Raw genomic sequence first — 57,282 nt, forward strand, 5'->3', positions numbered from 1 at the left:
GGACCAGACGTCCTGGGGGCCGGGGTTGAGGGTGGCCAGCAGGTCGTCCATGGCGGCACTTTCGGTGGCGAAGGGGTCCTTACACATGACGGTTAGGTGGGGCTTGTTGTTAAGTTTCAGGTGCACCCAGTCCACGGTGAAGGGCTCGCCGGCGTTGCGGGCGGCACTGATGAAGCGGCCGCGCAGGGAGGCCCGGGTAGCAGGTGGGTGCACGGTGGCATGGGCAATATCATCGTGGCTGATGAGGTTCTTGACCAGGCCCTTGCGGGTCAGCAGGCCAAAGACACCGCGGGTGGGGTCAATATCGTGGTAGGCCAAATCAAGCTGCTGGATTTTGGGGTCGTCGTAGCCGCTAGCCCCGCGGGCGATGTAGGTATCGAGCAGCTTCTTTTTGATGGCCCAGTCGATTTCGATATCGATTAGGGAGGTATCGCCGCTTTCCACCGCGTCCAGGGCCCGACCCCAGAGATCCAGGATGTAGGGCACGTCCTCGTGGTGAGCCCCCTTCTCCTCAATATATCGGGTGGCTGCTGCCTGGTAGTGGCGTTGCAGGGTCAGGGCGTTGGCTTCACGGCCGTCCGCTAGGGGGAAGGTGGCTGTGCCGGTCAGGTCGTGGGAGATGACGCGCAGGGCGGTGGCTGTGTCTTTGATTTCGAAGTTCTCGAGGGGGTAGTAGTCCTCAAGCATACGAAGTACCAGGTCGGTGGCCCCGAGTTTGAGCAGGGTGGTGGCCTGCGACATGTTGGAATCCCCGTTGATGACGTGCATACGACGGTAGAGCGAGGCGTCGGCGTGGGGCTCGTCGCGGGTGTTGATGATAGGGCGGGCCCGGGTGGTGGCTGTTGATGAGCCCTCCCAGATGTAGTCGGCCCGTTGGGAGAAGGAGAAGCTGGGCTGCCCCTCTGGCCCGAGCGGACGTCCGCCCCACTGCGGGGGCCCCGCAGGGTGTACCTTACCCGCCCCCACCACAATCTGGCGGGTAATCAGGAAGGGAATCAGGGAACGGACCAGGCGGGAGAACTCCACCTTGCGCTCTAGCATGTAGTTCTCGTGGGAGCCGAAAGAGTTGCCCGCCGAGTCAACGTTGTTTTTGAAGAGGAAGATCTGCCCCTGGTAGCCCTCTGCTTCGAGGGAATCTTCTGCCTGGTTGACCAGGTCATTGAGCAGGTACTCCCCCGCCTTGTCCTGAATCAGGGCATCGCGGACCGAGGCGGTCTCGGCGGTGGCGTATTCGGGGTGGGATCCCACGTCGAGGTAAAGTCGCCCGCCGTTGGGCAGGAAGACGTTGGAGGAACGCCAGGTGTCTACCACAGGCTTGAAGAGCTTGCGGGCGGCCTCTTCTGGGGCCAGGGGGCCAAGCCCTTTGGGGATGTATCTGATGCCGAACTCGGTTTCGATGCCGAATATTCTGCGTTCCACGGGTCTTCCTTAGGCGTTGGGGCGGGTGCTGGCTGCTTGTGAGGGGCTGGGCCTACTGGCCGCCCTTTTGGACGAAGCCCTTAACGAAGTCTTCGGCGTTTTCTTCGAGCACGCCGTCGATTTCTGCCAGCAGGTCATCGATGTCTGATACTGCCTGCTCGTTCACCTCGGTGTTCTGGTGGGCGATGGCTATCTCTTCTACCTGCTGGGAGGTGGTTGAGGTGGTGTTCTGGCGCTGGATGCGGTCCATGATGTCTCTCTTTCTGTGGGGTATGACGGCTAGCTGTGCTGCTGGCCGGCCAGTAGGGCAAAAAGCTGGTCTGCGTGCTCTAGCCCCAGGTGGGGTTCAACGATTTCGGCGGTAAAGTGCTCGGGGTTATCCATGGTAAGGCGGTGCAGGTCGATGGAAAGCGGGTTGCGTACCGAGAGGGTGTCCCAGTTGGCTCCTACGACCTCATCGGGCCAGGTGGTGATGAGCTTGCCGCGCAAGTAGGCACGGGTGTCGTGCGGCGGCTCGGCCGCAGCCCGGGCAATGTCTTCGGGGCTGAAGATGGTCTTCATGCGGCCCATGGCTACCAGCTTGTGGTACAAGCCCTTGCCGGGGCGGACGTCCGAATACTGCAGGTCGATGGCGGCCAGCTTGGGGTTATCCCAGCCCAGGCCCCGGTCAACGTAGCCCTTCAGTAGGGCGTACTTGGCAACCCAGTCCAGGCGGTCAGCCAGAGACAGGGGGTTATCTGCCAGGGCCTCTAGCACCTCGCCCCAGAGCTGCAGGATTTCGGCGGTTGCCTCATCGGGGTTGGTCTCTAGCGCGATGGCAGCATCGAGGTAGACCCGCTGAATCTGCAGGGCACTCATGCTGCCCCCACCCGCGAGGGGCAGCTGGGCGGTCAGAGTCAGGTCGTGGCTGACCGTGTGCATGGCAGCAACCGGGTCAGCCAGTTTGATGGTAGGGGCGGTCTTGGCCTCGATGAGATTCAGAACCAGGGACATGGTGCCGAACTTGAGTAGGTTGGAGGTGTGCGACAGGTTAGCGTCACCGGTGATCACGTGCAGGCGGCGGTAGCGGTTGCTGTCGGCGTGGGGCTCGTCACGGGTGTTAATCAGCGGTCGGCGGACGGTGGTTTCCAGGCCGACTGTGCGCTCAAAGAAGTCAGCACGCTGGGAAATCTGAAAACCTGCCTGCTCCCCCGCTGTACCCAAGCCCAGCCGTCCTGCCCCCACCATGACCTGGCGGGTGGCAAAGAAGGGTAGCAGGCTAGCTGCCAGGTACTCAAAATCGACGGTGCGGGGCACCAGATAGTTCTCGTGGGAACCGTAGGACTGGCCTTTGCCGTCCGTATTGTTCTTGTAGAGGTTGACCGCGGGCATAGCCGAGCTCTGGCTAGCGGTCACCTTTTCAATGGTGGCTACGGTTTGTGCAGCGATGTGGTCGCCTGCCGCATCCCAGAGGACGGCGTCGCGCGGGTTAGTCACCTCGGGCGAGGAGTACTCGGGGTGGGCATGATCCACGTAGAAACGGGCCCCGTTGGGCAGAATCGAGTTCATGGTGACCGCGTCCCAGTCGATACGCTCAGCAAAATGCCCGGCCTCGCTCAGGGCTTCTGCTGCGATGTCTTCGCTGGTGAGCACGTGGGCGGTATCGGTCAGCTGGGTGGGGTGGGCCTGCTCGCGCGGCATGTCGAAACCGCGAGCATCGGCTAGCGGGGCTTCTGAGCCATACTCCCAGCGGGTTTCAAGGGCCGCTGAGAGTTCCTGCTTGAAAAGGGTGTCGTAGGTGTTGACCACAAAGGCAGAAAGCACCGTGGGGTTGGCGTGGGGCTTTGCCGGGGCATGCACCCCGTACTCGGTCTCGGCCCCCATGATACGGCGAACAGTCATCGTTAGACCCCCGCTCCGGTATCGACGGCACGAGCCGGGGCTGCGTTGAGTACGCGCAGACGAATGTTGAGGGTAGAGAGGACGTCCTCAATTTCGCTGGCCTGGGGCACCTCGACCTGGTCTTCAAATTCTGCGCGCACGGCCTCAAGCAGGTGCTCGGTGCTGATACCCTCAGCGCCGGTAGACAGGTAGGACTTAATCGCCAGCTTCTTAGCCTGATCGACGATATTGCGGATTACGGCGCCCGAAAGGAAGTCGCCCCTGAAGAGCCAACGGCTCACGCCGTTCTCTAAATCAACGCTGATGTAGCGGTTCGCCGGCTCAGCGGAGAAGAGGTGTTCAATGACCGTCTCAATCATGCTGGCAACCGCCTGCTGCTGGGACCCAGCCCGAGCCACTTCATCCTGACTGATGGGCAAATCCTCGGTGAGGTACAGCCCGAAGATTTCGGCAGCGCCGGACCGGTTGGGGCGGTTAATGCGGATTTTCACGTCCAAACGCCCCGGGCGCAGCACGGCCGGGTCAATCATGTCTTCGCGGTTGGTCGCACCAATCACAATGACGTTATCCAGGCTCTCAACCCCGTCAATCTCAGCCAGAAGCTGGGGCACAATGGTGGTTTCTACGTCCGAAGACCGGCCCGAACCGCGGGTGCGGAAGAGCGACTCCATCTCGTCAAAGAAAACTACTACGGGGTGGCCCGCTCGTGCCTTGTCGCGGGCAGCAGAGAAGATATCGCGAATCTGGCGCTCGGTCTCGCCCACATACTTATCCAGCAGCTCCGGGCCCTTGATGTTCAAGAAGTAGCCGGTCTTTTTACCATTCTCAGAGCGCTCCGCAGCCCGCGCAGCCAGAGAGTTAGCCACAGCCTTGGCAATCAGGGTCTTACCGTTACCGGGAGGGCCGTAGAGCAAGATACCCTTGGGCGGGGTCAGGCGGTACTGGCGGTAAATATCGGGGTGCAAGAAAGGTAGCTCAACGGCGTCCCGAATCAGGTCAATCTGGTCGCCCAGACCACCGATATTGTCATAGGTAACATCGGGTACCTCTTCCAGCACCAGCTCCTGGGCATCGGTATGGGGAACCAGGGAGGTCACCATCTGAATACGCGAATCGTAGGTGACGGTATCCCCCACCCGCAGCTCATCCGGGTCCAGGGCACCCGAAATGCGGGCCACAGCCTTTGACTGGTTGGGCAGGTCAACCACCAGGTGATCGTGATCGAGCACCTCCCGCACCGTCACCACATCACCGTAGCCCTCAAACCCCAGCGACACCACGGCCTGGGTCTGCTCGTTGAGCAGGACGGTCATACCCGGCTTCACCTGGACAATCGGCAACAGGGGTGAGCAGGTGATACGTACCAGGCGTCCGCCCAAGAGAACGTCAAGATGCTCCTCAATCTCAGCCGGAGTCTTGCCCTCCGCAAGATTATGGTAGGTCATCGTCGCCCCGTGCACCCCCAGCACCAGGGCAGAGTTCAGCGGAGGAGCCACCTCCTGAGCCAGCGCCATGCGCAGATGCTCAATCTCGTTCTTAGTCTTGGTCAGAGCCGTCACCAGCTTCTGGTTGCGCTCGCCAGCTGCCCGCAACTGCCGATTAAGATTGCGGCGGTTATCGTTAGCGATATTGAGCTGCCGCAGAATACGCTCGTAATCTACCGACGAAACGGTTAAACGTTCACTCATGCTGGGGCACTCCTTTCTGGTGACGACTCACCGGTGAGTCAGAACCCCGCCACCCCAATCATCGGGTGGCGGGGCCGTCATGGGGTTTTAGTTTTCGGAATCCTGGTCAGCCTGCGCTGCCTCAGCCTTCTGGGCGGCAGAGGCGGCCTTTTCAGCCAGGTTCAGGGCATCGCGACCGGCCCGGCGGAGCTTACGGTCAGAGACATTGCGCTCGCCCAGGGCGGCGGGAGTCCAGGCATTCATATCCTCTTCTGAGAAATCGGTCTTTGAGGCACGGCGCTTGGGGGCAAGACGCTCTGCCCCGTCAACTAGGCGGCGGGCGGTAATAAGGAAGCCGGTGTGGGCTACCATGCGGTGGTCGGGGCGCACTGCCAGGCCCTCTACGTGCCAGCCTCGCACCATGGTTTCGTGGGATTCAGGCTCGGTAAAGCGGCCATCTGCGCGCAGGGCCTCAGCCACGCGGGAGAGCTGGGTGACGGTTGCAACGTAGCAGATAATGACGCCGCCGGGCGCCAGGGCGGTGGCTACGGCGTCCAGGCACTCCCAGGGGGCCAGCATGTCGAGGACGGCACGGTCTACGCTACCGGGCTCTTCGACCTCACCCAGGGCTTCTGCCAAATCACCAAGGGTCAGCGACCAGGCGGGGTGCTCCCCACCGAAGAAGGTTTCGATGTTGCCACGGGCGATGTCGGCAAACTCTTCTCGGCGTTCGAAAGAGCGCAGGTGGCCGCCGTCGCCCACGGCCCGCAGAAGGGCGATAGAGAGGGCACCGGAGCCGACGCCAGCTTCAATCACGCGGGCACCGGGGAAGATATCGGCCATGGCCACGATCTGGCCGGCGTCCTTGGGGTAGACCACGGCAGCGCCGCGGGGCATAGAAAGCACGAAGTCCTTGTAGAGCGGGCGCAGGGCCTGGAACTTGAACCCCTCAGAGTTTTCAATCACGGTGCCCTCAACGTTGTCGATGAGCTCGCTGTGCTTAAAGAAACCACGGTGGGAGTGGTATTCCCCGCCTTCAGCCAGGGTAATGGTGGTCATGCGTCCGCGCTCGTCGGTTAGCTGGACGCGCTCTCCCGGGCGGAAGGGGCCACGGCGGTTGACGCTACCGGTGGGGGTGCTCATAAGGTCAGATTTCTCTTTCGTTTTTTGGTCTGGTTTCTTCTATTGTCTCAGAAAAGCGCGGTGGGGTCATTTAGATGAAGACGTGCCAGCGCCCACGGTGGCGAGCACCGCCTGAGTCATGGCCTGGGAGGTTACCAGCCCCACGGGGGTGGCGGCGTCCATCACCACCCAGGTGAGGTTCTGTCCCCGCTGCTCTTCGGGCAGGCGGTAATGGGCAAAGCCGCTGTACTCATCGAGGGTGTCGATGTAACCGGTCTGGATGCCCAGGGTACGGGCTGCAAGGGGCTGGGCGATTGCAGATAGGGGCTGCTGGTCAAGAGAGCCCAGCGAGGCAGCGAGCGTTGTGGGTTCAACAAGGGCAAAGGGGCGCACGGACGCTCCCTGCTGCTCTACCAGGAGCAGGTGGGATACGCCGTCCCAGCGCTGATGGGCGCCACCGATGCTGCTGCGCGGGTCAGCAAGCTGGGCAGGAACCATCAGAGCGGACGCCCGCAGGGGGTGGCGAGGGTCAGAATCCTGCGCGAGTTGTTTGAGGGAGTGGTTAGTACCGCTCCACAGATAAAAAGCCAGGGCAGCGGCCACCAGTAACACCCAGGGGGACCGCCACAGGCCGGTGAAAAACAGGGCGCTAGCTAAGAGGGCAAGGAGCAGAAGACCCGTATAGGCCGTCACCCGGGTTGCCACCGACCGGCGGCCTACCAGGATAAAGACAAGGGCTTCGAGGGTATAACCGCCGTCAAGGGGAAAGGCCGGTATCAGGTTAAAAATGCCGATAGCAAGGTTGACCTGGGCAGCTAAGGCAAAGCCAAAGAAGTCGGCGGACCCCGTCACCAGCCAAATAAGCTGGCACAGGGCCGCTACCGCAAAGTTCATCAGCGGGCCAGCGACCGACACCAGTAGTGAAGTCGCAGCCGAAGTGGTCTGCATCTTGGTCTGCCCGCCCCACATGTTCAGGGAGATGGACGAAATCCGCACTCCCCGTACCCGGCCGACCGCAGCGTGCGCCAGTTCGTGGGCGAAGACTCCCAGCGCCAGGGTACCGGCAACCACACCGGCAGCGAGATAGCCCTGCACATCCGTTAAAGACCTCAGCGACGCCAGGTTCATACCGTAACCCACTACGACCAAAGCCATGAGGGGGAACCAGGAGAGACGCAGATATATTGGCGCCCCCGCGAAAGAACCAATCCGAAGACCTGGATAGGACGTCATACCTTGTACCTCCTGAGCGCTACATCACCGGAGCTGCCGCCCCGGAACTCTTTAGTCTATTGCCTGTAGAGGTTACGGCCTATCAGGGGTAGGATATGGGGGTGATTAATCAGCCCCTCCCCCTCAATGCTCTGAACCATTTCGCAAGCACCTCCACCCTACCGGCTCACACCCCCACCGTGCTCCTGGTCGGTTTCACAGGGTGGAATGACGCCGGTGACGCCGTCATCGACGCCTTCCGCGCGCTGTGGGAGCACTACCCCGTCACACCGGCGCCCGGCTTTGACGTGAGCGGCTGCTACAACTACACCGAAACCCGACCTCTTCTGAGCATCGACGAGGACGGCACCCAGCGCATTACCTGGCCCGATACCGTCTTTACCGAGGCACACACCACCGCCGGCGTCCGCCTGCTCACCCTCTCGGGCCCCGAGCCTTCCATGAACTGGCAGGCCTACATCGAGCGTTTTAAAGACCTGGTGCAGCGGGAGCAGGTTGACCTGGTTGTTTTCTGTGGGGCCCTGCTCGATGAGGTCCCCCATACTCGCCCCCTGCCGCTGAGCGTTACCAGCTATACCAGCAGCGTCCTCGCCTTAGAGGGCGTAGAAGCCAATACCTACCAGGGCCCAACCGGTCTGCTCGGCGTGCTGGCTTTCGAAGCCGGGCAGGCTCGCATACCGGCGCTCTCCCTCTGGGTGTCGGTTCCCCACTACCTGCCTGAGCCGCCCCACCCCAAGGCAACTTTCACCCTGCTCTCTGCCCTCGAAGTGATTCTGGGCTTCCCTATGCCCCTAGAGCGCAGTGCGGACGACATCGCCAGCTGGAACCACCAGGCCGACGCCCTAATCGAGGACGAGCCCGAGCTGGCCAGCTACGTACGAACCCTAGAATCAATAGCTGAGGCCAACGACGATATCGCTGACCTCAGCCAAATAGATATTGCGGCCCAGTTCGAGAAATTTCTCAAGGACCAGGACGACAACTAGGCAGCAGGCACCAAATCAACGCCCAGACGGGCCATGAGCAGGTCGGCTACCAGCTGACCGCCTGCACCACCGTTCTCAAGGGTAGAGAGGGCCCACTGGTCAAGAGCGACCAGGGCGGCGGGGGTATTGAGATCGTCGGCAAGATGCTGGCGGACGGTCTCAAACAGGGAAAGGGCGGCCTCATCGGCCTGCCCCTCGGCAGCTGCCGCAGCCGAACGGTAGAGGTCCAGACGCCCCTGGGCCTTGGTCAGCAGATCTTCCTGCCAGAACCAGTCGGTGCGGTAGTGGTTATCCATAATTGCCAGGCGGATAACGGCAGCTTCTACACCGGCAGCCCGCAGCTTCGACACCAGCACCAGGTTACCCAGGGACTTGCTCATCTTTTCCCCGTCAAGGCCCACCATGCCGGTGTGCATGTAGTGGCGGGCCATAGGCTCACCGTTCAGGGCAAAGGAATGGCTCGAACCCAGATCGTGGTGCGGGAAAATCAGGTCAGAGCCACCGCCCTGAACAGAGAAGGGTGCGCCCAGGAACCCACTCGAAATCACGCTGCACTCGATATGCCAGCCAGGGCGGCCGCGTCCTAGCTCTCCTGCCTCCCAGGCAGGCTCCCCCGCCCGCTCAACGCGCCACAGCAGGGGGTCAAGGGCGTTACGCTTACCGGGGCGCTCAGGGTCGCCTCCGCGCTCACCAAAAATGGTCAGCATCTCTTCCAGGCTGTAGTGGGCCACCTGGCCCAGCGACCAACCACCTTCGCGACCTTCACCCAGTTTCTGGGCGGCCTCAATATCGAAGTAGATATCACCGTCGGGCTGGGTAACACCCTGCTCGTCGGTGAAACCGGGCACGCGGTAGGCCACCCCCTCGTGCAGCAGTTTCTGCACGGCAGCCGCCACAGAGGGCACCGAATCGACAACGCTCACATAGTGGTCGGGGGCAATGACGTTCAGGGCCACCATATCGGTGCGGAACAGCTCGGTCTGTTCCTCAGCCAGCTGCCGCCAGTCAACGCCGGTCGCTTCGGCGCGTTCAAGCAGGGGGTCATCAACGTCGGTGACGTTCTGTACGAAAGTTACCTCTACCCCGGCATCGCGCCAGGCCCGGTTCAGCACGTCAAAAGCAACATAGGTAGAAGCGTGCCCCAGGTGGGTCGCGTCGTAGGGGGTAATACCGCAGACGTACAGCCCGGCGCGGCTCTCACGCTCGAGGGTCTGCCTGCCTCCGGCCGCAGTATCAAAGACGGTGGGAAGGGGCGCCTGCCCCGGGAGTGACGGAATGGTGGGCTGGTCCCAAGCTCGCATGAAAACCTCACGATAGTTGATGTGCGCCTACCCCGAATAGTCTCGGGCAGCGCTTTTTCTCTTCCTAAAACAATACCCGCCCGGAAAAGTATTTCCGGGCGGGTAAAAAGTGAGACAGGTCTACGCGGCGAGGACGCCGGTGCCCAGCAGGATGTACAGGGCAAGACCCAGGGCGATACGGTACCAGACGAAGATGCTGTAGCTCTTGTTGGAAACGTACTTGAGGAACCAGCCAATGATTAGGTAGCCGACCACGAAAGCAACCAGGGTTGCGACCATGGTGGAACCGAAGCCGTAGTAGCCGGTGAAGCCCTCAGAGAGGCTGCCTGCCAGCTTGTAGAGACCCGATGCGAAAACCGCGGGGATTGCCAGCAGGAAGGAGTAACGGGCGGCAGCCTCACGGGTGTAGCCCATGAGCAGACCGGCCATGATGGTACCGCCGGAGCGTGAAACACCGGGAACCAGAGCCAGTGCCTGGGCGAAGCCGTACAGAATACCGTGCTTGACGGTGAGGTCTTTCAGCTCGCGCTGTTCGCGACCGATACGGTCTGCGATACCCAGGAAGATTGCGAACACAATCAGCATGGTTGCGGTAATCCAGAGGCTGCGGAAGGTTGAATCGATGTAGTTCTCTAGCAGGATGCCCAGAATACCAATCGGCAGGGAGCCGATGATGATGAACCAGCCCATGCGGGCGTCCGGATCCTTCTTATCAACCTTGCCCACCAAAGAACCGAACCAGTTCTTGATGACGCGAACGATGTCCTTCCAGAAGAAGACCAAAACAGCCGCTTCAGTACCCAGCTGGGTAATAGCGGTAAAAGCCGCACCGGGGTCCTCGTCATTCGGCAAGAACTGACCCACGATACGAATATGACCCGATGACGAGATCGGCAAAAACTCAGTTAGACCCTGGACGAGACCCAGGATGATTGCTTGTATCCATTCCACAGCAGAAAACTCTACGCGAGTCAAAGAAAAAGCACAGCACCGCTCGCGGTGCTGTGCTTGGAATAACAGGTTGAACCTAGGTAACCGGTCTACTTCTGCTCTTCATCGAGGTAGTACTCCACCTCGTCATCATCTTCGTCGTCTTCTTCATCGAAGTCGTAGTCAAAGTCATCGTCGTCGTCTTCATCTTCGATGAAAACTTCGAGCGGGGTGACCTCTTCGTAGGCGTCGAACAGGGCTTCTTCGTAGCGTTCAAAGGCGTTTGCGATGGCTACGTAGGTGTTGTCGACGGCGGCGTCGTGTTCACCGCGGCTATTGATAATAGCGTTGAGGTGCTCTTCGAGGGCGGCGGTCAGGTGAGCCAGTTCGGCACGAGGGTTATTACTCATAACAGTAGACGTTACTCCCTTTCTCAGTGGGTGGGAAATACCGTGCGGTGAAAATTTGGTGAATCACACATAAGAGTGCCGCCCCGCTCGGGTGGGAGCGGGGCGGCACTGTCTATAGGGCTAGGCTTCGGATGCGCTAGTGGCTTATCCGGTTTTAGAAGCCCAGGGTTACCAGTGAGGAGTTGATGGCGTTGGCTGAGGCGCGCAGACGCTCGATTTCCTCGTCGGTCATGGGGACATCGAGTACGCGCTTGACGCCGTCACGTGAGACAACGGAGGGCAGTGAGAGAGCGGCTTCACCCTCGATGCCGTAGCGGCCGCGTACCTGGGTTGCGACGTTGAGTACGGCGTCCTGGCCGTGCAGGACAGCTTCGGCGATGCGGGTAGCTGAGATACCGATGGCGTAGTTGGTGGAACCCTTACCTTCGATGACCTTGTAGGCTGCACGCATGGCTTCTTCTGCCAGTTCTTCCTTGACCTCTTCGGTGAAGACCTTTTCGCCGTCTTCGTTGGTCCACTCGTCAAGGGGAACCATACCGATGTTGGCTGCTGACCAGACGGGGAATTCTGAGTCGCCGTGCTCACCAACGATGTTGGCGTGAACTGACTTGATGGAGACGCCAGCCTTTTCAGCGATCAGCCAGCGCAGGCGGGATGAGTCGAGCACGGTACCGGATGCGAAGCAGCGCTCGGTGGGCAGGCCGGTAATTTTCTGAGCAACAACGGCGAGGACGTCGCAGGGGTTGGTGACAATCATGAGGATAGCATTGGGTGCGACCTCCATGACCTTGGGAAGCATGGACTTGAAAATGTTGACGTTTGCTTCTGCCAGTTCGAGGCGGGGCTGGCCGGGCTTCTGGCGGGCGCCTGCGGTAACGATGATGAGGTCTGAGTCGCGCAGGATTTCTACGTCACCGCTGCCTGAAACTTCAACTTCGTGGGCAAACATGGTGCCGTGGGCGATGTCGAGGCCTTCTGCCTCGGCGCGCTCACCGGCGATGTCGTAGATAACGATTTCATCAGCTGCGCCGCGCAGGGTTGCTGCGTAGGCGGTTGCTGAACCAACACCACCTGCGCCGATAACGCCGAGCTTGGTGTTCTTCTTTTCGAGAGCCATGGGAGGTTCCTTTCAGCAGATGCTGTGGGGTTGTTTTGTGTTCGCTACATCTCAAGTATGCCAGAAAAAATGCGCTTTTATGTGGGTTTATCTGCTTTTCATTTGGGGTTTTACCGACCTTTACTCAGAAAAGCCCACAAAACCAAATATGTGCAGGATGACCCTTTGTGAAAGGTCACACCCGGTCTTACATAGATAATTTCAAGCCACCCTGCCCACTGTGGCACACAAGACGCTTCCAGAAGGAAGTATTTTTGCAGAACTGCACTTAAGCTTGTTAAGTTCGCGAACCCAAGACTACGCAACCGCCCGCCACAAGCGTCCGCGCACCGTAGACCAAGCAAAACCGCGCGAACCCACAATTCACTCCAGACCTAAAGGTTCGTCATGTCTACAGCACCAGCTACACCAGAGCAGACAACCGCCCAAGACCAACCCCTCATAACCCATCGGCAAATCATGCTGGTCATCGTCGGTCTTATGGCGGGCATGTTCCTCTCATCCCTCGATCAAACCATCGTCTCTACAGCCATCAGGACGATCGGTGATGACCTCCACGGCCTAGAACAGCAGGCCTGGGTCACCACCGCCTACATGATCACCTCCACGATCACCACCCCCATCTACGGCAAGCTCTCCGACCTCTTCGGCCGCCGCCCCCTCTACCTCTTTGGTATCGTCGTCTTCATTCTGGGTTCGCTTCTTTCCAGCTTCTCCACTTCGATGATCATGCTGGCCGCCTTCCGCGCCTTCCAGGGCATCGGTGCGGGCGCCCTGATGTCTCTGCCTATGGCGATTATGGGCGATATGCTGGCTCCCCGTGAGCGCGCCAAGTACCAGGGCTACTTCTTGGCTGTCTTTGGCATCTCCTCCGTGCTCGGCCCCCTCACCGGTGGCCTCTTTGCCGGTAGCGACGAAATTCTATGGATTACCGGCTGGCGCTGGGTCTTCCTCATCAACGTCCCCATCGGCATCATTGCCCTGGCCATGGTCTGGAAGTTCCTGCACCTACCCCGCATCACCGATGCTGCCCTCAAGCCCCGCGTTGACTGGTGGGGCGCAACCAGCGTTGTTGTAGCCCTGGTCCCCCTCCTGCTCGTCGCTGAACAGGGTCGCGAATGGGGCTGGACCTCCGCAGCGTCCATCACCTGCTTCGTCATCTCCGCCCTGGGTCTAGCAGCCTTCCTCATCATCGAATCCAAGATGGGCCAGGATGCCATTCTCCCGCTGGCCCTCTTCCGCTCCGGCGCCTTCTCCATGTCGTCCATTCTGGGCTTCCTGGTTGGCTTCGGCATGTTCGGCGCCATGATGACCATCCCCCTCTACCTGCAGATTGTCACCGGGCTAACCCCACCGAATCGGGCTTCGCAACCCTACCCATGATGGCCGGTATTATGACCGCCTCCATCGTGTCGGGTCGCATGGTCGCTAGCACCGGTAAGTACCGCATCTTCCCCATTCTGGGCACCGCCCTTATGGTAGTTGCCTACTACTACCTGACCTTCATGACAGCGGACCGCCCCCTCTGGTTCCTCATGCTGGGCATGTTCATCATGGGTCTTGGCCTGGGTCAGCTCATGCAATCCCTGACCCTGGCAGCCCAGAATGCTGTTGCCCCCCTCCTACATGGGCGTGGCGTCCTCCGCCGCCACCTTCTTCCGTCAGATCGGTGGCACCATGGGTACCGCCGTCCTGCTGTCGATTCTCTTCTCAGCTATGCCCGGCAACATCATGAAAGCCATGGGCAACGAGGACGACCTGCGTTCGGGTCTTGACGCCGCGCTGACTCCCGCTGTGGCCTCTGCTCCTGAGAACCAGGGCATCATGGAGCAGATGTGGAATCAGATTGTGGAGCCCGCCCAGAGCTCTATCGCCGCTCAGCTCTCAGCTGCCTCTGATCAGGCTCGCACCGCCGCCGACGATGCGGTCTACCAGCAGGTTTCTGCTGCGGTTCAGGCTCAGGTTGACGCTGGCGCCCTACCTGCCGACCAGGCCCAGACCTTCATTGATGCCCAGGTAGCTGAATCCACCCCGGCCGCTGAAGAGGCTGCACTGGCATCTACCGCCGAGCAGGCTCACGCATCGGTTCAGGACGGCACCCTGGTCGTTGACTGGTCTGATAAAGCCCAGCGCTCCTACTGGGTTGATCAGCTTACCCCCACCCTGGCAGAGCAGATTTCTTCCACCTCCACCGATGGTGAAGAATCAGGCGTTTCAACCTCTGATACCTCTTACCTCACTGGTGCGGACGCCCGCCTCACCCGCCCCTTCATGGTTGGCTTCAACGCTTCAACCCTGTCGGTCTACTGGGTCGGTTTCTTTGCCACTGTTCTGGCCCTTGTTCTGGCTCTCTTCTTCAAGACTCCCCCGCTGCGTGCAGCTTCGGGTCTGCAGGAAAACGCTCAGGGCAACAAGCAGGCTGAAGACGCAGCTGAGCCTCATGCCGAGGTAGCTGAGCGCGATGTGCTCGAGGTTCAGACCGTCTACACCGGCAGTATCCCCGTGGTGGAGGCTGTTCCCGAGACCGAAAAGGCTCAGGTTTCGGTTGAGGTTGCAGAGCAGAAGCCTGCTGTTTCTTCTGAATCTCAAGCTGAGGTTTCATCTTCTACCGCGGAGGCAGCTCCCGCTGCTCCCGCACGCCAGGCTTCCCTAGCGTCTGGCAAGAAGCCGCGGGCTGGCGTCCTTGCCGCTGTTGCCGCAGGAACCCTGGCTCTAGGTGCCGCCCTGTTTAGCTGGCTGCGCCGCCGCTCCCGCTAAGCGCTCCCGATAGCAAAAGGCCGGGGCCTGCCACCGACGAGTTCGGTGGCAGGCCCCGGCCTTTCTTTCATGTTCTGACTAAACGGGATTTGCTGAACGAGGCGCCCCAATTCCGGGATCAATCTTGACCGGGCCGTCCTTACCCGGGCGCACCTCAAAATCAAAAATTTCGGTGGGGATATAGACGGTGGCACAGGAGTTAGGAATATCAACAACGCCAGAGAAACGCCCCTCGATAGGTGCCGCACCGAGCAAGAGATAGGCCTGGCGAGTAACCAAACTGGGTTAGATAGTAGAAGATGCGGGATCCCTTAGTAAGGTTTTTGATGTCCTGGTTACCGCCGTTTTCACGAGGGGGCGCAGTACGTGCGGCTTCTGCGGCGACCCGCCTGATACTGTTCTTCGCTCAAAGAGCCAAGAAGAGCTCCATCCGGTTCAGGTGGTAGGGCAAGCGGTGGTACACGTAGTGGGTCAGTAGCAATCAAATCCCCTTCGCGCTTATTCCACACCGGTGTAACCCCAGCCCTGACCGGCTAGTGGGCCTTCTTCCTGAGAGATTGGGCCGAGTCGTCGTTTTTGATAAACCCGTCGAACCATTCCCGGCAATCTGCGCGGAAAGAGGTTCCCGGTTTGACGGTTGCTACCGGCGGAATTTCTGGGTGCCAGCGGTTATGTCCCAGTTTTTCTTGCTAGTCAAAGGGTTTGCTGGAATCGAGGGGAAAGAGATTAAGCCGCCCTTGCGGGGTATTGAGGCGAGATAGTCCCGCACCCGACATGAGTTTAGGCCATTACCCTACTTATAGGTGATGCTTAACACAAAAATAGGCCCAGCTGACCCAAGCCGTCAAGAGGTCTGCTGTAAATCTCTGGTGACTACCGTGTTACGTTCCGCAAAAGCTCGTGAAGAAGCGGGACTCGGCAGGAGCGCCTTCCAGGTAGTCCAGACCGGCACGGCGCTCAAAGGGGTTACTGACGGCTTCCAGCAGCTCCTCAAGCGGCTGCTGGTTTCCGCGCTCCACCTGCCGCAGGGCAGCGTCGAGGGCTAAATTTCTGGGGATATAGACCGGGTTATGTGCCAGCATGAGTTCCATGGCCCGTTCAGGGGTAGTACCTGTAGTACTCTTCAGTTCTTCCCGCCGAGCCAACCAGCCTTGCCGGTCTTCATCCGGCAGCAGGCAGGTTCCTTCAGCCAAAGACCTAAAGAACCCTGTAAAATCCAGCGCGTGGCGCTCCAGTAGCCCCAGGGTTGCCTGCCCGAACCTGCCCACCTGGGCGCGGACGTCCTCACCTACCCCATCCAGCTCAAGCCCCAGCTTGACAGCAAAGGCCGCTATTTGCTGCTCTATCACTTCATCTTCGAACTCCGAGATCACTTCGGTGGCTAGGTGGATTGCCCGGTTCGGACCTTCAGGGTCGATGATATCGAGCAGGGTTTCGGCAAAACGGGAAAGGTTCCAGGCGGTGATACCGGGCTGGTGGTTGTAGGCGTAGCGACCCTGGCGGTCGATAGAACTAAAAACCTTGCCGCGCTCAAAAGCATCAATGAAAGCACAGGGGCCAAAATCGATAGCCTGGCCGGAAATAGTCACGTTATCGGTGTTGAGCACCCCGTGTACAAATCCCAGCGCCTGCCAGCTAGCTACCAGGTGAGCTTGCCGCTGCGCCACAGCCCTAAGCAGGGCAAGGGCCCGCTCACTGCGATTTTCTCCCGGGGTGAAGTCGGGGAAATGACGGACCAGGGCATAATCAACCAGCTGCCCCCGCACCTCAGGGTCGCAGTGGCACTGGGCAAACTGGAAGGTACCTACCCGCAGGTGGCTTGCTGCAACACGCAAGACCAGCCCCGCCGGCTCCGGTTCAGGTGCGCGGCGCCGCACCTTCTCGCCGGTCTCAAACACAGCCAGGGCTCTGGTGGTCGGCAGACCGAGCGCATGCAGAGACTCCCCGATGACAGCCTCGCGCCAGGCCGCCGACAGTGGAGCCTTGCCGTCCGAACCGGGGCGTGAGAAGGGCGTACGACCACTGCCTTTCAGGTGCAGATCACAGTGGGCAGCACTACCACCTTCTTCTTGCGCGGGGATAGCCAGTTCGCCAATGAGGTGGGCCCGACCGTCGCCCAGCACCGGCGAGAGCTGCCCGAACTGGTAACCCGAGTAGGCCAGGGCGACCGTGGGGGCCTCTCCCCTGCCCGTCATCCAGGCTAGACCGGCGTCAGTGCGCAACCAGGTCGGGTCCAGCCCAAGGTCGCGGGAAAGATTCTCGTTGAGCCAGGCCAGGCGGGTACCCTGCGGGATGTCCGGCTGAACATGGCAGGCGAGATTAGGGAAGGTCTTACTGTAGGTATGGTCAAGGAGCGGGGCGGACGCACGGAGTTCAGTAGGCTGCATAGGGCTAGTTTATCGCCCGGTCGAAGGCTAGAGAGGCTGGTCTGGAGGCAGGGAGCTGCCACCGATTTCAAAATTTTTTAAGGGTGCCAGCCGAAAATAATTAGTTTAACTGATGAGTAAAGTTGATAATCTACCAGGGCATAAAAATTCCGCCAGAGCCTGATTCCAGCGACAGGGCCTAAGTCAACAAAAAACCGGCCCCTGTTGACAGGAGCCGGTTTTTTCTGTGTCCCACATGGGATTTTCTTGTGCGCGAGGGGGGACTTGAACCCCCACCCTCTAATACGAGGACTAGCACCTCAAGCTAGCGCGTCTGCCTATTCCGCCACCCGCGCAAGGTGTCTTGCACTTCTTCAACTGAAGCCGTGCTGGGAACGAGTTATTACTATACACAAGGTTTAGCGAACGTGCAAAATCCACCTTCCACTACCCCGCCAACGCTCCCCAACTCGACCTTGTACATACAGGGGCTTACTATAGTGATGTGAATAACGAAAATTTGACTCAAGAAGAGGCCGCTCTGCGCGCCCGTACTATCAGCGTTGATACCTACGATGTGCATGTTGATCTCACCCATGCCAGCTCTGACTTCGAAACCTACCCGGTAGCCACCACCGTCCGGTTTACGGCGACCGAGGGTGCTAGCACCTTTATTGACTACATTCATCAGTCGGTGGAGTCTGTGAAGCTCAACGGGGTTTCGCTGCCTGTAGATGAAGTAGTGGAAGGTTCCCGTATTACCCTGCCGGGTTTGCAGGCGGAGAATACTCTCACTATCAAGGGGCGGTCGTACTTTAGCCGTTCTGGTGAGGGTCTGCACCGCTATATTGACCCGGCCGATGGCAAGGTTTATCTCTATACGCAGTATGAGCCGGCAGATTGTCGTCGGGTTTTCCCAAATTTTGAGCAGCCTGATTTGAAGGCTGTGTTCAACTTCCGTATTACGGCCCCTAAGAGCTGGGTGGTGAGCTCGAATGCTGAACTGGACCGCGAAATTGATGACCCGTCAGATTCATCGATTTCTAAGCGTGTTTTCAAGCCGACTGCCCGTATTTCTACCTATATCACCGCTATTGTGGCGGGCGAGTACTTTACCGCTTTCGATACCTATACGCCGGCGTCCGCTGTTAATTCCGGGCCTATCCCCCTGCTTGCCTACTGCCGCCAGTCCCTCAAAGAGCATTTTGACTACCAGAACATCTTTACCGTGACCAAGCAGGGCCTGGACTTCTTCCAAGACCTCTTTGACCACCCCTACCCCTATCCCAAGTACGAGCAGGCTTTTGTTCCCGAGTACAACCTGGGGGCAATGGAGAACCCCGGCCTGGTGACGTTTACCGAGGGGTATATTTTTATCTCCGGTGCTGATGAGTCTCAGCTTGAGGGCCGGGCTAATGTGATTTGCCACGAGATGAGCCATATGTGGTTTGGTGACCTGGTTACCATGAAGTGGTGGAATGATCTGTGGCTCAAGGAGTCTTTTGCAGACTTTATGGGGCATCTGGGCGCTGCTGAGGCCAATGGCTATAAGGACGCCTGGGTCACCTTTGCGAATTCCCGTAAGGCTTGGGCTTACCGTCAGGATCAGCTGCCGACTACTCACCCGATTGTTGCGGATATCCCCCACCTTGAAGCTGCCCGTCAGAACTTTGACGGTATTACCTACGCCAAGGGTGCGAGCGCCCTGAAGCAGTTGGTTGCTTATGTTGGGTTTGATCAGTTTATTGAGGCTGCGCGGGTTTACTTTAAGCGGTTTGAGTGGGGTAATACGACTCTTGATGATTTCTTGGGTGTGCTCGATGAGGTCTCTGATCGTGATGTTCGTACCTGGGCTGAGGCATGGTTGCAGACGAGTGGTTTGTCTGAGCTGTCGTGTGAGCGTGTGACTGGTGCTGATGGTTCTGTGCAGTTGGTGGTGCGTCAGCAGTTGCCTGTGGGTGTTCCCGCTGAGTTGGGGCGTCCGCATCTGTTGAAGATTGCCCTGTTCGCGTCTGAGGGCGGGCGTCTGGTGCCTACGGGTGTGGTGTCGGCTGATATTCCTGTGGGTCAGAATGAGGTGTTGGTTGGGTTGACTGAGCAGGAGCAGGCTCTTGTGGCTGCTGCTGATGTGGTTTTACTCAATGCTGAAGATTTGACCTATGCGAAGGTTGCCCTGGCTGAGGCTGATGGGCTTGAGTTTGCTTTGAGTCAGGTGTCGTCGGTGGAGGATGCTCTGTCGCGGGGTCTGCTGTGGGGTAGCTTGTGGAATATGGTGCGTGATGGCAAGCTTGCTAGCCGCCGGTTTGTGCTGGCTGTGGGGCAGGCTGCCGGTGCTGAGCCGTCCGCTACCTTACTGTCGAATATTGTGGATCAGGCGCAGGCTGCGATTTCTTTGTATACCCCGGCGGGTGCTCGTGGTGAGCTGTGGGATGCCCTGTATGCTGCACTGTCTGAGGCTCTTGCTGGCGCGAAGGGGGGTAGCGATGAGCAGCTGATTCTGGTGCGTGCGCTACTGTCTGTGTCGGCGCATTCGCAGCTGGGTCTTGAGTTCGCTCAGGATGTGGCGCGGGGTGCGAGCGGGCAGGTTGAGGGCTTTATTTCTGATGCTCCTGGTATGAGCTATAACCAGACTCTGGGTTGGAAGGCGCTGGGGGCGCTTGCGGTTCAGGACGCGGTGACCCGGCAGGAGCTGAATGAGGCGCGATCTTTCCGTCCTTCTGCCACGGCTGAGCGTGGCTATGCTTTTGCGACCGCTGCTCTGCCGGTGGCGGCTGCGAAGCAGGCCGCCTGGAACCTGGTGACTGAAGATATGAGCCTTTCGAATGAGTTGCTGTCGGCGACCGCTGCTGGTTTCCAGCATGGCCCGGAGGAGCTGCGCATCGGTTACCGGGATGCTTTCTTTGAGCTTCTTGCCCCTACCTGGGCTGCCCGTACCGGCGGTATGGCTACCCGCGTTATTCGCGGCCTCTACCCTGCGGTAGAGCTGGCAGAGGGCACTGCGGGAACCCACCCGGTCGTCCGCGCCACCGAGCGCTGGCTAGCCGAGCATGCGGACGCCCCCACCGCCCTGGTGCGACTGGTGCGGGAGCTGCTCGATGATGCCGTCCGTATCCTCACCGCTCAGGCCTATAACGCATCTGGCGCCGAAGAGGGGGCAGGTAACTAGGTCTTTACCTGGGAATCTACGCAGAAAGCCGGTTTTGGGGCGCAGCATTGCAAACCAAAACCGGCTTTTTCGTGAGAAGCTATAGAGAGTAACTTTTTGGGATAAGGAGCCTACTGTGACCGACTACGTACTGGGCGATCGCGGCACCGTGCAGGTCATCACCGATGACTACTACGATGCAGAAATTCTTCAGGTTTTTGAAGAACTCTTGATTGACCGCGAACGGGTCTGGAACGGTGAGGTTCGCCTTGTACCAGAACCCGATAACCCCTACCAGCCCCAGGCTATTGCGGTCTACGCTGACGACCTCAAGCTGGGGCGCCTTTCCCCCGAGGACTCCGCTGCCTATTGGGGCCCGATTACCCGCGTTGTGGCCTCGGGCTACGATGCGGTGACTCGCATGCAGCTCTCTGCTGTTCTGCGCGGGGTCACCGGTGAAACCCACATCGAAAGCAGCGGCCAGCTCTCCCTGAGCGCTCCCGGTTCCCTCTTCCCCCTCAATAACGTCCCCACCCAGGCAACCCTGTTGCCCCAGGGGGCTTCCATGAAGGTGCTCGATGAGAAGGACCATTCCGAGTACCTGCACTCCATTCTGCCTCCCTCCGGTGAGGGCCGGGTGATTCTCTCCCTGGAGAACAACCAGATTAAGCACGCGGACGGGCGCGTGGTTGACTCGGTCGATGTCCTGCACGACCGCAAGGTAGTGGGCCGCCTCTCCACCCAAATCTCCGAACAACTAGCCCCCGTCATCCGCTACGCCTATGAGCACGATAAGCTCACCAGCGTCTGGGGCACCATCCGCGGCAACTCCTTTGAGCTGTCCCTGACGGTGCAGGCCGTCCGCCCCTCTGAAATTCCTGCCGAATGGTACCAGGAGCTCCCCAATTACCTGCCCGAGCTTCTACCGGCTGCACCCTCCTACGAGGTACCCCCCGCCTACGTGCCGACCGAGGGTGAATCGACCCGCAGCAACGCCCCCAAGAAGAAGCGCTCACTTATGCCCAGCCGTCCGGCCGCAAGCGAGCCCACTACCGTTGAAGCCAACGGCGCAGAGGTCGCAGAGCCCACCGCCGCACATTCCCTGGGCCTACAGCGCATCTCTGTTCTCCTTGGGCTTGTCGGCGGGCTTATCCTGGTCACAGGCCTGGTTCTTGTCTTCTTCAAGCCCCTGCTCGGCGTCCTCGGTATCGTACTGGGAGCCTCCATTGCCTTCCTCACCCTCTTCTTTGGGCGTGACAACAGCTACGCCGAAGAAGAAGTATCGGCAGACCCGCTCGAACACTAGCATCACCCTCAAAGGAAAATATAAGGGGAGCCCCACCACAAACTGGTGGGGCTCCCCTTATATCCTCTGGCGAGGGGCTACCTGGGCTTAGTCAGAACCGTAGGTAGCAATGTAGTTAGGCATGGTATCGGTCTGCAGGGCATATGACAGGGCGCTGGTTGCAGCAGCATCGAGGACCACGATGGACTGGCCGTCCCAGGACCAGCCGGTACCGGCATTCGGCAGGGTCATGGACACCAGCTGGGTGTTACCGTTAGCCAGAACAGGCTGGGCAATACCCACGATGGCTGAAGGGGATAGACCCGAATCAACACTCATGTAAGGTGAAACAGACTCAATGACCTGCAGCAGCTTGCTAGCAGACGACAGGGCGCCATCAGCTTTCAGTTCGTTGTAGACACCGCGCAGGAAGGCACGCTGGTTACGGACGCGCTGGTAGTCACCGTCTGAGAAAGCATAGCGTTCACGAACGAAGACCAATGCCTCACCGCCAGACATTGTCTGGGGGCCAGCAGTAAAGGAGTAGCCAGGTACAGAAGCAGTGAAGGACAGGGGAACATCAACGGTGATTCCACCCAGAGTATCAACCAGAGCCTTAAAGCCCTGGAAGTCAATTTCAGCAACGTGATCCATCTGAATACCAAGGAGTTGCTCAATGGTAGCAACCTGCAGGTCAACACCACCGTAGTTCAGACCGGCATTAACCTTAGCGGAACCGTAACCGGGGATATTGACCCAGGTATCACGCATCACTGAAATCAGGTAGGCAGCTGAGCCGTCCTCAGGGATATGGAGCACCATGATGGTATCGGCACGGGCACCGGTCACCACCTGGGCTTCGGCACCGGAGCGCTGGTCAGAGCCCAGCAGCAGAATATCGGTGGAGGCGGTGTTGACCGGACGGTCGGTGACAGCGCCACCGGCTACAGCATCCAAAATGCCGTCGCCGTTAGCATCGCCCTCAGAGACGTTGCTTTCTAAGGTAGCGCCCGACTCATTGGTAATCGTTGCGTTAGCTGCCTGATCAACCAGGGCCTGCAGCTCGTCATTATGGGGGGTTGTGACGGTGCCGTCCTCATTGGGCATGGCGTTATCAAAGGTCTCGGACTTATTCCAGGCCTTATTGATCATAAACAGGTAGCCGCCCACAGCGATAACCGGAATCAGCAACAGAATGAGCAGGGTAATCCAGAGGGCTTTTTTGCTTTTCTTCTTTTTAGGTTCTTCGTGAGCCTCGACGGACACGGTACCTCCCTAACTAATCTCAAAAGGGGCGCACCCACCCGGCAAAAGGGTGCGGTACGCAGAGTGAACCGAACCCAATTCTACGCAGTGAACCTACAAAAACACCCCGTAACACGTGATAAATCACGGTCACGGGGTGTGATATTAAGCCTGAATAGACTGGCTGTAAACTTAGGCCTTCTTGCCGAAGTTTGCAAAGCGAGCGTTGAAGCGCTCAACACGACCAGCGGCGTCCATGATGCGCTGCTTGCCGGTGTAGAAGGGGTGTGAAGCTGATGAGATTTCAACTTCTACGAGGGGGTACTCGTTGCCGTCTTCCCACTTTTCGGTCTTCTGAGAAGTCATGGTTGACTTGGTCAGGAAGGTCTCGCCTGATGCGAGGTCGCGGAAGAGAACGTAGTTGTATTCAGGGTGGATGCCAGCCTGCATGATATTTACCTTCTTCGTGCCCTGGATTTTGCCAGTGCATATCTTGTTGCTACCGGGGCGGGTGCCTACCGGTGGTTGCGGTTTACAACCGAGGAACTACTCTACCATCTTTGGGCGGGTTTCCCAGAAGGCAACGGCTGAGGCGGCCGCTACATTGAGGGAATCGACCCCGTGGCTCATGGGAATCATGACGGTGTGCTGGGTGGCTGCCAGGGTGGATGTGGCCAGCCCGTGCCCCTCGGTGCCCAAAATCAGGGCTAGCTTCTCGTCTTTGCGGTCTGCCAGTTCGGTCAGACTCAAAGAATCTTCTTCCAGGGCGAGCGCAGCGGTGGTGAAGCCCGCTGTGTGTAGGGTGTCGAGGGCGCCGGGCCAGGAGTCCAGTCGGGCCCAGGGTACCTGGAAGACGGTTCCCATAGAGACGCGGATTGAGCGCCGGTAGAGCGGGTCGGCGCAGCGCGGGGTTACCAGCACCAGGTCGACGTCGAGGGCAGCTGCCGAGCGGAAGATGGCACCCACGTTGGTGTGGTCCACGATATCTTCTAGGATCGCAACGCGCCGCACCCCCTCAAGCAGGGTCTGCAAGGGGGCGGGTTCAGGCCTGGCCATGGAGGCTAGGGCCCCGCGGTGTAGGGCGAAGCCGGTAACTTGCTCCAGCTCGTCCTCACTGCCCACATAGGCGGGCACCTCAGGGTGCTCCTGCAGTACGTCAATGAGGTCGTCGGCCCATTTTTCGCTCATGAGAAAGGAGAGAGGCCGGTGCCCGGCGGCGAGCGCCCGCCGGATTACCTTGGAGGACTCTGCAATGTAGATTCCCCATTCGGGTTCTTTGATAGAGCGTAGCTTGACGTCGGTGAGGTGGGTGTAGAAACGGGTGGCCTCGCTCGGGGCTGTGCTGAGCGGACGCGTGTTGGGCAGGGCGGTGACGCGGGCTGAGCGTTCTGCCAGCTGCTCGGGAGTGAGTTGTTTGGGTTTCATGCTCGTAAGCTAGCGGGCGAAGGCTGAGTAGCGGCCGGACTCGTGAACGGTCAGGTCGAGGTCGAGGCCGTAGGTGGCTGAGACGTTGGCCTGGGTGAGGGTTTCTTCGATGGGGCCTGCTGCTACGATTTCACCTTCGCGCAGGAGCAGGGCGTGGGTGAAGCCTGCGGGAATTTCTTCGAGGTGGTGGGTGACCAGGATGGTGGCGGGGGCGTAGGGGTCTAGGGCCAGGTGGGTGAGGCGCTTGACCAGGTCTTCGCGGCCTGCGATGTCCATACCGGCGCCGGGTTCATCGAGAATCAGCATTTCGGGGTCGGTCATAAGAGCGCGGGCGATGAGCACGCGCTTCTTTTCGCCCTCAGACAGGGTGCCGAAGGGGTGGTCAGCTAGGTGGGCTACCCCCCAATCGTCGAGGAGGGCCTTGCCCTGGTTGTCGTCGAAGGAGTCATATTCTTCGTTCCAGCGGCCTGCTACGCCGTAGGCTGCGGTGATGACGACATCGAGCACGGTTTCGTTGCCGGGAATTTGGGCGGCCATGGGGGCTGATGAGAGGCCGATGCGGGGGCGTAGTTCAAAAACGTCGACGGCGCCGAGGATTTCGTCGAGGATGTCGACTTCGCCGCGGGTGGGGTGCAGGCGGGCTGCTGCGATAGAGAGCAGGGTGGTTTTGCCCGCGCCGTTGGGGCCAAGGACGACCCAGCGTTCGCCTTCTTCGACAGACCAGGTGATGTTGTGGATGAGGTTCTTACCGCTTCGTGAGACAGTAACCTTATTAAGTTCAAGAACTGATGCCATGGTTCACAACTTTAGTAGATAATGGTGCCTATGAGTACTTCTGTAAATATTGTTGCTATTTCTCGTGCGGACGCTTCCCTGATTGCTACCGAGGAGCAGCTGGTGGCTGCGCTGCAGGCGGTTGAGGGCCTGGAGCTTGAGTCAGGTCTTTTGATGGAGGTTCCTGCCTCTCGCGTAGAGCGCGAGGCTGAGGGCCCGGCCTACTCGGTCTATATTGCCGCGGCTTCGTGGGAGCGCGGTGGTGTTGAGGACGCCCGCGGCGCCTTGGGGCTGCTCGATGGGGCGCGCTCGCTGGGCTTTGACCTGAATGTGGTGCCCGCTGAGTTGGCCAACGATGAGAAGAAGCTGCTTATTATGGATGTTGACTCTACCCTGATCCGCCAGGAGGTCATTGACGAGTTGGCAGCTGCGGCAGGACGCGGCGCTGAGGTTGCTGAGGTGACCGAGCGGGCGATGCGCGGGGAGCTCGATTTTGAGGCGTCCTTGCGTGAGCGGGTTGCCACTCTAGCCGGTCTCGAGGAGTCGGTGATTGATGAGGTGGCTTCCAAGGTGCTGTACTCCCCCGGCGCCACCAAGCTGGTTGAGGTTTTCCTGGCTGCCGGCCACGAGGTCTGCGTGGTCTCGGGCGGGTTTGTGCAGGTTCTCTCCCCGCTGGCAGGCTACCTGAACCTTTCCAAGGCGCGCGCCAACGTCCTTGAAATAATCGAGGGCAAGTTGACCGGCAAGGTCACCGGTGAGGTCATTACCGGTGAGGTCAAGAAGGAGTCGCTGAAGGAGTGGGCTAAGGAATTCGATATTAAGTCCTCCCAGACCATTGCTGTGGGCGACGGTGCCAACGATGTGCTCATGATCCTTGAGGCGGAGCTGGGTGTTGCTTTCAATGCCAAGACTGCCCTGTTGGAGGTCGCCGACACCCAAATCAACACCCTGCGCCTAGACGCGGTGCGCCACTTCGCTGGGCTCTAAAGACTTGCGGGGCACTGCCCTCACGCTATAGATAAAGGACGCTGGTAGGTAGCTACCAGCGTCCTTTTACGTACTGAAATCAGCGGGTTTGTACCATGCCCTGCCCACTTTTAACCTTAAAAGCGGGCAGGGTGCGGTACAAAGTTCGGCAGGAGGCTACTTGATGAAGCTGCCTGCGCCGCCGACCAGCTCGATGTGGCCGGTTTCTACGTCGGCAGTTACCATCTTGGAGACTTCCTGGGCGAACTCGTTGACGGTGTAGAGTTTGCCGGCTTCTTCGCGGCGGGCCTCAATGGCGCCGGGGTGCAGGCGGTTGAGCAAGGCTGCGGTGACGGTACCTTCAATCATGTCGGCGGAGACAACCACCAGGGAGATGCCCTTTTCGGTGAGGGCGGGGATTTCTGCTAGCAGGGCGTCCTCGCCGGCGCGCTTGGACTCAGCAACCGGCTTGTACTCGGGCATGGTCTCTACTTCGCGGATGAAGTGAGCCTGGTGGCTGGTCACAAAGACGATACGGCCACCCTCAGGCATCTTTTCGGCTGCCAGGCGGGCCAGGCGCAGCTGGGAGTCGCGGTTAAGCACCATGGCGTAGTCGTCGGGCATGCCGGCTTCCATGCCGCCAGAGGCGTTGAGAATGAGGTAGTCCAGGGAGCCGAAGTTCTCGATGGCAGCCTCTACCAGGGCGGCGGCGTCCTCAGCCTTGGTCACGTCGCCCTGTACGGCAACGGCCTTGCCACCGGCTTCTTCAATGGCGGCAACAACCTTGGTTGCACGGGGTGCCTTGGAGCGGTAGTTGACGATGATGTTGGCTCCCTGGGCGGCAAGAATCTGGGCGGTGTCTGCGCCCACGCCGCGGGAGGAACCGGTAATGATAATGGTCTTGTTCTGAAGTGACATTCTTAGTCCTTATAAGCGTTGTACAAATGATTTGTTTAAGTAGCAATGGGCGGTAGCTCCCCGCTCTGGCGTACACAGCAGCCTGGGAAGGTGTGTGCCCCGTCCGTTGGCTCGGGGCTGGCGTGAATCACGACGAGCCCCCGGGCGAGGAGTGAGAGGGTCGCGGACGGGCACACACCGGCTAGGCTGTATTAGTGCCCCATACCCAGGCCACCGTCGACGGGAATCACGGCACCTGAGATGTACCCTGCGGCGTCGGAGGCGAGGAAGAGGGCTACGTCGGCGATTTCTTTGGGTTCGGCGAAGCGACGGGCGGGGATGGAGTCGGTGTACTGCTTTTTGAGGTCGTCGGAGAGTTCCTCGGTCATGTCGGTTTTGATGAAGCCGGGGGCGATGACGTTGGCGGTGATGTTTCTGGCGCCGAGTTCGCGGGTGATAGAGCGGGCCATGCCGACGAGACCTGCTTTGGAGGCGGAGTAGTTGACCTGGCCGGGGTTGCCGTAGAGGCCGGCGACGGAGGAGATGAAGATGATGCGGCCGCCCTTGTTTTTGAGCAGGCCCTTGGTGGCGCGCTGGGCGACGCGGAAGGCGCCGGTGAGGTTGGTGTCGATGACGGTGGTGAAGTCGTCTTCTTTCATGCGCATGAGCAGGGTGTCTTTGGTGATGCCTGCGTTGGCGATGATGACGCTGACGGGGCCGAATTCTGCTTCGACGGCGGTGAAGGCTGCATCGATGGAGGATGAGTCGGTGACGTCTGCTTTGACGGCGAAGAAGTCGGTGGGGGGTTCGCCGCTGCGGTAGGTGATGGCGACGTTGTAGCCGGCTTTTTTGAATTCGGTGGCGATGGCGTGGCCGATGCCGCGGTTGCCGCCGGTGATGAGTACGGTGGGGTTGGTCATTGTTTCACCTTGTTGTGGGGTTTTGTTTCTGCCCCTATCTTACGCTCTTGAGAAAAAAGTGGTGGTTTGTTCAAGTAGGCGCGTGTTATTTGGCCTGGTGGGTTTGGTTAAGGGGTCGGGCGGGGTGTGTGTGCGAGGGGTAGACTGGTGGGGTGAGTTTGAGCCTGTGTGAGGAGGGTGCCGGTGGCGCAGAAGTATTGGACTGCTGAGGATTTGAAGGCTGCTGGGTACTCTTCGGGTGATTCTGAGGTTTTTGAGATTACGGACGCTGCTGAGCGGCAGTCGGTGGGGGTTAGTTCGCGGGCTAAGGTGTATGCCTTCAAGATGTTTTTGCGCATTGTTTTTATTATTGCTGCGGTGATGGTGGACGGTGTGTGGCAGTGGGTGTGCCTGGCGGCAGCTGCGATTATTCCATGGACGGCTGTGGTGGTGGCTAACGGTGAGGCTAAGCAGGGTGGTGGCGGTTTTTCTGCCATGCTGCCGCCGGAGCAGCAGGCTGCTATTGAGGCGGCTCAGGCTGATCGGGCAGCTCGTGCCGCTGCGGCCGAGGGTGCGGACGCCGGTGGGCCAGCTGGTAGCCGTACCCAGGCGAGCGCTCACTCGGCAGATTCTGCGGCTGAGGGTTCTGGTGAGCCGGTGATTATTGATGGTGAAGTGGTTTTTGATGAGGACGGTAGGGAGTAGCGGGTGGATATTTTAGGCTCTTTGAATCAGGGTCAGGCAGATGGCAGTGGCCAGGGGCCTGAGTTTGTGAAGTGTAGCCGTAAGGGCTGCCAGGGGCAAGCTTGTTTTGAGGTGCTGTGGAATAACCCGAAGGTGCATGCCCCGGAGCGGCTCAAGAGCTGGGCGGCTTGTGAGGAGCATGTGCAGTATTTGCAGGATTTTTTGGTGGCGCGTAGTTTTTGGAAGCAGACTGTCCCTCTGGGATAGGGTGGTTGGTTGTGAAGAAATACGGTTTTTTGCTCTCTGGTAAGTGGGTTGGCCTGTTTGTGCTGACGGTGGTCGCCTCGCTGGTGTGCCTGTATTTGGCGAGCTGGCAGATGAGCCGCAAGGAGGCGCTTGATTTTTCGAATGAGCGTATTTCGCAGAACTATGATACCGCTCCCCTGGATTTTGCGGACGATTCTAGCCTGTTTGCGTCCGCTTATTCTGAGCTGCGCTGGCAGCCGGTGACCATGACCGGCCAGTACCTGAGTGAGCACCAGTTGCTGGTGCGTAACCGGCCCTATAACGGGTTGAACGGGTATGAGGTGCTGGTGCCTTTCCAGACCGACCAGGGCCATATTGTGGTGGTCAACCGTGGCTGGATGGAGGCTGCGTTTGGGGATGCCGGCTCGACGGCTTCCCCGGTACCTGCTCCCCCGACTGGGCAGGTGACCATTACGGTGCGCCTGGTAGAGGGTGAGATTGATACGGGTGCTTCATCGGTGGATGGGCAGATTACCAGTATTGACCTTCCCGAGGTTGCTGAGGTGACCGGTCTTGATGTTGATACGGTCAATTACGGTGTGATGGCTTCTGAGAGCCCGGCCCCGGCAAGCACCCCGGTTGCTAAGGATAAGCCAGAGGAAGATTACGGGCCGAACCTGTCGTATTCGGTGCAGTGGTACTGTTTTGCGGCTATGTTCTATATTGCCTATTTCTGGTCTGCCCGCCAGAAGGTGCGTAACGATGAGCTCGATGCACAGGTTGCCGCTGAGCTTGAGGCCTATTTTGGTCAGTTCTACGATGCTGATGGCACCTATATCGGCGATGAGGACGAAGAGGTGGTACGCCGCCGCATGGAGTTTGTGGATGATATGCCCGCGCATATGAAGTCCATTGTGCGCCCCAAGGCTCCTAAACGCAGTAAGAAGATTACCGATGAAGAGGTGGAGGATGCCCTGCTCGATGAGCAGCTCTACCGCTAGGCTTTGTAGGTGATTGAGATAGAAAACGCTCCCCTCCACCGATTCAGGGTGGAGGGGAGCATTTCTTTAGCTGGCTGCTGTGCTACTGGATTTTTTCTACCTCGTGGGTAAAGACCACCCCGTCGTCGGTGAAGTGGTCAATCATGGCCAGGGAGTAGACGTCGTAGCCGCGGTTGCGGAATTCTTTGCCGCCGCCCTGGAAGACCTTTTCGATGGCAATACCGATGCCGGCTACCTGGGCCCCGCCCTGCTCGCAGAGGTGGGTTAAGCCGTGCAGGGCCTGGCCGTTGGCCAGGAAGTCATCAATAATCAGGATGCGATCCTCGGGGGTAACAAAACGCTTGTCGACGCGGATGTCGTACTCGATTTTCTTGGTGTACGAGAATACCTTGGAGTGGTAGGTGTCGGTGGAGAGGGTTTTGGAGGAAATCTTCTTGGCAAAGACCATGGGCACACCCAGGTGCAGGGCTGCGGTCATGGCCATAGAGATACCGGAGACTTCGAGGGTGAGGACTCGCGTGATTCCAGCGTCCTTAAAGTGCTCGGCGAAGTCGCGGCCCATGTCCATCATGAGCTGGGGGTCGACCTGGTGGTTGACGAACTGGTCAACTTTAAGAATGTTGCCGGGTAGGATGCGGCCATCGCGGCGGATGCGGTCTTCGAGGAGTTTCATGCGGTTTTCTTCTTTCGGTCGACCAGGATGATGTTGAGCAACAGGGCTGCCAGGGTTCCGGTGGAGATGCCGGATGAGAGAATCATCTGCAGGGCGGTGGGCAGGTTGGCGAGCATGTCGGGGCGGACAGTTACGCCAATACCCAGGGCGAAGGCCACCGAGACGATGAGCAGTTCGCGGTCGCCCAGTTCGATGGTGGTGAGGGTTTTGATGCCCTGGGCTGCGACCAGACCGAACATGATGACGCCTGCACCACCGAGGACGGGCTGGGGCATCACGGAAATCAGGGCTGAGAGCTTGGGGAAGACGCCGAGGATAGCCAGGATGATGCCTGCGGTAATCATGACGCGGCGGGAGGCTACCTTGGTGAGGGTAATGAGGCCGACGTTCTGGGAGAAGGCGGTGTTGGGGCCTGCGCCGAAAGCGCCTGCTAAAGCTGAGCCGACGCCGTCCGCAAGCACACCGTTAGAGACGCGCTTGCTGTCGAGTGTGGCGCCGGATGCCTGGCCGATAGCCATCATGATGCCGACCGTTCCGATGGTGGAGACGATGTAGGCGGGGACAAAGGCAAGGGTGGAGGCCAGGTCAAAGTGCAGGCCGTAGGCGAAGATATTGGGCAGGGCGAACCAGGCGGCATCTGAGACGACAGAAAGGTCAACTAGGCCCAGGGGAATGCAGACCAGGTAGCCGGCGACCATGCCGATAAAGACGGCGGCAGCGCGCAGAATACCGCGGCCAAAGTGGGCGATCGCGAGAGTGAGAGCCATGACGCCAAAGGCAATGGTGAGGTTCTGCAGGGAGCCATAGTCCTCGGAGCCCGCGCCGCCTGCTGCCCAGTCCATGGAGACCGGCAGCAGGGTGATGCCGATGAGGGCCACCACGGTACCGGTAATCAGCGGCGGGAAGAAACGCATCAGGGGCTTAATGAAGCGGGAGAGCACAATCTCAACCAGTGAGGCGCTGATGGTAGCGGCAACGATTCCGGCCATGCCGAACTGGGAGCCAACCGCGATAGTGGGGTTGACGAAGGTGAAGTCGGTGCCCATCATGCCGGGCACGCGAGCGCCCACGGGGCCGATGCCGCGGGACTGGATGAAGGTGGTGAGGCCCGCGACGAAGATGGAGGCACTGACCATCAGTGAGGTTTGGGCGACGTTAAAGCCGAGGGCGGTGCAGACGACCAGGGGTACCGCGATGATTCCGGCAAAGGCTGCCAGGATGTGTTGGAACGCTAGCAGGATAGAGACACCGAGGGGTGGAGTGTCGTCGATCTGGTAGAGCATGTCGGTTGAAGTTTCAGCAGGGGCCTGGGGTTCTGACCCTTGGGTATGTTGGTTCAACGAAGGACTTTCGGTATGTAGTTGTAGTGGGTGTAAGGACGCTCGCCCCGGCAGGGCTGCCGTGGCGGGGTGATCCTAATTTTTAGTCTACGCTTCTTGCTCGCTCTGGGCGAACACTCCCCCGGCTATGCCCACCCCGTGACCACCGGCATCCTTTTAGAACAAATATTCGAAATTGTGTTAAAGTGGTACTTTCACTTCCAGAGGATTATTCATAAGGATTGCACCATCATGATGGGTTATTCCCACTCCATTAGCGCAGCAGCAGCCTGGCTAGCTCTCAACGAGGCGGGAGTACTGGGTATTGATGACCCCACCACCCTGGCTGTCACTACCCTAGCGGCCGCCGGTGCGGGCATGCTCCCCGATATTGATCACCACAACGGCACCATCGCCCACTCGATTCCTCCGGTCAGTCGCTGGGTTGCGCTGCTGGTGGGGCGGCTCTCAGGTGGCCACCGTAAGGGAACCCATTCTTTGGTTGGCCTAGCAGCCTTTTGGGCCCTGGCCTTTTTTGCCGACCGCCTGACCTACGCGGGTATCCCCGTCCTAGCCCTGGCTCTAGCCGGTTTTGCTGGTGGCCTGGCCCTACGCACCTTCAAGGCGGCGAGGGGCTGGCTGGGGGCGCTCGCGGTCATTGCCGGAACCATCTATACCGACTCACTGGCCCTAATGCCCTGGGCGGTTCTCACCGGGGCGACCACCCATATTCTGGGCGATGCCCTGACTACCAGAGGAGCCAACCCCTTCTGGCCAGCCACCGTCAAGCCCGTAGTGCCCAGCAAGCTCTGGCGCAAGAGCGGCTACATGGCCCTACCCATCCTGGGCGATGCTGGCTCAGCCCGCGAGAACTTCCTCACCGCCGCCCTGACCGTCTACATCGGGGCCTACATCCTGGCCTTTTTCGGCTTCCTAACCAGCTACCCCACCCAGCTAATCAGCGGCTTCTTCACCGGAGCCTAAGACTTCAGGCAAAGACAGCAGGAGGCCCGGCACCGCGTGGTGCCGGGCCTCCTGTCTTTCACCCGTGTATCACTTCTATGTAGTCACTCATTGAGGTGGGGTGGGAAGGAAAACAAAATATATCTGTGCCGCTGAGGCGAACGATGCTTAGTCTTCGGTCCAGAAAACGTCGACCTCTACGCCCTCTTCAGCGATTTCGGGGTAACGTACGTCGTGTGATTCCAGCATTGAATCATCCTTTCAAGGTTCGGCCCAACGTCGGTGTTGGATTTGTGTGCCGCCTCATCGGTGAGGCGGTGTTCTTGAGGTGTAGCTGGGGAAGATTGGCTTCCGAAGCTGGTATTTACTTTACGCCGCCCGACCTGCCCTGCACTAGCGAAATAGGTCCGTTATCATTTCGTGACCTTTGGTTGGGAAAGGAAAACCCACGAAACACACAGGTCTTGTTCGTAGAGTGTGGTGACCCCAACAGTGGGCTTGTGTAAGAAACAGACACACAAGCCTATTTGTACGGACCAGAGGGGGGCGGGCGTCCGCTCATTCCTGCCTAAGCCAGGGAGATGAGGTCCTGGTATTCCTTGCTCCACAAATCTTCTACCGCATCAGGCAGCAGTAGCACGCGCTCGGGGTCAAGGGCCTCAACCGCACCCTCATCGTGGGAGACCATCACAATGGCTCCCTGGTAGTTCTTCAGGGCGTTCAAAATCTCTTCGCGCGAGGCCGGGTCGAGGTTGTTGGTGGGCTCATCGAGCAACAGAACATTGGCAGACGAGGCCACCAGGGTTGCCAGCGACAGGCGGGTTTTCTCGCCGCCGGAGAGCACGCCGGCGGGCTTATCAACGTCGTCCCCCGAAAAGAGGAAGGAGCCGAGAATAGTGCGGACGCGGGTGTCATCGAGGTCGGGGGCCGCCGACTTCATGTTCTCAAAGACGGTGCGGTCGTGGTCCAGGATCTCGTGTTCCTGGGCAAAGTACCCCACCTTGGCCCCGTGTCCGTAGATGACCTCGCCGGTATCGGGCTGGGTGCTCTTAGCTAGCATGCGTAGCAGGGTGGTCTTACCGGCGCCGTTAAAGCCCAACACCACCACGCGCGAGCCGCGGTCGATGGCCAAATCGACGTCGGTGAAAATTTCGAGGGATCCATAGCTCTTGGATAGGCCGGCTGCTGACAGGGGCGTCTTGCCGCAGGGGGCAGGGTCGGGGAAGCGAATCGCGGCCACCTTATCGACCTGGCGCTCTTCCTCCAGCCCGCGCATGAGCTTTTCGGCTCGCTTAATCATCTGCTGGGCCGCAACTGCCTTGGTTGCCTTGGCGCGCATCTTGTTGGCCTGCTCCATCAGGGCCAAGGCCTTCTTCTGGGCATTGGCGCGCTCGCGCTTGCGGCGGGCCTCATCCTGCTCGCGCTGCAGCAGGTAGTTCTTCCAGCCCATGTTGTAGATGTCAATGACGCAGCGGTTGGCATCCAGGTAGAAAACCTTGTTGACTACCAGTTCCATCAGTTCCACGTCGTGGGAGATAACCAGGATGCCGCCCTGGTAGTTCTTCAAAAACTCGCGCAGCCAGACCACCGAGTCGGCGTCCAGGTGGTTGGTGGGCTCATCGAGCAGCATGGTGTCAGCATTGGCAAAGAGAATGCGGGCCAGCTCGACGCGGCGGCGCTGACCACCGGAGAGGGTGGACAGGGGCTGATTGAGGACGCGCTCGGGCAGGTCAAGATTGGCGGTGATGGTAGCTGCCTCAGATTCGGCCGCATAGCCGCCACCGGCAATGAACTCAGCTTCGAGCCGGTCGTAGCGGCGCATGCCCTTGGCGTGCTCTGCGGGGTCTTCACTGGCCATCATTTCCTGGGCCTGGCGCATTTTGCGGGCAACCCCGTCCAGGCCTCGGGCCGAGAAGATACGGTCCTTGGCGAGCTGGGTCATGTCATCGACCTTGGGGTCCTGGGGCAGGTAGCCGATGGTACCACCACGGGTGACGGTACCGTCTGCAGGCAGGGTCAGCCCGGCCAGCACCTTGGTCATGGTGGTTTTACCAGCGCCGTTTCGGCCCACGAGTCCCACCTTATCGCCCTTATCGATGCGGAAGGTGACGTCCTCCATGAGCAGGCGAGCGCCAGCTCGCAGTTCGAGGTTATTGACTGACAGCACGGGTCTGCTCCTTGGGTGGGGTGAGTTGGCCAGCTATCTATCTTACCGCCCCGGTGTGGTGCTGGTCGATGTTGGAAGGGCCACCGGGGCGTTGATTCGGGCCAGCGTCACAAAAGCGAAAGAAAAGCGGAGTTTTTGAACGGTGTTCAAACCTGTTTATAGTAGTGGACATGACATCATCACAGACTTCCCCGCGCACAGCGCGCGCCGCCGCTAATCCCGGTCACGATTTGGCCCTTATCGCTGTTTTTGCCGCTTTTATTACCGTATGCGCCTTGCTGCCCGCTATTCCGGTGGGCCCGGCTGCCGTTCCGATTACCCTCCAGACCCTGGCGATTTACATCGCAGCCCTGACCCTGGGCGGTACCCGCGCTGCTCTTGCCGTCACTCTGTATGTCGTTGCTGGCCTGGTTGGCCTTCCGGTTTTCTCGGGCGGACGCGGCGGCTTCGGCACCATTGTCTCCCCCTCCTTTGGCTACCTGCTGGGCTTTATTCCCGGTGCCCTGGTTACCGGCGGGCTTGCCTACGCAGCCCTGCGCCGCCGCATGAGCGGGGCCGGCCTATTTGGCGCCTTTGTGGTGGCTGTATTGGCAGGCTTTGCTATCATCCAGGTCTTTGGCGTTGCCGGCATGATGATCAATGCAGACCTTGAACTGGGTGCTGCCGTTGCCGCTGCCCTGATTTACATCCCCGGCGATCTCATCAAATGCCTGGTAGCCGTGCTGGTTGCCCTGGCCGTGCACCGAGCATTCCCCACCCTGGCCCGCCGCTAGGTACGATAGAGCCCGTGTTTTTCTCTCGCTCTTCACGCGCAAGTGCTGCAAGCCCGTCGGCCCAATTTTCGGACGACGGGCTGCTTGCCACCCGCTCAGCCACCGTTACCGTTGATACCGGCACCAGCGACCGCACTCTCTTGCACAACATCACCGTGGAGCTTTCAGCCCCGCGTACCGCAGTGCTCGGTCTCAACGGCTCGGGTAAATCAACCTTCTTAAGGCTCTTCAACGGGCTCTCCCAGCTCACCTCGGGCGAGGTCACCGTACACGGGGTAAGCGTGAGTGAGCATCTACCTGCGGTGTGCTCGCGGGTAGGCATGCTCTTTTCAGACCCCGGCGCCCAGCTGGTGATGCCGACGGGTGTTGAGGATGTCGAGCTCTCCCTTCAGCACATCAAGGGTAAGGACACCCGCCGCGCCGCCGCTCTGGAGGCCCTTGCTGAGCGCGGGGTTGAGCACCGCGCTTTTGACTCTGTCTATAACCTCTCAGGCGGTGAAAAACAGTTGACCGCCCTAGCTGCTGTACTTGCAGTAAACCCTAAGGTTCTACTTTTAGATGAACCCACAACTCTTTTAGATCTCAAGAATAGGTTGAGGCTATTTGACCTGCTCGACTCACTTCCCCAGCAGCAGGTCATCTCCACCCACGATCTTGACCTGGCAGTTACCTGCGATGAAGCAATCGTCATCCATGAGGGCCGCCTGCTGGCGCAGGGGCCGGCAGAAGACGTCCTGGCAGATTACCAGCGCTGGTGCTCCACGGACTTCCCAGCCCCATCTGAACCTGCTGAGCCCCAACGTCCCGGGGGCCGGGCGTGAACATTGCCAACCAGCTCTTTGGCACCTATCAGCCCCTTAACACTCCGGTACACCGGGCACCCCTGTGGGTCAAAGGCGTCTTCATTCTTCTGCTGGGCATCTACCTGGCAGCTACCAGCCACTGGGGTTTTGGCTTTGCGGCCCTCGTGCTGGTGCTGACTCTTGGGGCTCTGGCAAAAATTCCCTGGCGCACCTGGGTGCAGTCCCTGGCTTCTCTTTCCTGGTTGCTGGCGATTCTGTTGGTCTACTACCTGGTCAGCGGCAAGATTGAGTCGGGGGCGGACGTCCTGCTGACCCTACTCACCATGATTGCAGCTTCAAAGGTGCTGCTGTGGTCGACCCCTATGCCGGTGTTGATTGACGGGTTTATCTGGCTGTGCACCCCCCTGAAGCGGGTGGGTGGCTCCCCTGAGCGGGTGGGGCTGGCTCTGGCCCTGATGGTGCGTTCTATTCCGGTGATTATGGATAGCTGGCAGCTAATTCAGGCGGCGGTGGCCGCCCGCGGAATCAAGGTCGCCCAGTTCCGGCTTTTCATTCCCTTGGTGATTGCCACAGTGGCCTACGCCCACGAAACCGGCGATGCCCTGGCCGCCCGGGGCCTTGACCGATAAAGATGATTTACTGTGTATAAAAAGAAGAGGAGCCAGACCTGGCTCCTCTTCGTAATTATCTTGTGCTAAAGGGGGAGAAAGCTAAACTGCTTCCAACTAAATCCTCTAGCTTCGTGAGACCAACTTTATACTAGAACCATGCCTGAAGCAACCAATTTAAGCATTGACGAGCTTACCAAGGTACTCAGCGCACCACGCCTAAAGACCTACCAGCTCGCCTATTACCAGCTCGGATTTTCAGATGTCACTGGGCTTTATACATGGAACGCAAAAGTCTCAGCAGCGCTCATACTGCCAGCCCATTTTGCTGAAATATCAATCCGCAACGTTGCAGATGAGGTTCTTACCACCGTGTACGGCGAAAAATGGCCCTGGTCACCGGGTTTTGTACAATCGCTACCACACAGACAGAGCCAAAATCTAATACGTACTAGGTCAAGTTATACAACAACAGGCAAAGTAATTGCCGAGCTCAAGCTTGTCTTCTGGCAGCAACTTTTTACGCAGCGCCACGATAACCGTCTTTGGCTCCCCTATCTTGCACCGGCAATGCCACACAGCCCTACACGTGACCCCCGGCTTCTCCGGTCAGAGATTCGTGAAAGTATCGAAAGAATACGAACACTTCGAAACCGAATCGCACACCACGAACCCGTTTTCCCCCGAGACCTTACTGAAGATTTAGCCGTCATGCTGAACCTTATTTCGTATCGTTCTGAGGCCACAGGAGAATGGGTAAAAAGTTTAGAAGAGGCCAGCTTTCTCATCTCAACGTTACCGGTTTCACCAACATCTAGCCGCTCTACCTAGGGCATAATAGAAAGGACGAAGGTGCAGAGATGCACCTTTTTTCTTTGACGAAAACGCCCTAGGATTCCATGAAAATCACCCAATTCATTCACCGGCGAGAATGGTTACTCGCCCTGGTGGCGGTGCTGTCCATCGTGGCCCAGGTCTACCTTGACCTCAAGGTTCCCGAGTATATGGAGAACATCACCCTCACCATCTCAACGCCCGGGTCCGAGCTGAAGGACGTCATCTCAGACGGCACCCTCATGCTGGCAGCAGCCCTGACCTCTATGGTCTGCGCCATTATCACCGGCTACTGCACCGCAATTTTCGGTACCACCCTAGCCCGGCGCATGCGGGCCGGGGTCTACAACAAAACCTTCGACCTCTCCAGCGCCGAGGTGAACCACATCGGCACCGACAGCCTTATCACCCGCTCCACCAACGATGTCACCCAGGTGCAGATGTTTGTGGTCATGGGTCTGCAGATGAGCATTAAGGCTCCCATCATGGCGGTCTGGGCTAGCTCCAAAATCGCTACCCAGTCGCTGACCTGGACCATCCCCACCGGGATCGCCGTCCTCGCCACCCTGCTGGTGCTGGGCGTCGCCATGGGCCTGGCAATCCCCCGCATGATGCGCATGCAGAAAATCACCGACCGCCTCAACCGGGTGACCCGCGAGCACCTGACCGGTCTGCGCGTCATTCGGGCCTACACCACCGGTGACTTCCACGAAGAGCGCTTTGAAGAGGTCAACACCGACCTGCGCAACACCACCCTCTTCGTCAACTCCACCATGGCCTTCATCATGCCCCTACTGACCGCCATCATGACGGGCCTTTCCCTCTCCATCTATGTGCTGGGTGCTGTGCTGATTGACGGCACCGCCGACCTGACCGAGCGCGTCACCCTCTTGGGGCAGATGGTGGTCTTCTCTACCTACGCCCTGCAGGTGGTGACCAGCTTCATGATGATGACCGTCATCTTCGTCATTGGCCCGCGAGCCCTGGTTGCCTGGCGTCGTATTCGCGAGGTGCTCTCAACCGAGCCTGCGATTGTGGACGGCGGGGCGAGCGTTGGGGCTGCCCCGGCAGGTTCCCTGGAGTTTAGGGACGTGTCCTTCCGCTACCCCGAGGCAGACGGGGATGCCCTGCATTCGATTTCCTTTACGGCTGCCCCGGGTGAAACCGTGGCGATTATCGGCTCGACCGGCTCGGGCAAGTCCACCCTGGTGAACCTGATTCCGCGTTTTGCTGATGTGCGCGAAGGGTCGGTGCTGGTGGACGGCGTTGATGTACGCGACTGGAACCAGAAAGACCTGCGCGACCGCCTGGCCTACGTGCCCCAAAAGAGTGTGCTGTTCTCGGGCTCGGTGGCCTCTAACCTGGCCCTGGGTGAGGGCCTGCGCCCGGTGACCCCCGGGGACGTGGTGGCGGCGGCTCACGCTGCTGCGGCGGCTGACTTTGTGGGGAAGAAAGAGGATGGCTACGCCTCGGTGGTTGCCCAGAACGGCAAGAACTTCTCGGGTGGCCAGCGGCAGCGCCTGTCCATGGCCCGGGCTTTTGCCCGCGGCGGGGAGATCATGATTTTCGATGATTCCTTCTCAGCCCTGGATTATAAGACCGAGCGGGATATCCGCAGCCAGCTCAAGAAGACCGCCAAGGGGGCGACCATTGTGGTGGTGGCCCAGCGTATCGGTACGGTACGGGAAGCCGACAAGATTCTGGTGCTCGATAAGGGCCGGCTAGTTGGCTCCGGCACCCACGAGGAACTGCTGGCTACCAACGAGGTCTACCAGGATATTGCCCTGTCCCAGCTCTCTGAGGAGGAACTTCGCTCATGAGCCAGTCACCAGTGTTTACCCCCGAAGAGCTAGAATCAGCCCGCCGGGGCCTTGAGTCTGCTGAGCAGCTGCGCGATAGCCAGCTCAAAAGCGAGAAGGGCTCCCGCCCAGGGGGCCCGGGTGGCCCCGGCGGCCCGCCGCGGGCCCCCATGCCGGGGCAGGCGTCCGCCCCCTTTAAGCAGACCATGGGCAAGCTCCTGGCCTACCTGCGCCCAGTACTGCCGGGCATGGTGGTCGCTATTGTCGCTGCCGTCATCGGGGTAATTCTCAACATTGTTGCCCCGCAGTTCCTCTCGGCCATCACCGACGAGATTCAAAAGGGCTTCACCGGCCAGCTGGATATGGGCGAAATCTACCGCCTCATGTGGATTTCCATCGGCATGCTGGTGGCCTCCCTACTCCTGAGTCTGGTGGAGGGGCAGATTATGGCCCGCTCAACCGTCTGGGTATCGCGCTCCATGCGCCACGACCTAGACCGCAAAATCGACCGGCTCCCCCTAGCCTATATGGACAAGGGTTCTACCGGCGACACCCTTTCGCGCGTGACCAACGACGTCGACACCCTACAGCAGACCCTCAACAACTCTCTGGCTACCACCATCACCGGTGTGGTCACCCTGGTGGGCTCAGCCGTTATGATGTTTGTGACCGACTGGCGCATGGCCCTCGCCACTATTGCCGCCTCCCTACTCGGCATTGTGGCCTCCGGCTTCGTGCTGGCCCGCAGCCAGAAGTACTTCGTGGCCCAGCAGCAGCTCCTCGGTAAGCTCAACGGCCACATCGAAGAAACCCTGAGCGGCCACTCCATGATTCGCGCCTACAACGGCGAAATCGCCGCCCGCGCCGAATTTGCCGACCGCAACACCGACCTCTACCAGGTGGCCTGGAAGTCCATGTTCTTCTCGGGCCTCATGTTCCCCCTCATGGGTTTTATCGGCAACCTGGGCTACGTAGTGGTCTGCGTGGTCGGCGCCGCCCTGGTGCTGAACAACACCATCACCTTCGGCATCATCGTCGCCTTCATCGTCTACGTCCGCCTCTTCACCAACCCCCTAGGCCAGCTGGCCCAGTCGGCTACCTCCCTGCAGTCGGTGGCGGCTGCGGGCGCTCGCGTCTTTGAGTTCTTGGAGGCCGAGGAGCTGGCGGACGAGTCTGCCAAGAGCACTCCCATGCCCCAGCCCGTGCGCGGCGCTGTGGACTTTGCGGACGTGCGGTTCAGCTACGAGCCGGGCAAGGAGATTATCCACGGCTTTACCGCCTCGGTAGCTCCCGGCCAGAAGGTGGCGATTGTGGGCCCGACCGGGGCCGGTAAGACCACCCTAGTCAACCTGCTCATGCGCTTCTACGAGCTCGATTCGGGGCAGATTCGCATTGACGGGGTACCCACCACCGATCTGACCCGTGAGCAGGTTGATTCCCTCTTTGCTATGGTGCTGCAAGATACCTGGCTCTTTGAGGGAACCCTGCGTGAGAACGTAGTCTACGGGGCCGGGGAAGTCAGTCAGGAGCGCCTGGATGAGGTCATGGCCTCGGTCGGTCTGGACGAGCTGGTATCGCAGCTGCACGACGGGTACGACACGGTACTGACCGACCAGACCCAGCTTTCTGCAGGGCAGAAGCAGCTGGTCACGATTGCCCGCGCCATGGTGGCCCAGAAACCCTTGCTGATTCTGGATGAGGCAACCTCGTCGGTCGATACCCGCACCGAGCTGCTGATTGCCCGGGCCCTGGGCCAGCTGGCCGTGGGCAAGACCTCCTTCGTGATTGCCCACCGTCTCTCTACCATCCGGGACGCCGACGTCATTTTCGCTATGCGCGACGGCGACATCGTCGAATCCGGCTCCCACGCTGAGCTGCTGGAGCGCGGCAGCTTCTACGCTGAGCTCTACAACTCGCAGTTCGCGGGGGCGGACGAGTAGGGAGGGCGGAGCAGGCTCCCGCTCACTGCCACCCCCAAGGGGACCTGATTTCCAAAATTCGCCAATTACCAGGCCGAAGCTGCTGCGGACGCCGTGCGCCGCAACCTGCCGACGGACGGCACCGAGGCGGGCGAACTCGTCCGCGCCCACCGCCAAGCACTACCTCATCTCACGCAGCTACATCAGCGACGAGCAGTTCACCCGCTACTATGAGTCCCAGCAGCCCGGCTTGGCTCAGTGGCTGGCCGATGCTATCGAGGCAGAGGCCCAGCTGTCCGGTGTGGATCTGGCTAACCCTACCTGGGACTAGCAACCGCCTCTCACCTAACCGAGCGTGCGTCATATCGCTGAGCGTGCACCTATCAGCCGCACGCTCAGCGATATGACGCACGCTCGTTGTATGGCTGGGCACCTCTGGTTCGTTGAGGACTACTGGCGGGAAAAAATCTTGCTCAGCCGCACCCTACCTGAGCCGTGGGCGTCCTTCGACTGGGAGCAAGATACGGACGCTGACTGGCACCTACCCCTTCCCCTACCTCAGGTTCTAGAGAACCTACAGGCCAGCATGGAAGCTACCCGAGAACTGCTAGCTGAGCGCAACTGGGATAGCCTCAGCTAGAGCACCCGCAAAGCTGGCCTGCCCGCAGGGCTTTTCTCAACTGAGGTCGCCACTGACTTCACAGGAGCCATCACCTCACCAAAGGTAAAACCGTTAACCTCTTGCATGGTCACACCCACCGTTGCCGCAAGCGCCGCGATGCTCTTACCTTTCTCACGCATGTCCGCCACAATATACGGAATCACCCGAGAACTATCAGGCTTATAGCCGTCGGGCTCCCCCATTTTATACCCGAGTTTGTTAAGGGAAACGTAGTTCTGACGCTGGCCCCACTCAGTCAAAATATCAAGCTCACCGCCACGGTAGTTCATAGCCATAGCAGATACTCGGAATTTCTTTTTCAAGGAAAAAATGGAGTCCAGGCCCGCTGAGCGTGGCATTTCAGCCCGAATAGCCCGAGCAGGCATGAGAAACTCCGAAGCAAACCTATCAGCTTCTTTTTCGACATCCCGCTCCGCAAGATAGGAGCCACGTGAGTGCATCACCAGATGCCCAAGTTCATGAGCAAGATCAAAGCGCATACGCTCAGCTGTTTTACTCGTTTTAAGAAAAATATAGGGCTGGCCATCTGGATACCAGTGGCTAAAAGCATCAAGCTTCTCGGCTACCTTAGGTAAGGACAGCACACGAATACCCCGTGATTCAAAAAGCTGCACAAGATTAGGTAGAGGGTGTTCGCCCAACCCCCAGAGAATACGCAGTTGCTGAGCTGCCATCTGAGGCTCAGTGTTATCAAAAGTTGGAACACCTACCTGAGGTAACTGATAAGGCTTCACAAAGTGCTCAAAGAACTCCATGCCAATTGCACCTAACGAAGTGCTCTCGTACTTGGACTTCTTAGAAACCTTCTTAGCAGACCTAAAATAGACGTCGTCTAGGCTAATAAGTTCGAAAGGGGAACCCGTAAAGAAACTTTGAGGCCGACCTGTCGCAGCCGCTAGTGAGTCAGCGTGCTTTGCTGGTGCCCCATCGTTTTCGTAGGTATTGATGGTTCGGGGCTCAACCTGCAAAAAATTAGCTAATTGTACTTTTGTAAGGCCTGCAGATTCTCGTGCAGCCCTTACACGGTTGGGGTCAATTGTGCTAACTTGCTTCTGCATCGCCTATCAAGAAATCAATATCGGGTGTGGAATCTGGCTGAGCATCTAGGAGAAGCTCTTCAGAACCAAATTCTAGGGTGGGCAGAATTATTCGTTCTTTCCAGACCCTAATGTAGCCGTCCTTGAAACCGTCAGGGGCAGGCTGTGAGAGCTCCACGCGAATATGGTTCTTTGCTTTACTATAGAAGTACAGCAGTACCCAGGTTACCGGCATTGGCTCTGATAGCAAATCAGCCAGTCCACCGAGTGTCTGCTGGTCTGAGTGCCGGTTATTCCACACATCTCTTTCAGTCATTACCCCCTTGGGCGTTGCGTTAGACGGCGATTTCTTTGTGCCTGTTTGAGCGGTGCCCGTAGCCACCATAAGTGATACCTGGTGGTTAGGGCTAACAATTCGATCGGAAGAACATCAATCTGGGGCATAACCCACTCCTTACTTGGCCTACTAATATAGTGAAACTATCCTCTCATTAAAAGGTAAAAAACCGGAAGTTATTGACCTTCGTTTCACCTCAAATTCACCCGGATATAAGGCTTTTCTCTCACACTTGTAATCAACTTATTCACTGTTCTACGAGAGGTACTATCATGCTCACCGTCTTCGATCTCAACACCCGCACTATGCTCTACACGCCGGACTTTTGGGAGCTCACGGCAGGTTACTCGGCCGACGAGTTTGCGATTCTCACCGGGTCCATGAACCTCACCCGGGCAGCCATGACCCAAAACCACGAGCACAGCACCCTCTGCCGGGGCCGCTTCGACAGCCCCGCCGGTAAACCGCGCACCCCCGCTGGGTTGCCACCGACGACGGCACCCTGCTCATCAACCACGAGGGGAAGGAGCTTACCCCGCTCACCGACGCAGAAGTCACCGCCCGCGATACCTCCACCTTCGTCGATATCGTGCTCTCCTACCGGGACAACAAGATGCGCGATGAATCCCACCAAGCCCTGAGCGCTTTCCTCTTTGCCATGACGGCCCCGGTGCTCTGGCGTATCCGCCACCTAGTCATGGAAACCGGTGAAAACCCCGACAAAATCCCTGTTCTCCTGGCTATTTTGGGGTCTGGGTCATCAGGTAAAACCACCATGGTTGACGACTACCTCAATCCCTTCATCGGTGACTCCTCTCCTCTGCTGGCCGAAGAGCTGCTCAAAACCACCTACGGGTCAAAAACCGGGTCCATTAACTATATGAACAGCTACATGGAATCGGGTGAAGTCTCACCCCTCATCATCGACGAGGTGGGCACCCAGTTCCTCAACGGGGCAACGGTACAGGGCAAAATCAAGCACTGGGCCAACCTGCGCTCCAACGGGTTTGAGGGCCCACAAGGAACCATTATTCTGACCTCAAACGCCGACGGGGCTGTGCTGCAAGAAGCCATCAAAAAACGTGTCTGGTATATCTCCATTACCAGCGACTACAAGCCCACTGACCAGCAGGTCTATAACTTCACCTCTTTGGCGGGGTCGGTCAACAGCAACCTCTACCGCCACGTGCTCTACACCCTCAGCCAGCGGCTCGACCACCTGACTGCCCACGAGATTCAGCGTTTTTCACGCAACTGGGTCTGGCTCACCGCCGAGATTCTGCAAGAACCCCTGGCCCGTTTTGGGCTAGAAACGGCCTTTCCCGCCAAGAGGTGGCGTCCGTCCTGCGTTCTGCCTGGGAGGCAACCGGCACCTTCAACAAGACCCAGAAAGAAGAGATGATTGAATTTCGCTCTATTCTGCCCGCCGACTGTGTTTTAGAGGCAACCCCTAAGGCCATCACGCTGAACATCGAGCGCACCGATGCCTATCTGGGCGAGCCCCTGCTAGCCGGCTACCGCGAGCGCAGCCCGCTCGCGCGGGTGGGGGCGGCTGTGGCGGCGGGAGGCTCCGCTGCGCCCTAACCGAGCGTGCATCATATCGCTGAGCGTGCACCAACCATGCGCACGCTCAGCGATTTGGTGCACGTTCGCTCACCTAGGCCAGCAGCGCGTTGAATACCTCAGAGGTTGAGGGGTGGGTGTAGATGCCCTCACCGACCGTGGCAGCCGGGATCTTCTGGGTCATGGCCAGGGCTACCGTGTTGATCAGCTCCTGGGAGTCAATGCACCAGAGGGTGGCACCCAGAATCTGGTTGGTTTCTTGGTCGAGCACGAACTGGGCGATGCCCTCAGGCCGACCCATAATCTTGGGGCGGGGCACAATCGCCAGGTCAGCAATTTTTGACTCGCGCACCTCAATCTCGTGGTGAGCACCAGCGGCCTCAGCGGTGAGCCCCACGGTTGAGAGCGGCGGATTGATAAAGGTGGTGGTGGGCAACAGACGGCCGGTGCGGGTTCGGGTTCCGTCGCCCCAGCGGTGCGACAGCACAATTCGGTGGTCGTCATAGGACGCGTAGGTGAACTGGGGTGCGCCGGTTACGTCCCCGACCGCGTAGATACCCTCAGCACTGGTGCGGCAGTGTTCATCAACCTCAACCCCCTTCTCGGTGTACTTGACCCCCGCAGCCTCAAGATCCAGCCCCGCAACTGCCGGGCGGCGTCCGGTCGCTACCAGTATCACCTCGTCGTTGAGCTGGTCTGTGGCCTGGTCTACCGAGACGCGCTGATCAACAAGAGTCACGCCCTGGGCTTCTAGGTGCTCGCGCACCGCTTGGGCAATGTGCCGGTCGAGGGCGGGTAGGAAGTCCCCCTCACCTTTATAGATGGTCACCCGGCTACCGAAGCCCGAGAACATGGTAGCGAATTCTAGACCAATCGGCCCGCCGCCAATAATGGCCAGTGACGCCGGGGTGTGCTCTAGCTGCTGGATGCTGGTGGAGTCGTGCACACGTCCGCCCACCTCAACACCCGAGCTGGCCCCGGTGTTAATAATGATGGTCGAGGCGCTCACCTGCACCTGCTCCCCCACCTGAACAGTAGAAGAATCAAGGAACCGGGCAGCACCGTCTAGAAGCAGCACGCCCTTGCCTTCCACCATCTTCTGGTTAGCAGCGTTCAGACGGTCGATGAAAGTATTGCGGGCATCGCGGGCCTGGGTGAATTCCCGGTGGGAGTGGGCCTGTTCCAATAAGAACTTGGTCGGCACACAACCAATGTTGATGCAGGTACCGCCGTACATGTCCGGGTTTTGCTCGACCAGCGCTACCCTGTCGCCGGCAGCAGCTCGCTTCATCGCAATGGTCTTTCCGGCCTTACCAAAACCAATCACCAGTACATCTACGGTGAGCTGTTCCATCATGACTCCTCTGTGTTTCTTAGGGGTTTACCCTGCCTACCTTACTCCCGGCAGGCGTCCACCCCGGGCACCTGCCCAGCTTTTTCGCTTAGAAAAAACTCCCCGCACCAGACGCTGAACATCTAGGAACGGGGAGTTTTCAGGGGCTAGCTGGGTTTCAAAACCGGGGCTATCGCACCTCGCCAATCATGTCGAAGGTGGTTGCTGCACCCTTGGTGTTGGAGTTGACCATCACCGCGATGGAGTTCTTGCCCTGCTTGAGGTCAGAGGCGGGAATCTCAATGACCAGCGGGGTGGTGCGGGCGGCGCCGAAGTCCGCAGCGCGGGTGGCGGTGTAGGTGGGCAGGGCACCCCAGATCAGGTTCTGGCGGGTGTATTCCTTGCCGTTGACCCAGATCATCATGCCGTCGTCCACGTAGGTGGTGAGTACCAACTTCTGACCCGCTGCCAGGTAGAGATCGAGCTCCTTGCGCAGCATCATCGACACCGGCTGAGCGCTGGATGAGAACTGGTACATGGTCGCCACACGCGGCTCGCCCCAGCCTACAGAGGAGTAGGTGGTGTACCACTTGGCGGTGTCGTACTTGTAGTCGGTGGCGCGCCAGGTGGAGTCCAGGCCCTGCCAGGCGTTCAGACCGAAGGCAATCTTCCACTCGTCACCCGATGCCAGCACCGGCTCAGAGTTTTCTGCCGGAACCGCAAACGGCTCAATGGGAGCAGCGTTGTTGATGACGGTATCGTTGGCAGGAGCCTCAGCAAGGCGCTCGGGCTCAGCGGGAGCGGCTCTTCAACGACCGGGGGGCTCAACCGGGGTGACCGGCTGAGGGCCAGGTCAGGACGTCGGTGGTGTTGAGCTGGGCTAGCTTCCAGGTCTTGGTGCCGTTGATCTCTGAGAAGTAGCCTGCGGTGGCGACGGTTGCCCCGTCATCTGCTGCTGAGAGGCCGTTGACGGTGCCGTTGAGGTAGGGGCGCCAGTTGGCGTCCGGCCCGTTCTGGCTGAAGCTGAAGCGACCGGCGTTGCGGGAGTAGCCGGTGGCCCCGGCCTTGGTAGCCAGGTTGGGTTTTTGAGTGAGAAGGGGGCTTTGAGCTGGGTGCGAGTAGCCCGCCGGCTGATGGGCGGTGCAAGGTGTGTATACCTAGCTTAGGGTTTCGGCACCCACCCCGCCTACTGCGATGTGTGATCCCGGATCAACATGACCGGTTACAACAAGGACGCTGCCCCGCACTCCCCGGCCCATGGGCAAGGAGGGCGCGGGGCAGCGTCCTCACATGTTAACCGCGTTGGTTAGATGTTGAAGCCGAGAGCGCGCATCTGGTCGCGGCCGTCCTCGGTGATGCGCTCGGGGCCCCACGGGGGCATCCAAACCCAATTCACGTGCCACTCATCAATCATGGTTTCCAGGTTCTGCTGAATCTGTTCCTCAATGACGTCCTGCAGGGGGCAGGCGGCGGTGGTCAGGGTCATGTCGAGCACGAGGGCGCCTTCGTCATTCCAGCGCATACCGTAGAGCAGACCCAGGTCAACGATGTTGACGCCCAGTTCGGGGTCAATCACGTTCATGAGGGCTTCTTCGATGACCTCTTGGCTGGGGGCACCAGCGGGGGCTTCTAACATAGCAGTCACCTTTCAGTTCAGCCGCTACTACTTAGCAGCCAGGTAGCGCTCGTAGCCCTCTTCTTCAAGACGGTCAGCGAGCTCGGAGCCGCCCTGGTCTACCATCTTGCCGTCCACGAAAACGTGAACGAACTGGGGCTTGATGTAGCGCAGGATGCGGGTGTAGTGGGTAATCAGCATAACGCCCATGTCGTTGGCCTGGTGGGCGCGGTTAACGCCCTCAGAAACAACCTTGAGAGCGTCGACGTCCAGGCCGGAGTCGGTCTCATCGAGAATGCCGAACTTGGGCTTGAGCAGTTCCAGCTGCAGGATCTCGTGGCGCTTCTTCTCGCCGCCGGAGAAGCCTTCGTTGACGTTACGGGAGATGAAGGCGGGGTCGATGGAGAGGTTCTCCATAGCTGCCTTGACGTCCTTGGTCCAGGTGCGCAGGGCGGGGGCTTCGCCGTCAACAGCGGTCTTGGCTGAGCGCAGGAAGTTGCTCATGGTGACGCCGGGGATTTCGACGGGGTACTGCATAGCCAGGAAGAGGCCGGCGCGGGCGCGCTCGTCGACGGACATCTCGGTGACGTCTTCACCGTCGAGCAGAATCTCACCGGAGTCAATCTGGTACTTGGGGTGGCCGGCGATAGTAGAGGCCAGGGTGGACTTACCGGAGCCGTTGGGGCCCATGATGGCGTGGATTTCACCGGAGTTGATGGTGAGGTTGACGCCCTTGAGGATGGGCTTGGTGTTTTCGTCGTCCAGAATAACGGAGACGTGGAGGTCCTTGATTTCAAGGGTTGCCATAGTTTGTTTCTCCTGTAAAAGGTAAAGCTTTAGTTGTTGGAAATCGCGAGTTCAGCTTCGAGGGCATCGGTGAGCTGTTCTTCGAGCTCGGGGATGCGAATCTGCTGAATAATCTCGTTGAGGAAGCCGCGGACGACCAGGCGGCGGGCTTCAGCCTCGGGAATACCGCGGGCCTGCAGGTACCAAAGGTGCTGCTCGTCGAGCTGACCGGTGGTGGATGCGTGGCCGGCGCCTTCGATGAGACCGGTTTCGATTTCCAGGTTGGGCACGGAGTCAGCGCGGGGGCCGTCTTCGAGAATCAGGTTGCGGTTGAGCTCGTAGGTGTCGGTGCCTTCTGCGTCCTTACCGATGAGCACATCGCCTACCCATACCGAGTGTGCGCCCTTGCCCTGCAGGGCACCCTTGTAGGTGACGCGGGACTTGCAGTTGGGCTCGGTGTGGGCCACGAAGAGGCGGTTCTCAATGTGCTGGCCGGCATCGACGAAGTAGAGACCGTACATCTCGGTTTCAGCGCCAGGGGCGGTGAACTTGGTGGAGGGGGTGACGCGCACCAGGTCGCCACCGAGGGAGATATTAACGTGCTTGAACTTGGCGTCGCGACCCAGAGCAGCGTACTGGGCTGAGGCGTGAATCGCGTCGTCCTCCCACTGCTGAACGGTGATGACGGTCAGTGAGGACGAGTCACCCACCTTGAACTCAACGTTCTGGGAGAGCACAGCTGAGCCGGTGTGGCGCAGTACGACAACGGCCTTGGAGAAAGGCTTGGTCTCAATGAAGAGGTGCTGGGCTGCGGCGTCCTTGTGGGTGCCGTTGATAGCAACCTCAATCTGGCCTTCCAGTTCAGCTTCGGCGGGAACGGTAATGGCGGTTGCCTCGGAGAAGGTGCTCCAGGCGTTGGCCGCTACGCGGTCCTCGGGAATACCGGCGGAGCCGATGCGGGCGTCGTCACGGGCGATAGTCTCGACCTGGACGCCGGCGGGGGCCTTGACCTCTACAGCGGGGGCAGCACCGGTGAGTTCATCGGTGTGCAGACCGCCCAAGCGCTTAAGCGGGGTGAAACGCCAGTCTTCTTCGCGGCCGGTGAGGGCTGCAAAGTCTTCAACCTTGTAGGAGGTCTTACGTTCGGCGCGGGAGCCGTCAATCTCGACCTTGTCGGTGTTGTGCTTTGAGACGCGGATGGTGTCGTCGGTGGCCAGCTCGGTTGCGAGCTTCTCACCTTCCTGGTCCATACCGGGAATCGCGGGGTTGTTGTGACCCTGGTTTTCTGCGTTAGCCATAATTTAGCCTACGGATCCTTCCATCTGGAGTTCGATCAGGCGGTTGAGTTCAAGCGCGTATTCCATGGGCAGCTCGCGGGCGATGGGCTCCACGAAGCCACGCACGATCATGGCCATAGCTTCGTCTTCGGGCAGGCCGCGCTGCTGCAGGTAGAAGAGCTGTTCTTCTGAGACGCGGGAGACGGTTGCCTCGTGGCCCATGGTGACGTCGTCCTCGCGGATATCTACGTAGGGGTAGGTATCTGAGCGGGAGATGGTGTCGACCAGCAGGGCGTCACAGACCACCGAGCTCTTAGCGTGGGAGGCACCTTCGCGCACCTGTACCAGGCCGCGGTAGGCGGCACGTCCACCGTTACGAGCCACAGACTTGGACACGATGGTGGATGAGGTGTTGGGGGCGATGTGGACCATCTTGGAACCGGTGTCCTGGTGCTGGCCCTCGCCTGCGAAAGCAATGGAGAGAGTCTCGCCCTTGGCGTGCTCACCGACCATGTAGACAGCGGGGTACTTCTGGGTGACCTTGGAGCCGATGTTGCCGTCGATCCATTCCATGGTGGCACCCTCGTGGGCGATGGCGCGCTTGGTCACCAGGTTGTAGACGTTGTTCGACCAGTTCTGAATGGTGGTGTATCGAACGCGGGCGTTCTTCTTGACCACGATTTCAACTACTGCTGAGTGCAGGGAGTCGGTCTTGTAGATGGGGGCGGTGCAGCCTTCGATGTAGTGAACGTAGGAGCCCTCATCAGCGATGATGAGGGTACGCTCGAACTGGCCCATGTTCTCGGTGTTAATGCGGAAGTAGGCCTGCAGGGGGATCTCTACGTGAACTCCCGGGGGCACGTAGACGAAGGAGCCACCTGACCATACGGCGGTGTTCAGGGCGGCGAACTTGTTGTCACCGGCGGGGATGACGGAGCCGAAGTATTCTTCGAAGAACTCGGGGTGTTCCTTGAGGGCGGTGTCGGTGTCCAGGAAGATAACGCCCTGGGCTTCGAGGTCCTCGCGGATCTGGTGGTAGACAACCTCTGACTCGTACTGGGCGGCTACGCCGGCGACCAGGCGGTTACGTTCTGCTTCGGGGATGCCGAGCTTTTCGTAGGTGTTGCGGATGTCTTCGGGCAGTTCTTCCCAGGTTTCGGCCTGGCGCTCGGTGGAGCGGACGAAGTACTTGATGTTGTCGAAGTCGATGTCCGAGAGGTCTGCGCCCCAGGTGGGCATGGGCTTGCGGTCGAAGAACTTGAGGGCCTTCAGGCGAAGGTCCAGCATCCATTCGGGTTCGTTCTTCTTGGCTGAAATGTCGCGCACGACATCTTCGTCAAGACCACGCTTTGCAGCCTGGCCTGCTTCATCGGAGTCAGCCCAGCCGTACTCGTAGGTACCGATACCTTCGAGTTCGGGGTTTGCCTCCAGAATTTCTGAAATGACGGTGTTGTTGGCGGTGCGCTCAACCTGTTCAGTCATTACGGCCTTTCTTGGTGGGTTGGTTTTCACCGAGGCAAGTCGGTGAAATCTTCTTCTCAGTGGCAGAATCTGCTGGGCATACCCTGCCGGTGGAAAGTTTTAGGGGGCGGTGTCGCCTGCGGTTTCTTCGGGGTTTGGTGGGGCGGACGCCGGTGGGCGGCCGAGCGGGATATGGGTGGTGCAGACGTGGGCACCACCTGCCATGGTGGAGAGTCTGCGCACATCAACCCCGAGAAGTTCGGAGATGATTTCGGTTTCCTGGTCGCAGAAGACGGAGAAGTCTTCGGCAAGGTCTCGTACGGGGCAGTGGCCCTGGCAGAGCTGGATAGAGGCCAGCAAGTTATCGGGCAGCTTGGACCGCATGCCAACAGCCGGGGCCATCTCATTGGCGGTGGCGACGAAGCCGTCGCGGGTCATTGCCTCTGCGAGCGCTTCGGCGCGGGCTGAGACGTCGTCGCCTGCCGCTTCGACGATGGGGCGGTAGCGCCCTGCCATGTCGTGGGCGCGGGCTGAGGCGAACTGGCGCAGGGCGTCTTCACCGACGGCGTCCTTCAGCATGGTGAGGGCGTCACGGGCGATGTCGAGGTAGTCGTTGCCCAGTTCGCTGTGCCCCTGCGGGGCAATGACGTAGCGGCGGGCGGGACGGCCTGCTCCGGCACCGTGCTGGCGGTGGGAGGCAACCTCGATGAGGTTGTTCTTTTCAAGCGCGTCGAGGTGGCGGCGGACGGCTGCCGGGGTGAGGCTGAGCAGTTCACCCAGTTTGGCCGCAGAAACAGGGCCGTGAGTGAGAACTCCCTGGAGCACGCGGTCTCGCGTGCGTTCCTCTGTTTCTGCAGGGCGGGCAGTTTTAGTGGACACAGTTCTGCCTTTCTCTGCGGAATACACAAATAAAGTATGTCGTAATTGAGACCCTTTAAGCTAGTAAGGACTACCTATATTAAGGCAGTACAGTCGGTCACATTATTATGATTTACTCATAATAAACCCTTTTGTTTCAGCCTGACACCCGCCAGCGTGAAAACTCGCTGTGAATCCCCCACCCGGCAGCAAGCGTCCGCCCAGAGCCGAAACGAAAGGGCTAGAATAGACGGGTGACGACACACCGCCTGCCCCCCAGCCTTAGCCCACGTGAGAGCACATCTGACGCACCCGCGTCCGCCGCTCTCATCATTGACAACCTGGTCAAGGACTTCACTCCCTCCAAGGACTTCGCGCGCACGCACCCCGAAGCCCTCACCAGCGAGGGACTCAAACGAGCGGTAGACCACCTCTCCCTGACCATTGAACCGGGGCAGGTAACGGTTCTGCTGGGAGCTAACGGGGCCGGAAAAACCACCACCCTAGCCTGCGCCCAAGGCCTACTCAAACCCACCAGCGGCAGCATCTCCCTGCTCGGTCACACCCCCTGGGGGGCTTCCCCTGAACTACGTGCCCGCGTGGGTATCATGCTGCAGGACGGCGGCCTACCCCCGTCCGTCCGTCCGCTTCCCCTGCTGCGACACATCGCCAGCATGTACACCAACCCCCTCGACGTTGATGCCTTAGCATCCCGACTCGGTATCGATGCCTTTAACGGCACCACCATCCGCAGGCTCTCGGGCGGGCAAAAGCAGCGGGTAGCCCTGGCAGCTGCCATTATCGGCCGACCCGACATTCTCTTTCTCGACGAGCCCACCGCCGGCCTCGACCCCCAATCGCGCAGCGTCGTTTTCGACATTATCCGCGAACAGCGTGACGCCGGCGTAGCCGTTGTACTCACCACCCACCTGCTCGATGATGCCCAGCGCATCGCCGACTACGTCTACATGATTGAGCATGGCAGGGTCGTACTGGCCGGAACCATGGCCCAGGTGCTAGCCAGTGGGCAGGACGACGCCCGCCGCCTCACCTTCACCGCCCCGCCCGGTATCACCCTTGCTGCCATCTGGCCCGCAGGTGGCTCCCCCCTGCACCTGGTCGAAGAGCCCCAAGGTCACTACCAGCTCACCGGCCCGCTCACGGCCCAGCACCTAGCCGACCTCACCGCCTACTGGGCCGCCCAGGGCTACATGCCCGGCGAATTCTCCCTGGCCAGCCAAACACTAGAAGACATCTTCCTCGAACTATCAGGCAGTGATATCCGATGAGCACCACCTCCACAGCAGCACCAGCCCTCACCCGCGTGCTAGCCCAGGGCAAGTTCGAAACCATCGCCATGCTCAAAAACGGTGAGCAGCTCATGCTGAACATTGCCTTCCCCATCATGGGCCTACTGGCTCTCGCTTACACCGGCTTCCTCGACCCATGGGCGAGCCGCTACGGGGTAAGCCGCGTCGACATTGCTGTGCCCGGAGTGCTAGCCCTGTGCGTGCTCTCCACCGCGCTCTCAGGTCAGGGTATTGCCACCGGCTTCGACCGCCGTTACGGGGTGCTGCGCTTTATCTCCACCACCCCGCTCGGCAAGGGCGGCCTGATTGCGGGCAAGGTGCTCGCGGTGCTCTCGGTCCTCCTGATTCAATACCTGCTGGTGGGGGCACTCGGCCAGCTACTGGGCTGGACGGCCACTGTGCCCGGCGTCCTCATGTCCCTGCCGACCCTCTTACTGGGGGCAGCCTGCTTTACCTCCCTGGGACTACTCATCGCCGGAACCGTGCGCGCCGAAGCGACCCTGGCCATCGTCAACATGGCCTGGGTACTGCTGGCCGCAGCCGGAGGAATCCTCATCCCCACCGACCGCTACCCCGCATGGCTGGGCTTCATTATCGACCTGTTGCCCTCAGCCGCCTTAGGCAACGCCCTGCGCGGGGACTACATCTACCACAGCTTCCTGCTGCTCCCCCACCTCATCCTGGTGATAGCAACCGTTGTTTTTGCTACCCTGGCCACCCGATTCTTCAAATGGTCAGCCTAACCTGACCCACACCGTCCGCAACCCTCGTGAAGGAAAGCTCCATGCCGACCACGCACACACCCACGCCCGGCAACTACCAGCCAGCCACCCTGGGTGAAAAACTTATCCCCCGCAACTACACCCGCTGGGTCAAACAGACCGCCTGGGCCGTAGCCATCGCCAACATCGTGCTCATTATCTCCGGCGGCGTCGTCCGCCTGACCGGATCCGGCCTGGGCTGCGACGCCTGGCCCCGCTGCACCTCAGACGGCTCCTGGACCACCACCCCCGAAATGGGCATCCACGGCATGGTCGAATTCGGCAACCGCCTACTGACCTTCGTGCTGGTCGCCGTTACCGTCATCGCCTTCCTGGCAGTGCTGCGGGTGGTGTTCCCTGAGCGAGTCACTTTGGGTCGCTTCATCTGGGGCCTCCTCGTGGGCAGTCGCCCCGAGAGCTACCGTGCTCAAGGGGTAGGCACCTGGCTGGAGTCGCGCGGCCTTGTCGCCCCCCGCTCCCGCTACTCTGACCTCTTCAACCTCACTCTGCTGCTGCTCTGGGGTATTCCGGTGCAGGCTGTCGTCGGTGGTATCTCGGTCTGGCTGCGCCTCAACCCCTGGATGATTACCGCCCACTACATGCTTTCAGCCCTGATGATCATGATTGCCGGTATCTACCTCAACCGCGTCTACCGCTACTTCGGAGGCACCGCTGCCCGCGAGGGGCTCGTCCCCGCCACCAACCCGGCGGCTCAGGGTGCGGACGCCGGCGCCCCCGCGTCCGCCCACCTCATGCGGGTGCTCGGTTGGGTCGGCGTAGTGCTGGTTGTTGCGCTGATGTTCATGGGGACTGTTACTACCGGTACCGGCCCGCATGCCGGTGACGCCGAGACCCACCGCCACGCTTTTAACCCGGTATGGGTGACCCGCCTGCACGGTTCTCTCGTGTGGATCTACTGCGCTTCGGTGCTGGGCTTCTTTGCCCTGTGGCGGTCAAAGGGGTGGGCCCCTATCTTTGGGGAGTCTTTGGCCTTTGTGCTGGTGGTGCTGGGCTACCAGGCCATCGTAGGCTACACCCAGTACTTCAACGGGCTGCCGATTTGGCTGGTGGAGATGCACCTGATTGGGTCGGGTGTGTTCGCGCTGGCGGCGTCTTCGCTGTTTGAGCGGCAGCTGGTGCTCTCATCCCCCGCTGCGCGCGAGAAGGCGGCGGAACGCGTCCGGACGGCGTAGCCTTCCTCCTCCGGTATGTACCATCTAAATCAGAAAAACCCACCAACTAGGTGGGTTTTTCTGATTTAGATGGTCTTTTCCACAGGCTCGCGCCGACGCTTCATAGAGGCGTCATCACTGCACCAACTTTCTACCGTGTCAGGGCTCAATCCCCTGAATTTTCTCGCCCCGCCCGCCTTCAAGTTATCCACAGACTGCACTACCTCTAGCAAAAGTGAGACTGCATCAGTGAGTCTAGAGCCATGTCAATGCATGAATACACCAACGCAGTCCGCACGGCCCGGCAGCTTCTGAACCAGGGCTACACCTACGACCAAATTAATCGAGACGTGAAAACCCAGAAACTCACACGCGTCAGAAAGGGTATCTACTGCCCAACAGCCTGGTGGAACTCCCTGAAGCCCTATGAGATCTACAGAGTCCAGATCGCCGCAGTACACCTGTCAGACCCATCTACCACTTTTTCGCACGCCGCTGCTGCTTGCCTGCACGGGTTAGCTCTAGCGAAAACCCCGCCTGCAGTCGATATCGTTGGCCCACCAGATTCACGCGGACGAGCTGCTGGAACCCGCAAACATTACACCTACAAACCGATAGAGGAGCACAGGACGCTCGTGGGCGGCTTGAGAGTGACGGGTTTGGTCCAGACGGTTGTAGATTGCGCGCGGTATCTTCCCGTAAACGAGGCAACCGTCATCGCAGATAGTGCCTTGAACCAAAAACTGGTGAGTGTAGAGGAACTCTCACACGAGCTTTCTCAGATAGTTGGGTGGGGTTCCCGCAAATGTCGAGGGGTTGCACTGGGTATGAGCCCCTATGCCGAAAGCCCGGGTGAAACCTTACTTCGTCTTATCTTGATTGATGCGGGTCTGCCAGAACCAGCCGAACAGGTCGAGGTAACCGTTAGCGGGCTACGTTTCAGGCTTGATTTGGCCTATCCTAATCAGATGGTTGCCCTTGAGTTTGATGGTGAGGTCAAGTACGAGAGCTTCGGTCCACGACAAGATTCTGAGTGGTCTGAGCGCCGTCGGGAGTCTCTTCTCCAAAATTCGGGGTGGACAGTCCGCCGGTATCGATGGGTTGATCTTATGACGCGTCGGGCAGAAATCGTTGCCGAGATTCGCTACCTCCTTAACCGCTAGCGTCCGCCAGAAAAGACCATTTAAATCAGAAAAACCCACCAACTAGGTGGGTTTTTCTGATTTAAATGGTACCTACCTGTTTAGAGGGGGAGCACCGGGCCGCCCACGAAGGGGTCGACCGCCAGGGCAATAAATAGCACAGTCAGGTAGGTAATGGAGCCGTGGAAGACCACCATAGCGGTTCGGCTGGTTGCCTGCTCCGCCAGGGCCAGGCGGTGCAGCTTGTGGCAGTGGTAGAGGAACCAGGCCCCAATCAGCACAGCGGACGCCGTGTACACCCAGCCAGCGCCCCCCAGGGGAACCAGCAGCAGGG

General features: G+C 59.5%; 54 protein-coding genes, 1 tRNA gene and 1 pseudogene (1 of these 56 only partly in view). 24 read left to right on the forward strand and 32 right to left on the reverse strand.

The features are described from left to right. The 6 genes from pafA to E4U03_RS03895 form a co-directional block, all read right to left on the reverse strand. Positions 1-1,419, reverse strand: a 1,419-nt coding sequence (gene pafA / locus E4U03_RS03870) for a Pup--protein ligase (protein WP_135011680.1), incomplete at its 3' end; no start/stop codon positions are given. Positions 1,420-1,471: 52 nt separating this feature from the next. Then, positions 1,472-1,669: a ubiquitin-like protein Pup gene (locus tag E4U03_RS03875; protein ID WP_135011681.1), complete on the reverse strand. Its 198-nt coding sequence runs from the start codon at positions 1,667-1,669 to the stop codon at positions 1,472-1,474. A 29-nt stretch (positions 1,670-1,698) separates the two neighbouring features. Beyond that, complete coding sequence (gene dop / locus E4U03_RS03880) at positions 1,699-3,300, reverse strand: depupylase/deamidase Dop (RefSeq protein ID WP_135011682.1); 1,602 nt, start codon at positions 3,298-3,300, stop codon at positions 1,699-1,701. A gap of 2 nt (positions 3,301-3,302) precedes the next feature. Further along, positions 3,303-4,988: a proteasome ATPase gene (gene arc / locus E4U03_RS03885; RefSeq protein WP_135011683.1), complete on the reverse strand. Its 1,686-nt coding sequence runs from the start codon at positions 4,986-4,988 to the stop codon at positions 3,303-3,305. An 87-nt stretch (positions 4,989-5,075) separates the two neighbouring features. Then, positions 5,076-6,110: a tRNA (adenine-N1)-methyltransferase gene (locus E4U03_RS03890; RefSeq protein ID WP_135011684.1), complete on the reverse strand. Its 1,035-nt coding sequence runs from the start codon at positions 6,108-6,110 to the stop codon at positions 5,076-5,078. A 66-nt stretch (positions 6,111-6,176) separates the two neighbouring features. Continuing rightward, entirely contained in the window at positions 6,177-7,322 is a 1,146-nt protein-coding gene (locus tag E4U03_RS03895) for a site-2 protease family protein (RefSeq protein ID WP_135011685.1), read from the reverse strand. 101 nt (positions 7,323-7,423) lie between these two features. Here E4U03_RS03895 and E4U03_RS03900 point away from each other — a divergent pair, with 101 nt between their 5' ends. Next, positions 7,424-8,308 carry a PAC2 family protein gene (locus tag E4U03_RS03900; protein WP_167752272.1) on the forward strand — a complete coding sequence of 295 codons (885 nt, stop codon included), beginning with the start codon at positions 7,424-7,426 and terminating at the stop codon, positions 8,306-8,308. Here E4U03_RS03900 and mshC read toward each other — a convergent pair. From mshC to E4U03_RS03920, 4 genes are all read right to left on the reverse strand, one after another. Continuing rightward, positions 8,305-9,609 carry a cysteine--1-D-myo-inosityl 2-amino-2-deoxy-alpha-D-glucopyranoside ligase gene (gene mshC, locus E4U03_RS03905; protein ID WP_135011687.1) on the reverse strand — a complete coding sequence of 435 codons (1,305 nt, stop codon included), beginning with the start codon at positions 9,607-9,609 and terminating at the stop codon, positions 8,305-8,307. The genes E4U03_RS03900 and mshC overlap by 4 nt on opposite strands. Positions 9,610-9,729: 120 nt before the next feature. Next, entirely contained in the window at positions 9,730-10,560 is an 831-nt protein-coding gene (locus E4U03_RS03910) for an undecaprenyl-diphosphate phosphatase (RefSeq protein ID WP_135011688.1), read from the reverse strand. A gap of 89 nt (positions 10,561-10,649) precedes the next feature. Next, positions 10,650-10,949, reverse strand: a complete 300-nt coding sequence (locus E4U03_RS03915) for a hypothetical protein (protein WP_135011689.1) — start codon at positions 10,947-10,949, stop codon at positions 10,650-10,652. Positions 10,950-11,103: 154 nt separating this feature from the next. Then, on the reverse strand, positions 11,104-12,066 hold the full coding sequence (locus E4U03_RS03920) for an L-lactate dehydrogenase (protein ID WP_135011690.1): 963 nt from the start codon (positions 12,064-12,066) through the stop codon (positions 11,104-11,106). Positions 12,067-12,453: 387 nt separating this feature from the next. Between E4U03_RS03920 and E4U03_RS13630 the strand changes: the two genes are divergently transcribed. Beyond that, positions 12,454-13,449, forward strand: coding sequence for an MFS transporter (locus E4U03_RS13630; protein WP_322785913.1), 996 nt, complete (start codon positions 12,454-12,456; stop codon positions 13,447-13,449). Positions 13,450-13,671: 222 nt separating this feature from the next. Beyond that, on the forward strand, positions 13,672-14,823 hold the full coding sequence (locus E4U03_RS13635; RefSeq protein ID WP_322785914.1) for a hypothetical protein: 1,152 nt from the start codon (positions 13,672-13,674) through the stop codon (positions 14,821-14,823). A gap of 78 nt (positions 14,824-14,901) precedes the next feature. Here the strand turns inward: E4U03_RS13635 and E4U03_RS03930 are convergent. The 3 genes and pseudogenes from E4U03_RS03930 to E4U03_RS03940 form a co-directional block, all read right to left on the reverse strand. Next, positions 14,902-15,503 (reverse strand): annotated as a pseudogene (locus tag E4U03_RS03930) (acetamidase/formamidase family protein). Positions 15,504-15,704: 201 nt separating this feature from the next. After that, entirely contained in the window at positions 15,705-17,210 is a 1,506-nt protein-coding gene (locus tag E4U03_RS03935) for a protein adenylyltransferase SelO family protein (protein ID WP_135011691.1), read from the reverse strand. Between the two features lie 249 nt (positions 17,211-17,459). Beyond that, positions 17,460-17,545 (reverse strand) — tRNA-Leu (locus E4U03_RS03940). Between the two features lie 149 nt (positions 17,546-17,694). Between E4U03_RS03940 and pepN the strand changes: the two genes are divergently transcribed. Then, complete coding sequence (gene pepN / locus E4U03_RS03945) at positions 17,695-20,355, forward strand: aminopeptidase N (protein ID WP_135011692.1); 2,661 nt, start codon at positions 17,695-17,697, stop codon at positions 20,353-20,355. A gap of 115 nt (positions 20,356-20,470) precedes the next feature. Continuing rightward, complete coding sequence (locus E4U03_RS03950; protein WP_135011693.1) at positions 20,471-21,640, forward strand: hypothetical protein; 1,170 nt, start codon at positions 20,471-20,473, stop codon at positions 21,638-21,640. Positions 21,641-21,727: 87 nt separating this feature from the next. Here the strand turns inward: E4U03_RS03950 and E4U03_RS03955 are convergent, their stop codons facing one another. From E4U03_RS03955 to E4U03_RS03970, 4 genes are all read right to left on the reverse strand, one after another. Further along, entirely contained in the window at positions 21,728-22,885 is a 1,158-nt protein-coding gene (locus E4U03_RS03955; protein WP_135011694.1) for an LCP family protein, read from the reverse strand. A 171-nt stretch (positions 22,886-23,056) separates the two neighbouring features. Then, on the reverse strand, positions 23,057-23,314 hold the full coding sequence (locus E4U03_RS03960) for a type B 50S ribosomal protein L31 (protein WP_083091002.1): 258 nt from the start codon (positions 23,312-23,314) through the stop codon (positions 23,057-23,059). A 96-nt stretch (positions 23,315-23,410) separates the two neighbouring features. Continuing rightward, complete coding sequence (locus E4U03_RS03965) at positions 23,411-24,289, reverse strand: TrmH family RNA methyltransferase (RefSeq protein ID WP_135011695.1); 879 nt, start codon at positions 24,287-24,289, stop codon at positions 23,411-23,413. A 9-nt stretch (positions 24,290-24,298) separates the two neighbouring features. Beyond that, positions 24,299-25,084, reverse strand: coding sequence for an ABC transporter ATP-binding protein (locus E4U03_RS03970; protein WP_135011696.1), 786 nt, complete (start codon positions 25,082-25,084; stop codon positions 24,299-24,301). A 30-nt stretch (positions 25,085-25,114) separates the two neighbouring features. Here E4U03_RS03970 and serB point away from each other — a divergent pair, with 30 nt between their 5' ends. Next, a complete protein-coding gene (serB, locus tag E4U03_RS03975) occupies positions 25,115-26,050 on the forward strand; it encodes a phosphoserine phosphatase SerB (RefSeq protein WP_209304113.1) in 936 nt (311 codons plus the stop codon). A gap of 156 nt (positions 26,051-26,206) precedes the next feature. Here the strand turns inward: serB and E4U03_RS03980 are convergent, their stop codons facing one another. Continuing rightward, positions 26,207-26,947, reverse strand: a complete 741-nt coding sequence (locus E4U03_RS03980; protein WP_135011698.1) for an SDR family oxidoreductase — start codon at positions 26,945-26,947, stop codon at positions 26,207-26,209. Positions 26,948-27,138: 191 nt separating this feature from the next. Continuing rightward, positions 27,139-27,846: a beta-ketoacyl-ACP reductase gene (locus tag E4U03_RS03985; protein ID WP_135011699.1), complete on the reverse strand. Its 708-nt coding sequence runs from the start codon at positions 27,844-27,846 to the stop codon at positions 27,139-27,141. Positions 27,847-28,029: 183 nt separating this feature from the next. Here E4U03_RS03985 and E4U03_RS03990 point away from each other — a divergent pair, with 183 nt between their 5' ends. The 3 genes from E4U03_RS03990 to E4U03_RS04000 are packed head-to-tail and all read left to right on the forward strand — an operon-like array spanning position 28,030 to position 29,756. Beyond that, on the forward strand, positions 28,030-28,530 hold the full coding sequence (locus tag E4U03_RS03990) for a DUF3099 domain-containing protein (RefSeq protein ID WP_167752273.1): 501 nt from the start codon (positions 28,030-28,032) through the stop codon (positions 28,528-28,530). A gap of 3 nt (positions 28,531-28,533) precedes the next feature. Next, positions 28,534-28,776 carry an acetone carboxylase gene (locus E4U03_RS03995; protein WP_135011702.1) on the forward strand — a complete coding sequence of 81 codons (243 nt, stop codon included), beginning with the start codon at positions 28,534-28,536 and terminating at the stop codon, positions 28,774-28,776. Between the two features lie 11 nt (positions 28,777-28,787). Further along, entirely contained in the window at positions 28,788-29,756 is a 969-nt protein-coding gene (locus E4U03_RS04000) for an SURF1 family cytochrome oxidase biogenesis protein (protein ID WP_135011704.1), read from the forward strand. A gap of 82 nt (positions 29,757-29,838) precedes the next feature. Here the strand turns inward: E4U03_RS04000 and E4U03_RS04005 are convergent, their stop codons facing one another. Both E4U03_RS04005 and E4U03_RS04010 read right to left on the reverse strand, forming a co-directional pair. Beyond that, entirely contained in the window at positions 29,839-30,429 is a 591-nt protein-coding gene (locus tag E4U03_RS04005; protein WP_135011706.1) for a xanthine phosphoribosyltransferase, read from the reverse strand. Continuing rightward, complete coding sequence (locus E4U03_RS04010) at positions 30,426-31,769, reverse strand: nucleobase:cation symporter-2 family protein (protein ID WP_209304114.1); 1,344 nt, start codon at positions 31,767-31,769, stop codon at positions 30,426-30,428. The genes E4U03_RS04005 and E4U03_RS04010 overlap by 4 nt, the downstream gene beginning before the upstream one ends. 231 nt (positions 31,770-32,000) lie before the next feature. On the opposite strand from E4U03_RS04010, the gene E4U03_RS04015 reads away from it, so the two are divergent. After that, positions 32,001-32,732: a metal-dependent hydrolase gene (locus tag E4U03_RS04015; protein WP_135011708.1), complete on the forward strand. Its 732-nt coding sequence runs from the start codon at positions 32,001-32,003 to the stop codon at positions 32,730-32,732. Positions 32,733-33,279: 547 nt separating this feature from the next. Here E4U03_RS04015 and abc-f read toward each other — a convergent pair. Further along, a complete protein-coding gene (gene abc-f / locus E4U03_RS04020; RefSeq protein ID WP_135011710.1) occupies positions 33,280-34,878 on the reverse strand; it encodes a ribosomal protection-like ABC-F family protein in 1,599 nt (532 codons plus the stop codon). 170 nt (positions 34,879-35,048) lie between these two features. On the opposite strand from abc-f, the gene E4U03_RS04025 reads away from it, so the two are divergent. The 8 genes from E4U03_RS04025 (at position 35,049) to E4U03_RS04060 (ending at position 42,254) form a co-directional block, all read left to right on the forward strand. Further along, positions 35,049-35,651 (forward strand): biotin transporter BioY, encoded by a 603-nt coding sequence (locus tag E4U03_RS04025; protein ID WP_135011712.1) that lies wholly within the window; start codon positions 35,049-35,051, stop codon positions 35,649-35,651. 14 nt (positions 35,652-35,665) lie between these two features. Next, positions 35,666-36,472, forward strand: a complete 807-nt coding sequence (locus E4U03_RS04030) for an energy-coupling factor ABC transporter ATP-binding protein (protein WP_245207660.1) — start codon at positions 35,666-35,668, stop codon at positions 36,470-36,472. Continuing rightward, positions 36,469-37,083, forward strand: coding sequence for an energy-coupling factor transporter transmembrane component T family protein (locus tag E4U03_RS04035; RefSeq protein WP_135011716.1), 615 nt, complete (start codon positions 36,469-36,471; stop codon positions 37,081-37,083). Before E4U03_RS04030 ends, E4U03_RS04035 begins: the two co-directional genes overlap by 4 nt. 138 nt (positions 37,084-37,221) lie before the next feature. Further along, positions 37,222-37,893 (forward strand): hypothetical protein, encoded by a 672-nt coding sequence (locus E4U03_RS04040; protein WP_135011718.1) that lies wholly within the window; start codon positions 37,222-37,224, stop codon positions 37,891-37,893. A gap of 68 nt (positions 37,894-37,961) precedes the next feature. After that, positions 37,962-39,716 (forward strand): ABC transporter ATP-binding protein, encoded by a 1,755-nt coding sequence (locus E4U03_RS04045; RefSeq protein ID WP_135011720.1) that lies wholly within the window; start codon positions 37,962-37,964, stop codon positions 39,714-39,716. Next, the gene (locus tag E4U03_RS04050; RefSeq protein WP_135011722.1) at positions 39,713-41,635 is read left to right on the forward strand and encodes an ABC transporter ATP-binding protein; all 1,923 of its coding nucleotides are present in this window, start codon (positions 39,713-39,715) and stop codon (positions 41,633-41,635) included. Before E4U03_RS04045 ends, E4U03_RS04050 begins: the two co-directional genes overlap by 4 nt. Before the next feature lie 82 nt (positions 41,636-41,717). Beyond that, a complete protein-coding gene (locus E4U03_RS13710) occupies positions 41,718-41,945 on the forward strand; it encodes a TipAS antibiotic-recognition domain-containing protein (RefSeq protein WP_416220610.1) in 228 nt (75 codons plus the stop codon). Between the two features lie 90 nt (positions 41,946-42,035). Beyond that, complete coding sequence (locus E4U03_RS04060) at positions 42,036-42,254, forward strand: hypothetical protein (protein ID WP_135011724.1); 219 nt, start codon at positions 42,036-42,038, stop codon at positions 42,252-42,254. Here E4U03_RS04060 and E4U03_RS04065 read toward each other — a convergent pair. Together E4U03_RS04065 and E4U03_RS04070 are read right to left on the reverse strand one after the other, a co-directional pair. After that, positions 42,251-43,051, reverse strand: a complete 801-nt coding sequence (locus tag E4U03_RS04065) for an ImmA/IrrE family metallo-endopeptidase (protein ID WP_167752275.1) — start codon at positions 43,049-43,051, stop codon at positions 42,251-42,253. The genes E4U03_RS04060 and E4U03_RS04065 overlap by 4 nt on opposite strands. A 286-nt stretch (positions 43,052-43,337) precedes the next feature. Beyond that, on the reverse strand, positions 43,338-43,649 hold the full coding sequence (locus tag E4U03_RS04070) for a hypothetical protein (RefSeq protein ID WP_135011728.1): 312 nt from the start codon (positions 43,647-43,649) through the stop codon (positions 43,338-43,340). Positions 43,650-44,283: 634 nt separating this feature from the next. Between E4U03_RS04070 and E4U03_RS04075 the strand changes: the two genes are divergently transcribed. Together E4U03_RS04075 and E4U03_RS04080 are read left to right on the forward strand one after the other, a co-directional pair. Then, positions 44,284-45,072, forward strand: a complete 789-nt coding sequence (locus E4U03_RS04075) for a hypothetical protein (RefSeq protein ID WP_135011730.1) — start codon at positions 44,284-44,286, stop codon at positions 45,070-45,072. Continuing rightward, complete coding sequence (locus tag E4U03_RS04080) at positions 45,069-45,254, forward strand: hypothetical protein (protein ID WP_135011732.1); 186 nt, start codon at positions 45,069-45,071, stop codon at positions 45,252-45,254. The genes E4U03_RS04075 and E4U03_RS04080 overlap by 4 nt, the downstream gene beginning before the upstream one ends. Positions 45,255-45,327: 73 nt before the next feature. On the opposite strand, the gene E4U03_RS04085 is transcribed toward E4U03_RS04080, so the two are convergent. From E4U03_RS04085 to E4U03_RS04115, 7 genes are all read right to left on the reverse strand, one after another. Continuing rightward, positions 45,328-46,590 (reverse strand): FAD-dependent oxidoreductase, encoded by a 1,263-nt coding sequence (locus E4U03_RS04085; protein ID WP_209304115.1) that lies wholly within the window; start codon positions 46,588-46,590, stop codon positions 45,328-45,330. A 166-nt stretch (positions 46,591-46,756) separates the two neighbouring features. Further along, positions 46,757-47,260: a hypothetical protein gene (locus E4U03_RS04090; protein WP_135011733.1), complete on the reverse strand. Its 504-nt coding sequence runs from the start codon at positions 47,258-47,260 to the stop codon at positions 46,757-46,759. A gap of 612 nt (positions 47,261-47,872) precedes the next feature. Further along, complete coding sequence (locus E4U03_RS04095) at positions 47,873-48,202, reverse strand: metal-sulfur cluster assembly factor (RefSeq protein WP_135011736.1); 330 nt, start codon at positions 48,200-48,202, stop codon at positions 47,873-47,875. A gap of 27 nt (positions 48,203-48,229) precedes the next feature. Then, positions 48,230-48,988 carry a Fe-S cluster assembly ATPase SufC gene (gene sufC, locus E4U03_RS04100; RefSeq protein WP_135011738.1) on the reverse strand — a complete coding sequence of 253 codons (759 nt, stop codon included), beginning with the start codon at positions 48,986-48,988 and terminating at the stop codon, positions 48,230-48,232. Between the two features lie 29 nt (positions 48,989-49,017). Further along, on the reverse strand, positions 49,018-50,265 hold the full coding sequence (sufD, locus tag E4U03_RS04105) for a Fe-S cluster assembly protein SufD (RefSeq protein WP_135011740.1): 1,248 nt from the start codon (positions 50,263-50,265) through the stop codon (positions 49,018-49,020). A gap of 3 nt (positions 50,266-50,268) precedes the next feature. After that, positions 50,269-51,726: a Fe-S cluster assembly protein SufB gene (sufB, locus tag E4U03_RS04110; protein WP_135011742.1), complete on the reverse strand. Its 1,458-nt coding sequence runs from the start codon at positions 51,724-51,726 to the stop codon at positions 50,269-50,271. Positions 51,727-51,825: 99 nt separating this feature from the next. Next, complete coding sequence (locus E4U03_RS04115) at positions 51,826-52,584, reverse strand: helix-turn-helix transcriptional regulator (RefSeq protein WP_245207661.1); 759 nt, start codon at positions 52,582-52,584, stop codon at positions 51,826-51,828. Positions 52,585-52,817: 233 nt separating this feature from the next. Between E4U03_RS04115 and E4U03_RS04120 the strand changes: the two genes are divergently transcribed. From E4U03_RS04120 to E4U03_RS04135, 4 genes are all read left to right on the forward strand, one after another. Then, entirely contained in the window at positions 52,818-53,852 is a 1,035-nt protein-coding gene (locus tag E4U03_RS04120) for an ABC transporter ATP-binding protein (RefSeq protein WP_416220609.1), read from the forward strand. Next, positions 53,849-54,616 (forward strand): ABC transporter permease, encoded by a 768-nt coding sequence (locus E4U03_RS04125; RefSeq protein ID WP_135011746.1) that lies wholly within the window; start codon positions 53,849-53,851, stop codon positions 54,614-54,616. Before E4U03_RS04120 ends, E4U03_RS04125 begins: the two co-directional genes overlap by 4 nt. Before the next feature lie 41 nt (positions 54,617-54,657). Next, positions 54,658-55,827, forward strand: a complete 1,170-nt coding sequence (locus E4U03_RS04130; RefSeq protein ID WP_135011748.1) for a COX15/CtaA family protein — start codon at positions 54,658-54,660, stop codon at positions 55,825-55,827. 806 nt (positions 55,828-56,633) lie between these two features. Beyond that, a complete protein-coding gene (locus E4U03_RS04135) occupies positions 56,634-56,969 on the forward strand; it encodes a hypothetical protein (protein ID WP_135011750.1) in 336 nt (111 codons plus the stop codon). 80 nt (positions 56,970-57,049) lie between these two features. Here the strand turns inward: E4U03_RS04135 and E4U03_RS04140 are convergent, their stop codons facing one another. Beyond that, positions 57,050-57,282, reverse strand: partial view of a heme o synthase gene (locus E4U03_RS04140; RefSeq protein ID WP_416220611.1) — the 3' end only. It continues 727 nt past the right edge of the window; only the last 233 of its 960 coding nucleotides appear in the window; its start codon lies beyond the right edge, outside the window; the stop codon is at positions 57,050-57,052.

The sequence above is a fragment of the Rothia nasimurium genome, from assembly GCF_004569295.1.
GTDB classification, from domain to species: Bacteria; Actinomycetota; Actinomycetes; order Actinomycetales; family Micrococcaceae; genus Rothia; species Rothia nasimurium_B.

Bases quoted from the DNA above. Each gene is read 5' to 3' on its own strand.
- E4U03_RS03875 (WP_135011681.1), bottom strand. From the start codon at position 1,669: ATGGACCGCATCCAGCGCCAGAACACCACCTCAACCACCTCCCAGCAG.
- dop (WP_135011682.1), bottom strand. From the start codon at position 3,300: ATGACTGTTCGCCGTATCATGGGGGCCGAGACCGAGTACGGGGTGCAT.
- arc (WP_135011683.1), bottom strand. From the start codon at position 4,988: ATGAGTGAACGTTTAACCGTTTCGTCGGTAGATTACGAGCGTATTCTG.
- E4U03_RS03890 (WP_135011684.1), bottom strand. From the start codon at position 6,110: ATGAGCACCCCCACCGGTAGCGTCAACCGCCGTGGCCCCTTCCGCCCG.
- E4U03_RS03895 (WP_135011685.1), bottom strand. From the start codon at position 7,322: ATGACGTCCTATCCAGGTCTTCGGATTGGTTCTTTCGCGGGGGCGCCA.
- mshC (WP_135011687.1), bottom strand. From the start codon at position 9,609: ATGCGAGCTTGGGACCAGCCCACCATTCCGTCACTCCCGGGGCAGGCG.
- E4U03_RS03915 (WP_135011689.1), bottom strand. From the start codon at position 10,949: ATGAGTAATAACCCTCGTGCCGAACTGGCTCACCTGACCGCCGCCCTC.
- E4U03_RS03920 (WP_135011690.1), bottom strand. From the start codon at position 12,066: ATGGCTCTCGAAAAGAAGAACACCAAGCTCGGCGTTATCGGCGCAGGT.
- E4U03_RS13630 (WP_322785913.1), top strand. From the start codon at position 12,454: ATGTCTACAGCACCAGCTACACCAGAGCAGACAACCGCCCAAGACCAA.
- E4U03_RS13635 (WP_322785914.1), top strand. From the start codon at position 13,672: ATGCTGTTGCCCCCCTCCTACATGGGCGTGGCGTCCTCCGCCGCCACC.
- E4U03_RS03935 (WP_135011691.1), bottom strand. From the start codon at position 17,210: ATGCAGCCTACTGAACTCCGTGCGTCCGCCCCGCTCCTTGACCATACC.
- E4U03_RS03960 (WP_083091002.1), bottom strand. From the start codon at position 23,314: ATGCAGGCTGGCATCCACCCTGAATACAACTACGTTCTCTTCCGCGAC.
- E4U03_RS03965 (WP_135011695.1), bottom strand. From the start codon at position 24,289: ATGAAACCCAAACAACTCACTCCCGAGCAGCTGGCAGAACGCTCAGCC.
- E4U03_RS03970 (WP_135011696.1), bottom strand. From the start codon at position 25,084: ATGGCATCAGTTCTTGAACTTAATAAGGTTACTGTCTCACGAAGCGGT.
- serB (WP_209304113.1), top strand. From the start codon at position 25,115: ATGAGTACTTCTGTAAATATTGTTGCTATTTCTCGTGCGGACGCTTCC.
- E4U03_RS03980 (WP_135011698.1), bottom strand. From the start codon at position 26,947: ATGTCACTTCAGAACAAGACCATTATCATTACCGGTTCCTCCCGCGGC.
- E4U03_RS03985 (WP_135011699.1), bottom strand. From the start codon at position 27,846: ATGACCAACCCCACCGTACTCATCACCGGCGGCAACCGCGGCATCGGC.
- E4U03_RS04005 (WP_135011706.1), bottom strand. From the start codon at position 30,429: ATGAAACTCCTCGAAGACCGCATCCGCCGCGATGGCCGCATCCTACCC.
- E4U03_RS04015 (WP_135011708.1), top strand. From the start codon at position 32,001: ATGATGGGTTATTCCCACTCCATTAGCGCAGCAGCAGCCTGGCTAGCT.
- E4U03_RS04025 (WP_135011712.1), top strand. From the start codon at position 35,049: ATGACATCATCACAGACTTCCCCGCGCACAGCGCGCGCCGCCGCTAAT.
- E4U03_RS04040 (WP_135011718.1), top strand. From the start codon at position 37,222: ATGCCTGAAGCAACCAATTTAAGCATTGACGAGCTTACCAAGGTACTC.
- E4U03_RS04045 (WP_135011720.1), top strand. From the start codon at position 37,962: ATGAAAATCACCCAATTCATTCACCGGCGAGAATGGTTACTCGCCCTG.
- E4U03_RS04050 (WP_135011722.1), top strand. From the start codon at position 39,713: ATGAGCCAGTCACCAGTGTTTACCCCCGAAGAGCTAGAATCAGCCCGC.
- E4U03_RS04060 (WP_135011724.1), top strand. From the start codon at position 42,036: ATGGCTGGGCACCTCTGGTTCGTTGAGGACTACTGGCGGGAAAAAATC.
- E4U03_RS04065 (WP_167752275.1), bottom strand. From the start codon at position 43,051: ATGGAGTTCTTTGAGCACTTTGTGAAGCCTTATCAGTTACCTCAGGTA.
- E4U03_RS04070 (WP_135011728.1), bottom strand. From the start codon at position 43,649: ATGACTGAAAGAGATGTGTGGAATAACCGGCACTCAGACCAGCAGACA.
- E4U03_RS04075 (WP_135011730.1), top strand. From the start codon at position 44,284: ATGCGCGATGAATCCCACCAAGCCCTGAGCGCTTTCCTCTTTGCCATG.
- E4U03_RS04080 (WP_135011732.1), top strand. From the start codon at position 45,069: ATGATTGAATTTCGCTCTATTCTGCCCGCCGACTGTGTTTTAGAGGCA.
- E4U03_RS04085 (WP_209304115.1), bottom strand. From the start codon at position 46,590: ATGATGGAACAGCTCACCGTAGATGTACTGGTGATTGGTTTTGGTAAG.
- E4U03_RS04095 (WP_135011736.1), bottom strand. From the start codon at position 48,202: ATGTTAGAAGCCCCCGCTGGTGCCCCCAGCCAAGAGGTCATCGAAGAA.
- sufC (WP_135011738.1), bottom strand. From the start codon at position 48,988: ATGGCAACCCTTGAAATCAAGGACCTCCACGTCTCCGTTATTCTGGAC.
- sufD (WP_135011740.1), bottom strand. From the start codon at position 50,265: ATGGCTAACGCAGAAAACCAGGGTCACAACAACCCCGCGATTCCCGGT.
- sufB (WP_135011742.1), bottom strand. From the start codon at position 51,726: ATGACTGAACAGGTTGAGCGCACCGCCAACAACACCGTCATTTCAGAA.
- E4U03_RS04125 (WP_135011746.1), top strand. From the start codon at position 53,849: ATGAGCACCACCTCCACAGCAGCACCAGCCCTCACCCGCGTGCTAGCC.
- E4U03_RS04130 (WP_135011748.1), top strand. From the start codon at position 54,658: ATGCCGACCACGCACACACCCACGCCCGGCAACTACCAGCCAGCCACC.
- E4U03_RS04135 (WP_135011750.1), top strand. From the start codon at position 56,634: ATGAGCCCCTATGCCGAAAGCCCGGGTGAAACCTTACTTCGTCTTATC.